Source organism: Methylobacterium sp. V23 (genome assembly GCF_002917135.1).
In the GTDB taxonomy this organism is placed as follows: Bacteria; Pseudomonadota; Alphaproteobacteria; order Rhizobiales; family Beijerinckiaceae; genus Methylobacterium.
Genome location: NZ_PDHT01000014.1, coordinates 55,640 through 110,772, shown reverse-complemented (window position 1 = coordinate 110,772; position 55,133 = coordinate 55,640). Strand labels below are relative to the sequence as shown.

Sequence of the window (55,133 nt, the reverse complement as noted above, 5' to 3'; positions counted from 1 at the left end):
GTTTGGCCACCGCCGTCAGAACGGCGACCGCATCCCGTTCGACGATGCCGAGCACGCGGTCCCCGTAGTCGTACTTGATCAGCGAATAGAGCCGCCGACCGTTCGTCACCAATGACAGCACGATGAGGATGCCCTGCTTGAAACGGTCGTCCTCGATGTGGAAAGCGGTCGCCAGCGCCTTGGACACGGCCACGAACGCGGATGGATCGGCGTCGATGGCCCGCAGTCCCGCCATGGTCGTCGAACGCTCCTCGAACGTGAAGCGATTGCCTTTCAGGGTGTCGATGACGCGCCCCACGAAGAAGGCTTCGAAATCCCCGATGGGCACCTCGTCGAAGAGGGTGGGGTCCGGTTGCCCATGGTGCACGGCATGGAAGATGAAATTCTCGACGCGCAGCGCGTCCTTCTCAGCCACCGTCAGAACCGGCATGCCCGCACCGTCCCCCAGTACCGCCCGGCAACCTTTCGGCGATCCAGGTTCGTCGTTTGTTCCACCATAGCAGGACCGGCTGGGGTTTCCACCGAAGACTTGCCTCGCGGCATCCTGCCGGCACCACGTCCGCATGCCGGTGGCATGGAGCGCGTATCGGTTCGCGACACCCGTTACGGCGGTCACGCCCGCGCATGCCTAGGAGTACCTGTCTCGCGCGCCATGCGTGGTTAACCACGTTGAAGGTTGGGCTCTGGACAAAGGCCCGTCCGGCGCCGATTTTCCCGATTCCTCAGCCGTACCGGTGTGTCATGACCGCCACTCGCAAACGCGTCGTCGCCGTCGCCCTCTTGCAGTCTTAACGGACTTCCCGGCCGGATCCCCGTGATCCCGTCGTCCGGGAGGTCGATCCCCTTGGATCCTTCCCGATGACACTTCTCCGAGCCCCCTTCCGAAAAGCGTCGGCCTGACCGGAAATCCGGTCGCAGGGCTCGTCGTGCATCGGCACGTCCGGCCTCCGTTGGCGCACGCCTCGCGCCACCACGATACCGCCAGCAGGGTCTGATCCCACGCACTCTGTGCGACGGGCCGACCCGCTTTGGGGGCCGCCATGACACATGCCACCGATGCCGACACCTTCCTCGCCTTCCCCGAGATCGATGACGCCCAGCCCGCCGATCAGGAGGACGGCGGTCACGAGGCGGTGGGCGCCCCTCCCACAAAGTCCTTGGCCGTCCTGCTGCTGCAGGAATGCATGACGTCGGCGCAGCGCCGCCGGATACGCACGGACCATTCCCTCTGCGTCGTCGTTCAGGCTCCATCCCCGGCGTGGGTCGAGCCGCTGGGCGTCGCGCTTCGGGCCCTGGGCGCATGGCAGACGGTCGACTTGAGGGACGGAACGGCACGCCACAAGCGCAAGCCCGAGGACGGCAACATCGAGATTGCCGCAGCCCTGGCCGTCGGCCGGAGGGTCGTGGGCATCTCCCATGCCCCCGATACGATGCTGCCGAGAAGCATGCTGACGGGTGCCGACTTGCGCATTGTCGTCGGGCATCCAACCGACCGCGTCGTTCGCCGCGCCATCCGGGCCGCGACCGGAACGATGCCCCGTGCGGTGCCACCCGGCTTCGCGGCGGGCCTGGATTTTTCCGAGCTCGCGGCCTGCATCCGCGTCGGGGGCACGCCCGCCGATGCGGTCGGCAGGCTGAGGCGTGCCGCCCAATCTCGCCTGGCGCTCGATCCCACGCTCCGCGACCAGCCCGACGTCCTGGAGATGCATGGCTTCGGTCGAGCCAGGGATTGGGCTGAATGCCTCCTCGCCGACCTCAAGGAGTTTCGGGCCGGGCGGCTGGGTTTCAGCGCGCTTTCAAGAACCCTGACCGTCTGCTCGGAACCCGGCCTCGGCAAGACAAGCTGGGTCAGGAGCCTGGCCGCCAGTGCCGGCACCTCCCTGATCGTCCTATCGCTCGGAACGGTTTTCGCGGGCGGCGGGGGCGGGTACCTGGGTGATATCGCGGCACGGATCTCGAAGGGCTTTGCCGATGCAAAGGCTGTCGGTGGACCGGTGATACTGTATCTCGATGAAATCGACAGTTTACCTAGTCGGGAAAATCTCGATCCTAGACATCGTGACTATTGGCTTCCATTGATTACGCTTTTCCTGATGGAGGTTGAAACCGCGGTTTGCTCTCCGGACTCCCGCGTCATCGTGATCGCCGCCACCAATTACATCCATCAGGTCGACCCCGCCCTGCTCCGGGCCGGTCGGATCCATCCCACGATCCATATCCCGCGCCCGGACACGACGGCGCTGGCCGGCATCCTCCGCCAGCATCTGGGTCCCGACTTGGATGGGCTCGACCTTGCCGGCATCGCCGCCCTGGCTTCCGGTTGCACCGGTGCCGACGTGATGGCCTGGGTCCGGGATGCCCGCCGGATCGCCCGCACCGCAGGCAGGGCGATGATCCCGGCGGACCTCGTCTCCCTGATCGCGCCTCCTGACCCCCGCCCGGACAGCGTCCTATGGCGAACGGCCGTCCACGAGGCTGGTCACGCTGTCGGGGTTTGGGCGCAGAACACCTTCGAAGTCACCTTGGTCTCGATCCTGGCCAGCGACCAGCGCGGCGGGCGCACCGAGACCAGGGCTTCGTACTCGGATGCCCGGAGCCGGGCCGAGATCGAGGCCATCGCCGTCTCAGCGCTCGCCGGGCGGGCGGCCGAGGTCACGCTTGGGCTCGAACTCAACACCGGCGCGACCGACGACCTGCGCATCGCGACGCAGGCCATTGCCAGCCTTCATGCCGCTCACGGTCTGGGCGGGAGCCTCGTGCATCGCGGGGGCATCGAGGATACCGCGCAGGTTCTGATGATGGATCCCACCCTCCGGCGCGAGGTCGGCCAGGAGCTCGACGCACTCTACGGCCGCGCGCTCAGGCTCATGGAGGAGCACTGGGACCTCGTCCATCGCGTGGCGACGGCCTTGTTGACGGCACGGCAACTCGATGCGGCGGCCTTCGAGGCCATCGTCGGGCCCAGGCCTGCCTCGGTCGCGGGGGACATCCGTCATGGATGAGGGAACGCTGGATCTCCTCGCCCGGCTGGTCACCGTGCGTCGCGAGCTGGGGGAGGTCGTCTACCAGGACGCCCTGGAGCGCGCCGTCATCGGCGTCGGCGTGGCGGCCCACATCGAGGCCGAAAGGGTGGCTTTGCGCCATGCCCGCGTCCATCCCGAGGGCAACGTCGTCCGGCTCCCGCGGCGGCACGTCAGTCTTGAAGGCGCCAGTGGCGGCGGTGACGGCCCCTGCGCATGACCGAAATCCAGGGACGCACGCCCATCTGGGGCGCCAAAAGATGAGTCGGAGCAGAATCTTACGCGAAGTCTGTGGAAAACTTGGTCGCGTGAAATTCTGAAGTCCGACCAGCTGACGCAGGCCGGCAAGCCCTTGAGATTCAGCTGCAATCCGGGCTCCAGGACAACGGGCCACATCTAGGACGATATTGATATTATAGGTAATCATGCCGGAATGGCTGGATGCAAGGATCAGCTATTCAATCCTTTCAGCCGTTGAAAACAAAAGGGTTTTCGGAATGCGTCGGTTTCATCGGCAAAAACCCTGGCCTGGACGACATTCCTGAATTCGGGGATGTTCGGGACGCCAAGGGGCCAGGGAATACCGGCCCGGTCGGCACGGATGCGCACCCACGGCGGGTCGTCGGAAAACCGGGGAATGGAATGAAGAAAACGCACTGCTGAACGAGAACGGGCGCCCTGGGGGGCAAACCCCAAAGCGCCCGAAATCCCGACGTCGTCCCGCAAGCGCCCACGAAGCCACAGCGGAGGCGACGTCACCATCGCCGACCTTCCGGTCGGCAACCGAGACCCGTGAGTGCCGGGTCACGGAGCGATCGTGCACGGCTGCATCACGAAAGCAAGCCTCCGTGCCGCGCTCCGCCTGACCTCGGCCTCACCCTGAATGGGTAAGACCGAAGATGTCCACAGCTGACTCCATGAACCAGGCCGGGGGAACCCGCCCCGACGGCGGCCGCTCCATGCCGCCGCCGTTCGTCCCGCCCCTGATCTCCGACGCGTCCCGCAGGATCATCGTGCCGCAGAAGGGATCCCTCCGCGGCGCGCTGGTGACCCGCGACGGGAAGCCCCGGATCATCAACTACGAGAGCAACGCCGAGCGCAGGGTCCTCCTCGTGCTCCTTGCCCGTCCCGACGTCGTCGACGTCCGGGAGCAGGTCGAGCCGGTGAGGTTCGTCGATGCCGACGGGAAGGCGCGCGGGCATACCTTCGACTTCAAGGTGCTCCGCCGTAACGGCCAGACCACCCTCATCGCGGTCAAGCAATCGCAGTGGGTCGAGCGGCACCCGGAGTTCCAGGAGACGCTCGCCTGCATCGCCGCGCAGGTCCCGCGCTCGATTGCCGACCGCGTCGTCCTGATGACCGAGCTCGATGCCTCCAGGGACGCCGTCCACAACGCCAAGCTGATCCACAGCGTGCGGGCCGACGGGACCGAGTCGCACGTCGACGCTCTCAGGAAGATCACCGCCTCGCTCATCGGCACCACGACGGTGGGCAGCCTCGTCGCCGCCAGCGGTCTCTTCGGGCTCGGCTTCCGCGCCGTCGTGCGCCTCATCGACGACGGCACCCTGCGCGTCGTCGGCACCACCCGCATCGATTACGGGACCAAGGTCACCCTGGTCTCTCGCTCGGAGGACCGGCCGTGAACGACCTTTTCAACATGCCCCATCCGCGGGTCCCGATGCTGCGGTTCGGCCGCTACGACCGCATCCGCATCGGCTCCGTCGAGTACGGAAATCCCCAGGCGGTCGAGGGCGGATACGTCCTTCACCGCGTCGACGCGCCCGATTTGGCGCAGGAGTTCTCCCACGAGGAGATCTGGCTGCTGAGCAAGCGCCGGGACTGGACGCTGGATCCGGACTGGTACGCCCCCAAGAGCGCCCGGTCGCGGCTGGCGACGGGAGTCGCTTCCCTCGACGATCTCGCCGCGAAGGAACTGCCGGACGTCGTCTGGAAGTGGCAGTTCTGCACGCGCTTCGTCCGGAAGTACGAGGCGGGCGAGTGCAACAAGACGCCGGCTTCCCTCAAGCTGGCCATCGCGGAGATCTACAAGGACCTTCGCGTCCTCGAAATTGCGGCCATGCCGCCTGGCCGGAAGCCAGGGAAGAAGCCGGCCCGCGGTGCGCGGACGTCGCGCCACGGCACCGCCCGCAAGCCCAAGGCGTACGCCGGGAACAAGACGCTGATCGAGGTGCGGGAGCCGCCCAGCGCCACCACGCTCCTGCGCTGGCTCGACCTTCTGGAGAAGCGCGGCTTCAGGCCGGCAAGCCTCCGGGACGGCCGCTACCGCAGCGGATGCCGGACCCCGCGCATCCAGGGCGAGGCGCTCAAGCTCATGGTCAAGCATGGCAACTGGTACGCGACGCTGGAGCGTCCGACCATTGCCAACCTGCATCGCGACCTCGCGGCCGACATCGATGGGTTGAACCTCAGCCTTCCGGAGGCCGAGCGGATCCCGTGCCCGTCCCGCAAGGCTCTCAGCCTGTACGTCGCCGGCTTGGGACGCTTCCATGTCCATGCCGGCCGCTACGGCATTGATCAGGCGAAGCGGCGGTTTGCCGTCATCACCTCCGGCAATGTCGTCGTGCGTCCCTTCGAGCGCATCGAGATCGATACCTGGACGGTCGACCTCAAGACGTTCCTCACCAACCGGGGCCTGTGGGACCGCCTCAGCCACAAGGTCCGTAGTGAGGTCGGGCGGATGTTCCTCTGCACGGCCATCGACGTGGCCAGCAAGGTCATCACGGGCGCGTGCCTCAGCGATACGCCGAGCGTGGCCGCCGCGCTCACGGTGCTGCGGATGACGCTCACGGACAAGCGAGCCTTCGGCCAGGCCGCCGGCGCCGCCTTGCCGTGGGATCAGCACGCCACCTTCGAGGCGATCAGCGCCGACGGCGGTCCGCAGTTCAACAATTTCGAGTTCATCAACACGGTGGCGCTGCTGGGGCAATCGCCGGAATTCCCCTCCGGCGGCGTGCCCGCCCTCAGGGGTACGAAGGAAAGCTTCTTCCGGACCATCGGCACGCAGGCGGTCGGCCGCCTGCCGGGAAAGACCTTCAACAACGTCGTCGCCCTGGCGGGTTACCAATCTGACGATCACCTGTGCATCGAGACGCCGGACCTAGTCGCTCTGCTGACCCGGTGGATCGTGGATGCCTACCACGGCAGCCCCCATGACGGCCTCGGCGGCGAGACTCCTCACGATGCCTGGAACCGGCTCACGCGGTTGTACGGGCTCCAGCCGGCACCCGACCGCAACAAGGTCCGGGCCATCTTCGGGATCCCGCTGACGCGCCGGCTGGGCAACGGAGGCATCAGGGTCCTGGGCCTTCGGTACTGGTGCGAGCCGCTCCAGGCGCACTTCCTCGCCCACGGCTTCGTGGACATGGACGTCAGGCTAGATGCCGGCGACGTCTCCGAGATCTCGGTCCGGATCGGCGAAGCCTGGCATGTGGCCTCCTGCACCCGCGAGGGGTTCGAGGACGTGACCATGGAAGCCTGGATCCGGACCTGCCGGGACCTCGCGTCCATCCATGCCGCCGGGGCCGCCATCACCGAAGGCGCAGTGCATGCCGCCATCCGCGCCGCCAACGCTCTGACCCAGGAGGCCATGGCCCGGGCCGGCATCTCCTCCATCCCGCCGACCGAGGCCGACGTCACGCGCGCTGAGAATGAGCTCATGCAGGGCTGGACCATGCCAGAAATCGCACCGTCGGAAGACGTGCGGACCGTCACCGACCCCCTCGACGGCGGCATTCCCGTCACCGGTGTCGACCGCCGGGGCACGCCCCCGGTCGGACCGAGCGACTTCACCTTCGAGAGGTAGGCGGCAATGTCCGATCCCAACGTCAGCGATGATCCCGCGGGCCGCATCCGGGCCGCCATGACCGAGGAGGCGCGGTTGCGGTCGCGCCTCATGGAGGACGTCAGGCATGCCTATGTCCGCACGGCGCGCGACACCTTGCTCAGGGAGCACTTCGAGTGCCTCGTCGAGGACCTGGTCGAGCGCAGGGAACGCGACCACCCCGAGACCTCCGAGCAGCGTGCGGCGCGCCTCGAAGGGAATATCATGGTGGTCACCGGCGACAGCGGCGCGGGGAAGAGCACCGCGATGCGCAAGCTGTTTTCGGACAGCCCCTACGCACCCGGCTACGGCATCGTCGGCGCGCGCTGCCCGGTCCTCACGGTCCGGGTGCCGTCCCCGTGCAGCGTCGGAGAGCTCGGCCGGTCCGTCCTTCGCGCGACCGGCTACGAAATCAAGCGGGCCAGGCTGTCGGGGCCCGAGATCTGGGGCATCGTCCGGGGTCGTCTCCAGGCGCTCGGCATCCTCGTATTGCATCTGGACGAAGGTCAGGACGCCCCGCTGACCATCGACATCGTCGAGAGGGTCAAGCTGCGCAACCTGTGGAAGTCCCTGCTCGTCGACGAGATCCATCCCATCGGCCTGATCATCTCCGGCTTGCCCGGGATCGAGGATTTCCTCCATCCCGACCGCCAGCTCGTCCGTCGCGGCGCATGGCAAAGCTTCGCGCGGCTCGACCCGGCCGTCGACAGCCATCTCGTCTCCGCATCCGTGAAGGAGCTCGCCGACATCGCGGGCCTGAAGACCGACGAGGAAACGGTCGTGGCCATCGTGCCGCGGCTGCTCCACGCGGGCTCGTACATGCTCGGTATCACCATCGAGGAGGTCCACGATGCGATCCGCATGGCCCTCAGGAAGAAGCACTCCACGCTCACCCTGGACCACTTCGCCGACGCGTACGCGTTCAGGACGGGGTCCTTCGCACCCTGGAACCCGTACCTGGCGCACGAATTCACCGCCATCGACGTGACGCGGATCCTGGCGACGTCGGAGCCGCTGCCTCCTGAGCCGACGCCCAAGAAGGGCAAGGGTAAGGGAAAGGCCGGCGGCGCATGACCGGTTTCCCGCTCCAACTCACCATTCCCCTGATGACCGGGGAGAGTGCCTGCGCCTATCTCTCCAGGCTCGCCGCCCGGAACTGCGTCCCGTGCGTGAAGCATTTCTGCGCCGACATGAACCTGGATTTGCGGGCGATCCTTGATGGCCGCCCGCCCGAACTGGAGCGGCTCGCCGCGCTGGCCGGCACTCCTCTGGCGGCCTTGGAAGCCGCCAGCGTCAGGAAGGATCCGGGAGGGTTCTCCATCCGAGGCCACCGCATGGTGGCCTCGGCGCTCAGAAGGAATGCCTTCCACGTCTGTCCAGCCTGCATCCAGGCCGACGTCGAGGCATCCGACCTGCCTCCGGCGGTCGCGGCCTACGGCAGGCTGGACTGGATGGTGGCCGCGATCAGGACCTGTCCGATCCACGATTGCGGCCTCGTCTGCCTCGGCACCAGCCTCGCTCAATGGGATTTCACCGCCGTGTTGCGCCCCCATCTGGGACGCCTCCACGAACTCGACGGGGAAGCCGCGAGGCGGCCGGCGTCGGAATTGGAGCGATACGTGCTGGCCCGGCTGGACGGATTTTCCGGCGATGCGCCGTTCCTCGACAGGCTTGAGGTGCACGTCGCGGCGCGCTTCTGCGAGGTGCTCGGGGTACTCGCCCTCCATGGACGAGGGGCAGCCTTCGAGCGCCTTGATGAGAATGACTGGCATCTCGCGGGTGCGGCCGGTCTCGCCATCGCCGGCTCGGGCGAGGACGGCATCCGCGCGTTCCTGGTCGACCTTCAGCGTGCCTACCCTCATGGTCGTTCGGTGAGTGCCGGACCGCGTTCGCCGGCCAGCGACCTCCGCGTCTGGCTTGGCGGCAACGCCCATGAGGCTGCGTACCGGCCGCTTCGGGAGAGCGTCAGGCGCCTCCTCGAAGAGGGCCCCCCAGCCGACGTCGCCGACAAATCGGGGCCGCTTCATCGATTGCGCTGGATAGTCCCGTCGGCCGAAGCCGTGACGAAGGGCTCGAAGTCCACTCGAAAACGCCTCCGCAGGATCCACGCCGACCTGCCATTCCTCCACCCGGATACTTTCGTTATGGACGACCATCAGACCCGGACCGCCGGAGCCCCTGGACAGGGTCTCACCCTCCGGGGCGCCCTCGACGTCCTGGGCTGCGGCATGCCGCTGTTCCAATCCCTTCTTGCCCACGACCTCATACGACCTAATCCGGCTTCCGACCCCGGGATCTGGAAGCATGACTACGCACCCGTTCCCCTTAAGGCCTTGCTCTCGCGCCTTCTCGCTGGCGCCCTACCTGTCCAGGAGGTCGGCAGGGACATGCTCCCTATCGACGAGGCGGCAGCGGAAGCCGGGTGCACTCAAATCGAAATCATCAAGCTGTTGCTCCACCGGCGGCTGAACGCGGTCGGATTTGAGAGGGAGGTCGGTGGGATCGGTGGATTGCTCGTCCGCCCCATCGAGGTTGCCGTTTGGACCGGGCCGCAGACGGTCGAAGGGCCGACGCTGCCTGAGGCTCAGGCGGAACTAGCCTTGAAACCGGGGGTAATCGCGGCCCTGGTCGACATGGAGCTGCTCAAAACCGCGGATGTCGTTGAACCCTTGGGCCGCACATCGGTGCGGATCATCCCGCAATCCTCATTTGCGGCTTTCACGGAGGGGCACATCGACTCCGAAGAAATCTCCAGGACGATGAACCGGGGTGTCTTCAACACGGAGGAATGCCTCAAGCGGGCCGGGGTCCAGCCACTTTGCGAGGTAAAACAGCTTGGCACGAAGTTTTATCCGAGGTCGGTAATCAACGGATACAAACATCGGTTGGACACTAAAAGTTACACGTCGTGGCCGAAAGAGTTCACAGTTCATTGGATAATGGGAGTAGCGTACCCTACCAGCATGGATGTCCCATGAAATAACCGCTTATGAAAAAAGGCCTCGGTGCTCAACCGGGGCCTTTTTCATGACTAAGACGCAGCACGTCTCTCGTGTGTTTTCGCCATATAATTATTCTCAAAAGTACCACCTATCTGTGTCGACCATACAAGTTAGTCAATCTTATCAAAGTCTTAGCGTTTCGAAAATTGTCAAATATTGGGGTGCGTAGCATCCGCGGGTGCCGGAGGATCGAGGATCGGAGCCTGAGAACACCGTGGCCGCGGGCGCCTTGGGCAGCACCGCCGCGTATTTCGGCCGGACGCGCTTTGGCCTATCAGGCCCTCATGTCCACCATGCCCGTCGCGCCCGACGACATCGCCCACGTCATCCAGGTCGCCCTCGCGCCCGCGTTCCTGCTGACGGCGCTCGCGACACTCCTCAACGTGTTCTCGACGCGCCTCGGCCGCGTCGCCGACAAGGTCGATGCCGCGGCAGCCGGCCTGCGGACCGCGGACGCCCACGAAGCCGTGCGCCTCTCCCGGCAATTGTCGTACCTGCGGCGGCGCTCCTTCGTGCTGGACGCGGCCGTGGTCCTGGCCTCCGCCGGCGCGGTGATGACCGGGATCGCGGTGCTGACCCTGTTCGTCGGGGCCTTGCGCGATGCCGCGACCGCCTGGATCCTGTTCGTCTGCTTCGGCGTGGCGCTGGTCTGCACGGTGGTCGCGGTCTGTGCCTTCCTCGTCGAGATCCTGATGGCCGGGCGCGGCATCCGGGACGAGGTCGACCGCCAGCAGGAGCATGCGGAGGAGCGCGGTGCCTCCTGAGCCGCGCGCGGACCGGCCTCGCTGCGGACGAGGGGCAGGCGTGCGCGCCAGCGGTCTCGATCATTGGGCCGCACCCTGATACGCGCCAGTCCGCCGGCAGGGATGGGACGAGGTCCGATGAGCGTCGAGACAGTGAAGGCGGAGGTCGTCGTCGTCGGGGGCGGCATGGTCGGGCTCGCCTCCGCGATCGCCCTGCGGGACCGGGGCCTCGACGTCCTGCTCTGCGACCCCGGGGAGGCGCGGGCCCGGACCTCCTACGGCAATGCCGGCGTGATCAGCCGGGGCTCGATCTTCCCGATGTCGAGCCCGGCCCTCTGGGCCAAGCTGCCGACCTACCTGCGCAACGCTGACCGGGGCCTGCGCCTGCGCCACACCCACGTCGCCCGTGTGTTGCCCTGGACGGCGCATTTCCTGGCCTCCGCCCGGACCTCCGCCTGGGAGCGCGCCGCCGGTTCCCTGCTGCCGCTGACCAGCGCGGCGCTGCCCGCGCATCTCGCCCTGGCCGAGCGGGCGGGCGCCGGCCACCTGCTGCGCCGCTGCGGCTGGATCAAGCTCTACCGCACCCACGCCGCCTTCGCCGGCGCGGCCCTGGAGCGCGCGATCCTGGGCCGGCACGGCGTGTCCTTCGAAATCCTCGACCCGGACGACATCCGCGCCGCAGAGCCGGCGCTGATCCGGTCCTACGCCCAGGGCATGCTCCTGCCGGAAACCGGCGCGGTGAGCGATCCGGGCGGGCTGCTGGAGGCCTATCAACAGCTCTATCTCGGGCTCGGCGGGCGAACGCTCCGGATGGTTACGACGCGCCTCGAGCCCGAAGCGGAGGGCTGGAGCGTCCGCCACGACGGCGGCACGGTGCGGGCGCGCCAGGTCGTCCTGGCGGCCGGCGCCGCCTCCGGCGAGATCGCCCGCGGCCTCGGCTACCGCTTCGCCTTCGCGGCGGAGCGCGGCTATCACGCCCACTACGCCCTGCACCCCGACAGCCCGCCCCTGACCCGCCCGGTCCTGGACACCGGCGCCGGCTCGATCATCGCGCCGATGGGCGAGGGGCGCGTGCGCGTGCTCTCCGGGGTCGAGCTCAATGCCCGCGAGGCGCCCCCCGACTACGTTCAGATCGAGGCCGCCGCGCAGGAGGCGGGCGGAACGCTGCGCCTGGGCGCGAGTCTCGACAACCGTCCCTGGATGGGGGCGCGCCCCTCGACACCGGACGGCCTGCCGGTGATCGGCCCGGCGCCCCGGCATCGCGGCCTGATCTTCGCGTTCGGCCACGGCCATATCGGCCTGTCGACGGGCCCGATCACGGGGCGCCTGGTGGCCGATCTCGCCACCGGGGCCTCGCCCGCCGTTCCGGTAGCGCCCTTCGCGCCGCAGCGTCTCCTGGGATGGCCGCGGTGGAACCCGGTGCAGGGGCGCCAGCGCGCGGATTGACGCCCTTCGCCGGAGGCGCCATGCCGGGGGGTAGCAACACTCCCTCGTCCGAGGACATCCGTCTCCATGCGCCTGAGCGTTCGCCTCGACGGGGGCCTGTGCCGCCGTTGGCACCTCCGGCTGATCGAACGCCTCCTGCACCGCCCCGGGCTGTCGGTGTCCCTCGACCTGTCGCCCGGACCCGGCGCCCTTCCGCCCAACGCCGCGCTGTTGTTCGAACTCGAGGCGATGCTGCGCCGGCTGCCGCGCACCGGGCCGGCCCTGCGGGTGGAGCGCGCGGATCTCCTGGCCCGTGCCTCAGCGGCTGTCGGGGCGCCCGACCTCATCCTCGACCTCTGCGGTGACGCGGTGGCCCCGCCCGGCGTCCCGGTCTGGCGGCTGGCCTTCGACGGGGCCAGCGGCGAGGCGGCCCTGCTCGCCTCGCTGCTGGCCGGGCGCCCGCCCGTGGTCAGCCTGACCGAGGGCGGGCGCGTCGTCGCCTCCGGGCGCGTCGGAACCGAGGCGCGGGGCATCATGCTCACCGCCTTCGAGGATGCCCTGGTTCGGACCACGAGCCTGATCCTGGCCGCCCTGGGCGGAGCGGGGCCGCGGCTCGCGTCCGACGGAACCCCCGTCCCGGGGCCGGCGCCGACGGGCTTCGCGGCGGCCGCCCTCGCGGCGCGTGCCGTCCGCACCTGCACCCGGATGACGGGCCGCCTGCTCTACGCCCTCTGCACCTGGGCGCCCCATTGGCGGGTCGGCTGGCGCCGGCTCGAGGGTCCCGACCTCATCGACCTCCAGGCCCATCCGGAGACCGGCTGGAACACCCTGCGCGATGACGGGCGCCGCTTCTACGCCGATCCGTTCCCGATCACCGATGCCGCCGGCACGGTGCTGTTCGTGGAGGATTACAGCCACGTCCTGCAGAAGGGCGTGATCTCGGCCGTGCGCTTCGGCGCCGACGGCCCTCTCGGGGCGCCGGTGCCGGTGCTGGAGGCCGCCCACCACCTCTCCTATCCCTTCGTGTTCGCGGAGGGCGGCGCCTACTGGATGGTGCCCGAGAGCGGCGCCACCGGAACCCTCGACCTCTATCGCGCCACCGCCTTTCCCGGCGGCTGGGTGAAGGAGGCGACCCTGATCTCCGGCCTGAATGCCAGCGACCCGACCCTCCTCCGGCACGACGGACGCTGGTGGCTGTTCGCGACGGTGCGGGACGACGGCGAGCAGGACGGCCCCTTCGCGGCCTGGGGGTCGTATTCCGACAGCCTGCACCTCTGGTCCGCGCCGGATTTCCGCGGGCCGTGGACCCCGCATCCCGCAAATCCGGTGCTGATCGACATCGCCGCCGCCCGGTCCGGCGGCCGCATCGTCGCCCGGGACGGCGCCCTGTTCCGTCCGGTGCAGGATTGCCGCGACGGCTATGGCGGGGCGCTGGGCCTTGCCCGGATCCGACGCCTCGACGAGGCGGGCTATGCGCAGAGCGTGGAGATGATCCTGCGCTCGGGCCCGCGCTTCCCGGGCACCGGCCTGCACACCCTCAACCGGACGACGCATTTTGAATTCATCGACGGGGCCGGACGCGTTCGCCGACGCTTCCGCAGCGGGACGGCCGTCGCTTCCGAAACCTGACGTTTCGCAGTCACTTACGTCATCACGGACATTTTAATCCCCGCCCAGGAACATTCACGGTCGCCCACGCTTGTGCCACCGCTGGTGGGGCGGGGTGTCCGGTCCCCCGCGCGCCCGATCTCACATCGTCCTGCTTCGAACGTCCGGAAGGGCCCCCTCATGGCCGAGCCGCTCTCCCCTCACACGGCTGCGATGCGAAATCCCTCGGACCGCGCCCTGCGCGGCCTCGATGCCCTCAATTTCTTCCTCGCCGACGTCCGCGACGGGCTCGGTCCCTACCTGGCGATCTACCTGATCGCCGTGCGCGGCCCGGACCAGGGCTGGAACGAAGCGACCACCGGTCTGATCATGACCATCGCGGGCATCGCCGGCCTGGTCGCCCAGACGCCGGCCGGGGCGCTGATCGACCGGACCAACCACAAGCGCGCCATCGTCATCGCCGCAGCCGTGGCGGTGACCGTGAGCTGCCTCGTCCTGCCCTTCATCGCGAACTTCTACGTCGTGGCTGCGACCCAGTCGGTGGCCGGTATCGCCGGGGCGATCTTCCCGCCGGCCCTCGCCGCTATCACCCTCGGCGTCGTTGGCCCGAAGATGTTCGCCAAGCGCATTGGCCGCAACGAGGGCTACAACCATGCCGGCAACGCCGTCTCGGCGGCCATCGCGGGCGGCACGGCCTACTTCTTCGGACCGATCGTGGTGTTCTGGCTGATGGCCCTGCTGGCGGTGTGCAGCATCGGCGCCATGCTGATGGTGCCGGCCGATTCCATCGACGACGACCTGGCCCGCGGCCTCGACCAGACCGAGACGCAGGCCCGCACCGAGGGGCAGGAGGAGCCCTCTGGCCTCACCGCGCTCCTGAAGAACAAGTACCTGCTGGTGTTCGCGGTGCTGGCCGCGCTGTTCCATCTCTCGAACGCCGCGATGCTGACCTCGGTGGGCCAGCTGCTGACGAAGCTGTCCGGCAAGGACAACGCCACCTCGCTGATCGCGATCTGCATCGTGGCGGCACAGCTGGTGATGGTGCCGGTGGCGGTGTTCGTCGGCGCCAAGGCCGATGCGATCGGGCGCAAGCCGATCTTCCTCGCCGCCTTCGGCGTCCTGGCGATCCGCGGCGTGCTCTACGCCCTGTCCGACAACCCGTTCTACCTCGTGGGCGTCCAGCTCCTCGACGGCGTCGGTGCGGGAATCTACGGCGCCCTCTTCCCGGTGATCGTGGCCGACCTGACCCGGGGTACCGGTCGCTTCAACGTCTCGCAGGGGGCGGTCGCCACGGCGCAGAGCCTGGGCGCGGCGCTCAGTGCGACACTCGCCGGCGTCATCATCGTCTCGGCGGGCTACTCCACCGCCTTCCTGTCCCTGGCAGCCATCGCGGGTCTGGGCTTCGCCCTCTACCTCTTCGCGATGCCGGAGACGCGGGGCTACGAGCCCGGCCAGTCCGGCGCCGATGGCGGCGGCCTGACGCCTGTCCCCGCGACGGCGGCCTGACCCGTATGAGCGCCACCGACGACATCCTCGCCTTCGCGCATATCGGCGACCTGCACCTGACCGACGCCGACGCCGACAACGCCCGCGACGTCCATGCGATCGTGGACCAGATCAACGCCGTGGACGGGCTCGATTTCGTCTACGTGCCCGGCGACAACGCCGATGACGGAACGCCCGAGCAGTACGCCCTGGTGCGGGCCGAACTCGACCGCCTGCGCCGGCCGGTCCACGTCATCACCGGCGACCACGATATGGAGGGCGGGAGCCTCGACGCGTTCTATCAGGGGCTCGGCGCGCCGCGCCTGCCCTATGCGGTGACGGTGTCGGGCAGCCGCTGCCTGTTCCTCGACATGTGCGGGCCGGGCTCCGGCGGGCCGGATTTCCGCCTCGGCGCCGAGCAGGTCGCCTGGCTCCGCCAGGAGGTCGATGCGGCCGAGGCGGCGGGACAGGACTGCGCCCTGTTCATGCACAGCTACCCCGCCGACCTGACGGGGGAGGGCGAGGCCGCAACGGTCGCCGCGCTCGTGCACGGCTCGCGCATCCGCCTCGTCGAGATGGGGCACACCCATTACAACGAGCTCGCCAATGACGGCCGCACCATCTACGCGGCGACTCGCTCGACGGGGCAGATCGAGGAGGGGCCGGTCGGCTACGCCATCGCGGCGATCGACCGGGGCGTGGTGAGCTGGCGCTTCAAGGAGCTGGCGCAGCGCTGGCCCTTCGTGGTGATCACCGCGCCGGCCGACCGCCGCCTCGCCCATGCCGAGGATCACATCGTCTCGGGCACCACCGAGATCCGTGCCCTGGTGCTCGGCGCCGGGCGGACCGCGGTCTGCGAGTTCAGCATCGATGGAGGTCCCTGGCGCCCGATGCGGCGCGCCGAGGGCGACCGCCGCTTCCGGGCCACCGTCGATTGGCCCGCGGGCGCCGGGCGCCTCACGGTCCGGGCTCAGGATGCCGAGGGCGGCGTCGGCGAGGACCGGATCGAGCCGGCCGGCGATGCGAGCGCCCTGGTCACCTCCAAGGGCCTCGGCAGCGACGCCGATGCCGTCGGCGCCTGGCCGGACCGGGGCATCCTCGGCACCCAGCTCGGCCCGAACCGCAACGGGCGCCACTGGTGAGGCGCAACCGCCCCGCCTGACCCTACTCTCTTTCAAGGACGCCGAGCCCGATGGGTGCGCTGACGCTGACCCCGAACCTTGTCACATGGGCGATCGCCGCCGTGGCCACCCTGGGGGTGATCACCCGTCCGTTCTCATGGCCGGAGGCGATCTGGGCCGTGCTGGGCGCCGCGGCCCTCGTGGTGTTCGGCCTGATGCCGGCCGGGACCGCCTGGGAGGGCGTCCTGAAGGGCACGGACGTCTATCTCTTCCTCATCGGCATGATGCTGATGTCCGAGGTGGCGCGGAAGGAAGGGTTGTTCGACTGGCTCGCCAGCATCGCCGTGCGGGCGGCGAAGGGCTCGGCCACCCGCCTGTTCACCCTGATCTACGGGGTAGGCACGGTGGTGACGGTCTTCCTCTCCAACGATGCCTGCGCGGTGGTGTTGACCCCGGCCGTCTACGCCGCAACCAAGGCCGCCAAGGTCGAGAACCCGCTGCCCTACCTCCTGATCTGCGCCTTCATCGCCAATGCGGCGAGCTTCGTGCTGCCGATCTCGAACCCGGCCAATCTCGTGGTCTTCGCCGAGCACATGCCGCCGCTGACCCAGTGGCTGGCGATGTTCGCGCTGCCCTCGGTGCTCGCCATCGTCGCCACCTACGCGACCCTGCGCCTGACGCAGAATTCCGTCCTGCGCGATCAGCAGGTCGCCACCGACGTCCCGGCATCACGCCTGTCGCGGACCGGTCTCGTCGCCGGCCTCGGCATCGTCGCCACCGGCGGCGTGCTCATCGGTGCCTCGGCCCTGGGGCTCGACCTCGGCCTGCCCACCTTCGTGGCCGGCGGCCTGACCACGGCGGCCGTCCTACTGATGAAGCGCGGCGGCCTCGTCGAGGTCGCCAAGGACGTCTCCTGGAGCGTGCTGCCCCTCGTGGCCGGCCTGTTCGTGCTGGTCGAGGCCCTGGAGAAGACCGGTGTTCTGCGGATGATCGCCGATGCGCTGAAGCAGTCGGCCGCCGCGTCGCCCGTCGAGACCGCCTGGGGCGCCGGCACCCTGATCGCGGTGCTCTGCAACCTCGTCAACAACCTGCCGGCCGGTCTCATCGCGGGCGCCGCGGTGCAGACCGCTCACGTGCCCGACAAGGTCGCGGGCGCCGTCCTGATCGGCGTCGATATCGGCCCGAACCTGTCGGTGACGGGGTCGCTCGCCACCATCCTCTGGCTGACCGCGATCCGCCGCGAGGGCCAGGACGTCGGCTTCTGGCGCTTCCTCAAGCTCGGGCTGCTCGTCATGCCGCCCGCGCTGCTGCTGGCGCTGGCCGGCCTCCTCCTCCTCTGATCCGTCGCGTCTTCAGCCCGAAGTCCTTGGCCCGAAGTCCCTAGTCCAAACTCCCTCGCCCGAAGTTTCCAGCCCCAGGTCCCCCGTGAACGCCGCACTGCTCTATCCCTTCATCCTCGTCGCGGGCGTCCTGCAGGCGCTGGGCAATTCGATGAACGCGCAGCTGCGCGGCCGGCTCGTGAACCCCTGGCTGGCCGCCTCGGTCTCGTTCCTGCCCATCGTGTTCGTGTTCGCGACCCTGTTCCTCGTCATGCCGACGCCGCTCCCGACCCTCGAGACGCTCGGCAAGATGCCCTGGTATGCACCGCTCGGCGGGGTGGCGGGTGCGGTGGCGGTGTTCGGCGGGCTCGCCTTCATCGACAAGGTCGGGGCGGGGCCCTTCAACGGACTGACGCTGACCGCCAACATCCTGGCCTCGCTGGCGATGGATTCCTTCGGCCTGTTCGGGCTCCAGGGCGGCGGCTTCAAGCTGATGCCCTGGCTCGGGGGTCTGCTGATGGCCGTCGGCGTGTTCTTCATCGCCCGGACCACCGCCGACACGGGCGGGGACAAGGATGGCGGGCACGGCCTCAACCCGAAGCTGCTCTATCCCTTCATCGTGGTGGCGGGCATCCTGCAGGCCGTCGGCGTCGTCTGGAATTCCCAGCTGCGCGGCGCCCTGGTGAACCCCTGGCTCGCCGCCACCGTCTCCTTCCTGCCCGTGGTGTTCGTGTTCGTGCTGGTCTTCCTCGTGCGCCCGACGCCCCTGCCGACGCGCCAGGACGTGTCCGGGGTACGCTGGTGGATGCCGCTCGCCGGCATCACCGGGGCGGTGGCGGTGTTCGGCGGCCTGCTTTTCGTCGACAAGGTGGGGGCGGGCGCCTTCAACGGGCTTCTCATCACCGCCAACCTTCTGACCTCGGTGGCCCTCGACCATTTCGGCTGGGTCGGCATGAAGCAGGTCAAGGCCGGGCCCGCCCGGCTCGGCGGCGCCGCCCTGATGGTCGCCGGCATCGTGCTGATCTCGGTGTTTTGAGCCGCACCTACGTATTCGAAAACGCGAAGCTTGAGGACAAGCGGTTGCAGCCGCCGGGAAACGTTGGCCTTTTCGGCGCCCGGCGTGCTAAACCTCGGACGATCCCGCCCGGAGCCGATCCGCGTCAAGGGTGTGTGGACAGCCTCTCGTGCCGCCCGATTGCCGTCTCCCGGCCTAGTCCGGCGCGCGTCACGACCTGATCGGTCACCGAACTCCGGCGCCCGGACCGCCCACGCGGCCGCGCCGACGGGCATCTGCGACGCCGCGCCGAGCGCGTGCGGGAGGGTTCAAGGACAGGAATGCAATGAGCGACGAGACCGACGCCCGGACCCGATCCGAAGAGCGCGCCGAGCGGGCCGAGCGGATGGCCAAGGAAGGCGCCCAGGCCATGGCCGAGCATCTCGCCTCGGTGAAGGCCGTGGACGAGCGGACGGTGAAGCTGCGGGCCCTGCGCCTCGCCAAGGAGGCTGCCGACGCCGAGGCGAAGGCCGCTGCCCCGCCGCCCGCGCCCAAGCGCAAGCGGTCCTGAGTCGGTCCGGCGGAGGAGAAGCCATGGCATTCGATCGCTCCCGTCGACCAAGCGACCCGCGACAGGCCGCCGAGGCGGCCTTCAAGGCCGCCACCACCAAGCCCGTCGAGACCGCCAAGCCCGTCGGAACGGCCAAGCCGGTCTCCGCCACGTCGGCCGCCCCGGCCTCGGCCGTGCCCGGTGCCCGCGAGATGGTCAGCCTGCGCCTCGACCGCGCCGTGCTCGAGCATTTCCAGAAGGACGGTCCCGGCTGGCAGGACCGGATCAACGCGGCGCTCAAGGCTGCCGCCGGGCTCTAGAGTTTGCCGGGGATCAGGGGGAGCCGGTTACCCCAAAAAGCCAAACGTCCAGACAGGAATCAAGGGTCTGCCTGGCTCGAGACGAGCCCGACAGACCCTCGGCCGAGCCGCTTCGCGCAGCGCGGCTGCGTGTCCCGGTCGCCGGGCATCGTCTCTGCCGCACCGGTCGCCGGTTCGGCCCATGAGCCCTAGCCGAATCCGCCCCGCTTCAGCCGCATCACGGTTCGGTCGAGATCGCCGAGGAACGCGGAGCGGTCCCGGGCCGAGAACGGCTTCGGCCCGCCGGTGACCGCTCCGGCCTCGCGCAGGTCCTGCATCAAGTTGCGCGTGGCCAGCGCCAGGCCGATGCCGCTCTCGCTGAACGGCTTGCCGGTGGGCGCGAGCACCTCGGCGCCCGCCTTCACGCAGCGGCTGGCCAGGGGCACGTCGGCCGTGACCACGACGGCGCCGGGCCGGGCCCGCTCGGCGATCCAGTCGTCGGCGGCGTCGAACCCGTCGCTCACCACCACCCGCTCGATCCACGTCTCCCGGGGCAGCGCCAGGAAGCTGTTGGCCACCACGTAGACGTGCAGGCCATAGCGGCCGGCGACCCGGTAGGTCTCGTCCTTCACCGGGCAGGCGTCCGCGTCGATGTAGACGACGATGGACCGGGGCGGTGCTATCTCGGTCATTGCGCGGCGACCGCATGCGGCGGCACGCCCGTTTCCACCGTCTCCGCCCCGACCCGCTCCAGGGTCGAGACGCTCAAGGGCTGGCCGCGCCCGCGGAGGGCGTGCGCGCCGAGGGCCCGGGCGCGAATGCCCGCGGGCAGGCGCGCGATCCGGGCGAGCAGGTCGTCGGAGACGAGGATCTCGGTGCCGAGGGGCCGGCACAGGGATTCGATGCGCGCGGTGACGTTCACCGCATCGCCGAAATACGCGATCTTGTGCCGGTCGACGCCGACTTCCGCCGTGACGATCGAGCCGCCGTGCAGGGCGGCGCGCAGACGCGGCACGGTGCCGAACCGTGCCATCCAGGCCTCGGATTCCGCATCCAGTCGATCCATCACGTCGAACACGCAGGCGACGCAGCGCGCATCCTTGAGGCCGCGGGCCATCGGCCACGTGATCATCGCCATGTCGCCGATGTAATCGTCGATGGATCCGGCGTTGCGCCGGACCGGTTCGGCGAGCGCCGCGAAGACCGCGCCGAGATAGGCCTGGGCCTTCAGGTCGCCGTGGGTCTCGGCGAAGGTGGTGGAGCCGACGACGTCGAGGAACAGGAAGATCCGCTCCTCGCGCACCGGCTGGTGGTAGCGCCCGACCAGGAAGTTCACGAAGACCTCGCCGCCGATGAGATCGCGCATGCGGATGACGAAGACGAGCATCGCCGAGACCGCGAGGCAGTACGCCAGCACCCGCGGGGTGATCCGCACGGCGTGGCTGAGGTCGTCGTCGGTAAGACCGAGGGCCCAGACCAGCAATCCGCCTAGCGCGATGCCGGCCGCGATCATCAGCACGTAGGCGAGCTCGGCCGCGGGCACGTAGAACTTCGCCGGCATCCGGCGCATCCGCGCCTGCAGGCCCCCCAGGATCATGCCCCGGTCGAAGGCGAGCGTCGTGCCGCCCACGGCCAGGCCGTAGGTCAGGCCGGCGAGGGGCGTCGCGCCCCCGGCGAACAGCACGTTGTAGAGGAGGCCCGCGCCGCCGCAGGCGATGAGGATGAGGAGCCAGAACCAGCGGTGCTGCGGCAGCATCAGCGGCGTCCCCCGTGCGGTGTCCCGGCGGGGGCCGGCGGCGGCGATCCGGCAGGGGTGGGGGAGGATGCAGCGCTGCGCAACGGATTGGCCCCTTCGGGGATGGGTCCGCAGGCGGCGCAGCCCCTTGGCGCGCCGAGCTTCGAACCCCGTCCTGATCACCGTCCCATGATGGCGCGAGTAAGGCCAAGGTGACGCAGGCCGGCGGATCGGGGACCGGTGTGGCCGCCATGCGTTGGCAGGGACGGTCATCATCATGGGAGTACGCGGTAGATGCGGAGCAGAACTTTCGGTGCGGCGGGGCCGGCGGTGCCCGTCATCGGACAGGGCACCTGGCACCTCGACCAAGCGGATCACGCCACCGCCGTCGCCACATTGCGGGCGGGCCTCGACGCCGGCCTGACGCATATCGACACCGCTGAGATGTACGGCGAGGCCGAGCCCCTCGTGGGCGAGGCCATCGCGGGCCGGCGCGCGGAGGTGTTCCTGGTCTCGAAGGTCGTGCCGGGCAATGCCAGCCGGGCGGGGGTGGTCGCCGCCTGCGAGCGCTCGCTGAAGCGCCTCGGCACCGACCACCTCGACACCTACCTGCTGCACTGGCCGGGCCGCATCCCGCTGGAGGACACCATCGCGGGCTTCTCCGCCCTCAAGCAGGCGGGCAAGATCCTGTCCTGGGGCGTGAGCAACTTCGACGTCGCCGATCTCGACGCGGCCTCGGCCATCGCGGGACCGGGCCAGATCGCCTGCAACCAGGTGCTCTACCACCTGCAGGAGCGCGCCATCGAGCACGCGGTGCTGCCCTGGTGCCGTCGCAACGGGGTCGCCCTGGTCGGCTACTCGCCCTTCGGCAGCGGCGACTTTCCCGAGTCCGGAAGCAGCGGAGGCCGGGTGCTCGCCCGTCTGGCGGAGGCGCACGGCACCACGGCGCGGGCCATCGCCGTCGCGTTCCTGACACGGGAGGAGGGCACTTTCACGATCCCGAAGACGGCGCGGCCCGAGCGGGCGCGGGAGAATGCGGCGGCGGGCGCGATCACCCTGACGCCGGAGGATTGCGCCGCCCTCGACGCGGCCTTCCCGCGTGGTCCGCGCCCGCGCAGCCTGCCGATGCTGTAGCGGCCCGGGCGAAGTTGTGGCCAATGGCCGGGGATGATCCGGCGCCGACGGTCGGCGCCGGGTACAGGTGAGGAGTGCGAGCGATGGCGCGATGGCTGGGTCCGGCATTCCTCGGGCTGTTCTGCCTCGCCGGGACCCATGCGCTGTCCGAGGACGCCGAGCGCGACACGCGCAATCCCGACCAGCCCAGCGGCGAGACCCTGACGATCGACGAGAAGGGCATCACCCTGCGCTTCCCCGATGTCGCCAAGCTGCGCATCGGCGGCAAGCTGCAGCTCGATTACGGGGCCGCGGCCATCCGGCAGGCGGGTTTTCCCGAGCCCTTCCCGGAGAATTTCGCGGTGCGCCGGGCCTGGATCGAGAGCTATCTCACCCTCGGCAAGAGCCTGGAACTCGCCTTCCAGTATGATTTCGCCGACCCGATGCGGCCGATCAACGATGCCGCCGCGGCCTATACGGGCCTGGAGAACACCCTCCTGACGGTGGGCAACATGAAGGAGCCCTTCAGCCTCGACCAGCTGACCAGCGACAACAACACCCTGTTCACCGAGCGCTCGCTCGCCGACGCCTTCGCGCCCGCCCGCAATTTCGGCTTCGCGCTCGGCCGGCACGGGGAGGACTGGACGGTGGTCGCCAGCGTCTTCGGCGGCAACGCCAACACGGGGATCGGCAGCGAGGGCGTCGCCGCCACGGGGCGCGCCACCTACGCGCCGATCCACGGGGACGATCGGGTGCTGCATCTCGGCCTCGCCGGGAGCTTTCGCGATCTGCCCCGCGACGGGCAGGGGCTGTCGCTGTCGAGCCGGTCCGAGGCGTTCCTGTACCAGCGCGACTTCGTCGACACCGGCGACATCCGCGACGCCTCGGGCGTCCGCCGCATCGGCCTCGAGGCGGCCTATCGGGACGGACCCTTCCTGGTCCAGGCCGAGTACATCCGCACGGAGGTGGAGCGCTACGGGGGCGCCCGCACGGTCGGCTTCCAGGGCGGCTACATCCAGGCCAGCGTCGTCCTCAACGGTAAGGGCCGCGCCTACAAGCTCGCCCCCGATTACGGCGCCACCTACGCGGTCTTCTCCGGCGTGCAGGTGGCGGAGGCCGACCGAGTCTCGCGGGGCGGGATCGGCGTGTTCGAACTCGGCACCCGCTTCAGCGCCATCGACCTCGACGATGCCGGTATCCGCGGCGGCATCGAGCGCGACGTCACGGTCGGGCTGAACTGGTACCCAGACCGCAACATCCGCGTGGTCGCGGACTATGTCCGCTCGCACACCAGCCCCTCGGCGGTGCAGGGCGGCCGCACCATCGACGCGGACAGCTTCATCGGGCGGTTTCAGCTCTACTGGTAGGCGGCCCGGGGCGGCCTAAGCCCGTTGGGCAGGCTTGCGGCCGGCCCCCGGGGCGGTGCTACGATGGGGTCGCAGGCCGGGCCGCGCCCGGCGGTCCGGGTCGGCGCGACGATCGATGGAACGCACGGAAGTCCTGATCGTCGGCGCCGGGCCCACGGGCCTGGTCCTCGCCCTCTGGCTGACACGGCTCGGCATCCGCGTCCGGATCGTCGACCGGGCGGAGGCGCCCGGCACCACCTCCCGGGCGCTCGGAATTCAGGCGCGCACCCTCGAACTCTACCGTCTTCTCGACCTCGCCGATGCGGTGGTCGGCGCCGGGCACCGGGTGCCCGCCGTCAATCTCTGGACCGCCGGCACCCGGCGCGCCCGCCTGGCCTTCTCCGCCGACCCACGGGACCCGACGCCCTATCCCTTCCTGCTGATCTACCCGCAGGACGCGCACGAGCGTCTCCTGATCGAGCGCCTCGCCGCGGCCGGGATCCGGGTCGAGCGAGGCACCGAACTCGTCGGGTTCACGCAGGACAGGACGCGCGTCGTTGCCACCCTGCGCACGACCGAGGGGGCGCAGGTGCAGGTGGCGGCCGCCTACCTGGCCGGGTGCGACGGCGCCCGCTCGACGGTGCGCGAGACAATCGGCATCGAGTTTCCGGGCGGCACCTACGAGCGCTTCTTCTACGTCGCCGACATCGCGGCGGACGGCCCGGCCGTCGACGGCGAGATCCATCTCAACCTCGACAGGGCCGCCGACGTCCTGGCCGTGTTCCCCCTCGCGGAGCGCGGGCGGGTGCGCCTCGTCGGGACGGTGCTCGATGATCATGCCGGCCGCCGCGAGAGCCTGAGCTTCGACGATATCGCTGCCACGGCGCTGGAGCGGCTGCGGATCGCGCCGCGGACCGTGAACTGGTTCTCGACCTACCGGGTGCATCACCGGGTCGCCGCCCGCTTCCGGGACGGGCGCGCCTTCCTGCTCGGCGACGCCGGGCATATCCACAGCCCGGCCGGCGGGCAGGGCATGAACACCGGCATCGGCGACGCGATGAACCTCGGGTGGAAACTCGCCGCCTGCCTGCGAGGGCGGGCGGACGATGCCCTGCTCGACACCTACGAGACCGAGCGGATCGGCTTCGCCCGCCGCCTCGTCGCGACGACGGACCGGGTGTTCACCCTGGCGACGTCGGAGAACCCCCTGGCGCAGCTCTGGCGGACCAGGCTCGCGCCCCTGTTGGCGCCGCTCGTCGCCGGATCCCCGGCCCTCCGGCGCTCCCTGTTCCGAACGCTCTCGCAGATCGCCCTGGCCTATCGGCACAGCGCGCTCAGCGCGGGCCGGGCGGGCCGGATCCATGGCGGGGATCGGCTGCCCTGGGTGGCGGGCGCGGACGTGGTGGGGTCGGAATGGCGGGTGCACGTCCATGGTGCGGCGGCACCGGACCTGGCGCGCTGGTGCGCGCAGCAGGATCTGGGCCTGCACGTCGTCGCCTGGAGCCCCGAAGCCGAGCACGTGGGCCTCGCCCGGGACGCCCTCTACCTCGTGAGGCCCGACGGCTACGTGGCCCTCGCCGATGCGGAAGCCTCCGTCCCGACGCTGGCCGCCTTCCAGGCGCAGCACGGGCTGAACTGGGGAGCGGACGGCTGATGCGGGTCCGGCTGGACGGCAGCCGGACCCGCATCAGCAGGTCCGCGCTCAGCCTGTACGAAGCCCGGACCCGTCACCCCGCGAGGATCGTCCGGACCCGACCCAGGGGCTGGCGCTACTCGCCGACCCCGAACAGCTTCTCGAGGAAGTTGCGGTCGTCCTGGCTCGGGCCGCGGCTCGCATCCGCGTGGCGGGCGGCCGGGCGGGGCGGGGCGGCCGCCTGCGGCTCGCCCAGGAGGGCGCCGATCAGGCCACCCGGGGTGCTGTTGGTCACCGCGGGTTCGGAGGGACCACGGTTGCGCCAGCGGTTGGCGCCGGGGAGCATCACCGGGCTCTGGCCCTTCAGCGCCACGGTCATGTAGGCCTTCCAGATCTCGCCCGGCAGGTTGCCGCCCGAAACCTTCTTCGTCGGCTCGCCGTCGTCGTTGCCGAGCCAGACGCCGGTCACCAGGGTGGCCGAGTAGCCGATGAACCAGGCATCGCGGAACTCCTGGCTGGTGCCGGTCTTGCCGGCGAGGTCCCAGCCCGGAACCTCCGCCTTCTTGGCGGTTCCGGTGACGAAGGTCTCGTGCATCATCGCGTTCATCATCGAGACCGCGTTGGCGTCGATGACGCGGCCGAGCCCGCCGTCCTTGCGCTTGTAGAGCACCTTGCCGTCCGCGCTCTTCACGCTGGCGATGATGTAGGGGATCACCCCCGTGCCGCCGTTGGCGAAGGCGGCGTAGGCGCCCACCATCTCCAGGGGGGTCACCTCGGAGGTGCCCAGCGCGATCGAGCCGTTGGCCTGCAGCGGGGAGGAGATGCCGAGGCGCTGGGCCGTCTGCACCACGGTCTTGGGCCCGACTTCCTGGCCGAGGCGGACCGCCACGGTGTTGAGGGAGAGCGCGAGGGCGTCCCGCAGGGTTACCGGTCCCCGGTAATCGCGGGAATAGTTCTCCGGGCTCCAGCCCTTGATGCTGATCGGTGCGTCGTCCCGCACCGTGTCGGGGGTCAGGCCGTGCTCGACCGCCGCGAGGTAGACGAAGGGCTTGAACGACGAACCGGGCTGGCGCTTGGCCGTGGTGGCTCGGTTGAACTGGCTCTGCGCATAGTCGCGCCCGCCCACCAGGGCGCGGATCGCTCCGTCCGGCTTCATCGAGACGAGGGCGCCCTGGGCGACGTTGTAGCGGCCGCCCTTCTGGTTCAGCTCGTCCACCAGCGCCTTCTCGCCGGCGCCCTGGAGGCCGGTATCGACGGTGGTGGCGATGACGATGTCGCTCTCGAACTTCGGCACGAAGTCGTCGAGGACGTCCATCACGAGGTCGGCGACGTAGTTGGCCGAGCCGCCGCCGCGCACGCCGGCGGGCCGGGCCGGGCTCGCCAGGGCCAGCTTGGCCTCGGCGGGCTTGGCGAAGCCCAGCTCCTCCATGGCGGCGACGACCTGGGCGGCGCGGGCCTGGGCCGCGGGCAGGTTGCGGTTCGGCGCCAGGCGCGAGGGCGCCTGGACGAGGCCGCCGAGCATCGCGGCCTCCGCCAGGGTCACGGATTTCGCCGGCTTGCCGAAGTAGCGCTGGGCTGCGGCCTCCACCCCGTAGGCGCCGGCGCCGAAATAGACGCGGTTCAGGTAGAGCTCGAGGATCTCGTCCTTGCTGTACTTGTGCTCCAGCCAGAGGGCGAGGATCGCCTCCTGGATCTTGCGCGAGGCCGAGCGCTCCGGCGTCAGGAACAGGTTCTTGGCGAGCTGCTGCGTCAGGGTCGATCCACCCTGGGAGACGCCGCGGCGGGTGACGTTCTGGGCGACCGCGCGGGCGATGCCGACGGGATCGACGCCGAAATGGCTGTAGAAGCGCCGGTCCTCGATCGCCACGAAGGCGCGCGGCAGGTAGGGCGGCAATTCCTTGATGCTGACGACCCGGCCGCCGGTCTCGCCGCGATTGGCCAGGAGCGAGCCGTCGCTCGCCAGGATCGCGATGTTGGGCGGACGCTTGGGCACCGCCAGCTGGTCGATCGGCGGCAGCTGCGAGGCGTGGTAGGCCACGAGCCCCGCGATGCCGATCACGCCCCAGAGGCCGAGGACGAGGACGCCGTAGACGAGCCGGCCGAGGATCGAGCGACGGGCCCGGCGCGGCGCCTTGCGCAGCGCCCGCGATGGGGCGGGGGCACGGCTCTTTGCGCCGCGGCCGCCCTGTGAACCTGACCCGCCTCGTGCCACGCCGCCTCCCGCGCGATCGGCGCGCGAGAGCCGCAGGTCGAGATCGGCCGGGTCTCCGACGCGGCCCTCGGGCACGTCGAAGTTCGGCTCCCCTCGGCCTGTGCCGCCACGTCCCTTCGCCATGCGTCCCGTCTGCCCCAAGGTTCGTTCGCGATTCGAGCGACCCTGCTTGCGCACGGTAATTGCGGCGGGTTTAAGGGGTGTTAACCGGCTCGTTTTTCAAAGCTTTGAAAAATCAGGGGAAATTCGACGAGCCTCGCGGTTCGTGCACCGGATGTTCAGGGGGTGGCCGCGGTGGCGAGACCCGTGGAGGCAACCCCGCCGGCCGCCGCCTGGTCCCGCGATCCGGCGGCACCGCCCGGCTCCGCTCACGCCTTCTTGCGGAGGGGCCGGACCGACACGGCGCCTTGATCGCTGAATCCGGTGGCGGCGCCGAAGGCCTGCAGGTCCGTCCGATGGAGTCCGGTCAGCAGCTCGATCTCGCCGCACCCGGCCGAGCGCGCCGCCTGCGAGGCCGCCTTCAGGAGGAGTCGACCGAGGCCGCGCCGTCGCGCGTCGGGGTCGACCAGCAGCGTGGTGATCTGCGCCGTCGGCAGATTGGCTGCGAGGGACGCATACCAGTGCAGGACGACGAGGCCGCTCGGCGGCCCCCACTCGACCGCGACGAGGGCCGCGCTCGCGCCGTGCCGCACGGCCTCGATCCGTTCGGCCAGGGTCTCGGCGGCGACGGGGTGGCCGGAGCCCCGCAGGAGTTCGGCGAGGCCCGCCGCGTCGCCGACATGCGCCGCCCGGATCTCCAGCCCGTAACGGCTTGCCACGCCTCACTCCGGTCGGCTCCCCCGGCCGGAGCCGGTGGAGCGAGGATCCTGCGGGTCCTCTTAGTCCCGGCGCATCAGGCCGAACAGGGCGAAGCCTGCCAGGGCGGCGAGACCAAGGGCGAGACCACGATTGTCCTGGAAGCGGCTCGCCGCCGCCTGTCCGGCGGCCCGCAGGTCGTTGCCCAGGGGCGAACCGCTGAGGATGCGCTCGGCCCGGGCATGGTTCTCCGGCCGGGTCGCGATCGACACCGCGAAGGCGTCATCGTCCAGGCGGTCGATCTCGATGCTGTTCCGGGCGAAGCCGGCGCGCGACAGGCGATCCCGCGCCACGCGGGCGGCTCTGAGAGACGGAACGGTCACGGTCGCCAACACGCTGTCAGACATCAAGTATTCTCCCTGTTCGGCAGACCAAACCCCGCCCGCGGGAATACGGTTCCGTGATCGTGGGTTCCGGGCGTGACGGCAGCCCGGCCTTAAGCTTCCGGCAACCACCGTGGACCTAAGCCCGGGCCTCGCTCGGCGGGCTCAAGCCCGCGCGAGCCGTGACGAGGAGCCTGCCGGACTTGCGCGATCCGTTCGTTCCTGCCGCCCTTGCCGATCGCCTGCGGGAGAAGCGCCGCCGGCCGCGGTCCCGGGAAGCCCTGGCCTACGAGCCGGCCAAGCCGGTCTTCGCCGAACTCCTCGACGCGCGCGGGCACGGCACCGGCCAGTTCGTGCGGCTGTCGCAGGGCATGGTGGAGGCGATCACGCGGGGCGCGCGCGCGGAATCCTGAGCGAAAGCCCGATCGGCCTGGGGTCAGCGGTCGCAGCCGATGCAGATGTCGCGCACCACGCGCTCGCGTCCATGCCCCGTGCGCTGGTTCGGCAATGATCCGTTGAAGGCGTGCTCCGCCGCGCGGGTCGGCGGCGGAACCGGCTTCGGCGGCTCGGGCGCGACCGATCTCGGCGCGGGGGCGGTCAGGGCCATGTACTGGGCCGCGGCGGGCGCCGAAGCGAGGCCGGGCACCAGCCCGGCGAGGGCGAGAACCAGGGACGCACAGTGCGGGCGAGCACGAACGCGCGGGGCGGTCTCGGGACGTCGCGTGGCCATCGAAGCCTCCGATCGTGAGCGCTCGGTGCGAATCGACGCGGAGCGCCATGCGGCGATCCGGCGTCCGGCCTGACGGGAACGAGGGCGGGAAGGGATCGTTCCCCGTCCCTTTGGCCGGCCCCCGGGCCGGATGGGACCGGATCCATGCTGCACCTCCTTGTGGCCGATGGGAACGACCGGTCCGGACGGGCCGATCACGTTTCGGGCACCGGCGTGACCTCGGCCGAGGCCTATGCGGAGGTCCTGCGCCAGATCTCACCGGGCGTCGGCTGCACCCTGATCAACCCGGCCGACGCCGACGCGGCCCTGTCCCCCGGGACCACGCTCGCCGGCTTCGATGCCCTCTTCCTCACCGGATCGACGCTCCACGTCTGCAACGAGTCCGAGGCCGTGCGGCGCCAGATCGCCCTCGTGCGCGACGCCCTCGCCGCCGGGCTCCCGATCTTCGGTTCGTGCTGGGGCGTCCAGGTCGCCGCGGTCGTGGCGGGCGGCCATGCGGCCCGCAATCCCAAGGGGCCGGAATACGGGTTCTCGCGCGATCTCGTACGCACCGAGGCCGGACGGGCGCACCCACTCCTGGCCGGGCGGGGCGAGCGCTTCGATGCTCCCGCCATGCATCTCGACGCCGTCATCACGCCGCCGGCCCACGCCATTGTGCTGGCGGGCAACGGGGTCCTGTCGGTCCAGGCGATCGAGATCCGGCACGGGGCCGGCGTGTTCTGGGGCACGCAGTACCACCCCGAACTCGACCTCGACGCCCTGGCCGCGATGCTGCGCCTCAGCGCGGACGCTGTGGTGGCGGCCGGCGCGCTGCCCGACCGCGCGGCGGTGGAGGCCTATGCGGCCGACCTCTGCCGCATCCATGCGAATCCCGAAGGACAACGGGACCTGATCGCCCGTCACCGGCTCGGCCCGGAGCTGCTGGAGCCGGCGCGTCGGCGGGCGGAGATCGGGAACTTCCTCGATCGCCTCGTGCGCCCGCGGGTCGAAGCCGCGGCTTGAGCGTTCAGACCGCGCGCAGGGCGGGAGCGTCCGGCCGCGGGCGGGCGCCGACGATGTGAAAGGCGCGCGGTCGCACGAACAGGAACGCCAGGCGCGTGTGACGGATCATCCGCTCGAAGGCCAGCGGAACCAGGATCGCCACCACCGTGACGACGAGGCTGGCCCAGCCGATATCGGTGATCGCCCCCGACTTCACGATCAGCGTGCGGGTGAGGGCCATCGGCAGGAAGAACGCGAGGTAGATCACGATCGAGCGCTGGCCGCAGGCCCTGAGCGCCGCCGTCACCGGCCCGCCGGCCCGGGACATCAGGGCTCCGGTGGCGACGATCGCCAGGGCGCCGGCACCGCTCAGGATGAGGGCGAGCCCCGGGAGATTCGCCAGCGCCGGCACGGCCCGGAAGCCCGTGGGCACGAAGACCAGGACGGCGTTGACCACGGCCCAGAGCGCCAGTCCGAGCATCGCGGCGCGGGCGTGGCGCTGCACGAGATCCGCGAAGGTGAAGATGCGCGCGGCGAAGAGGTAGCCCACCAGGAACCAGACGTAGCGGTCGCAGAACTCGTCGATCAGCTCGAACCCGGTGTGGAGCGGCAGGACCTGCAGCAGCGCCGCACCGCCGAGGAGCCAGGCCGCCGGCACCGACCGCAGGGCCTTGGTCAGCACCGAGAACACCGCCAGCAGGTAGATGAACCACAGGGTCGAGTAGGGTTCGACGACCGCCAGGGCGAGATGGGCGACGAACGCGCCCGGCCCGGCTCCGTCGGTGATCGCGCCGTACTTGAAGGCCGACTGGATCAGCACCCAGAGGACGTAGAAATAGACGAAGTGCACGAGGCGCCGGTCCAGGAACAGGCGCCAGTCGCGGTCGATGACCCGGCCGAGGAACAGGCCCGACAGCAGGAAGAAGTCCGGGATGCGGAACGGGCGCGCGAACGCCACGACGGTGTGGAGAAAGCCCTCGCCCTCCATCGCGATCCCGGTGCCGAGGGTCGAGTGCATCATGACCACGAGGATGATGCAGAGGCCCTTGGCGACATCCACCCAGGCGAGCCGGGCGGAATCCTCCGCGGATCCCGCCATCCGCGGCCCCGTTCCCTGCGCCGTTCCCTGCGCCGCACCTTGCCCCACCGCGACCGCCGCCATGATCCGTCCCCGCCTACAGGACCGCGATCCTTGGGCGCCAGGTCTTAAGGATGGCGATACGCTGGGAGCCACCGGCCGATCATGCCGAACGGAAGGTAAAGGCCGGGCCGCGCCTTCTCTCACTCCGGGCGGTGCCGCGTTTCCGTGCGCAGGGGCCCTGCCGCAGGGCCGGCTGCGCCCTGCAGGCCTCAGTGCGGGTCGCGCTTGGCGCCCCGGCGGTCGCGGGTCATGCGGGTCGCGGCGTGAAAATCGTCCGGCTTGGTGCGGACCCAGGCCAGGAACTCCGCCATCTCGGGCGCCGCCCGCAAGGCCTCCACGTCGGCGAGGCGGCGGGCGATCTCGGCCTCGCTGAAGCGGGCGTGGATCGCCGAGTGGCAGATCTGGTGCAGGCGCACCGTGCCCGCGCGCGCCCCGCCCTTCAGCTTCGGGGTCAGGTGGTGCAGGCTGGATTTGGCATGGGGCGGGATCGGCCGCTCGCAGAGCGGGCAGATCACCGGAGGCTTGGCCTGCGGACTATGCGTCGCCGGGTCGTCGTCGCGCCAGAGCCGGGCTCGTCGTCCCAAGGGTGTCTCCCGTCGGATGCGTGCGTCAGTGGTCTGCTGCCGGAACAAGCGTCCGGCAGGCGGGGTCGTTCGGTTGGAACAGGGCCGCGGCCTCGCGGTCCCGGGTCCCGAGAATGGAGACGTGGTCGCCGGGGATGACCATCAGGCGCGCCCGTGGACCGGCCTGCGCCGCCAGCCGCTCGGCATGGGCGAGGGGCACCACCGGGTCGTCCCGGCCGTGCACGATGACGAGGGGACCGCCCCCGGCGGCGATGCGCGCGTCGGACCGGAAGGTATCCCGAAGGAGCAGGCCGGTCGGCAGGAAGGGGAAGCGCCCGGCGACGATGGCGGAGAGGGAGTCGAAGGGCGCCTCGAGATAGAGGCCGAGATGCGGCCGGGTCTCGGCCAGGGCCACCGCCACCGCAGCCCCCAGCGAATGGCCGTGCAGCAGCACCGGAGTTCCGGGGACCCGCGCCTGGATCCACGCATAGGCCGCCTGTCCGTCGGCGATCAGCCCCGCCTCGCTCGGACTCCCGGTCGAGCCGGGATAGCCGCGATAGGCGATGGCGAGGAGGCCCCAGCCCGCCTTGCGCCAGGGCCCGCCGGCAAAGCGCGCCGCAGCGGGCTCCGGCCGCGAGCCGTTGCCGTGGAAGCTGAGCACCACGGGACAGCCCGGCTCCGGCGCCCGCCAGAACCCGAGCAGGCGCTCGCCGTCGGCCGTGGGCAGGCTGATGGCTTCCGTGCCCGTCGGCGGGGGCCGGGCGGGGGCGGGCGCCTGGCTGCGGAAGGCGCCGGGATAGATCAGGTGCCGCTGGAAGACGGTCAGCAGCGTCATGGCCAGGACGGCGAGGCCGAGGAAGGCGGTGGCCACGAGGGAAGCGAGAAGACGCATGCGCTCGATGAAGGGATGAGGCCGCGACCGAGCGACGACCCCGAACCGTCGCGGCGGGGCGCCGAACCGCGCCGGACCCTGGGGATGGAGGGGACACTGGGGCGTCCCCGAGAGGTAGGGCTGGACTTTGGCGTGTCACCAGCGATGTTGCGTCGCGTGAATGCTCCTGCGCCCGTTCTTCCCCGAAGCTTCCTCTTGCCCGTGTTCCTCCTCTTGCCCGTGTTCCTCCTCTTGCCCGTGTTCCTGCTCTTGCCCAAGAGCCTCCTCTTGCCCAAGAGCCGCTCCCTGAGGACCCGTCACCGGTCCGCCGCGCCCGCACCGGTCCGGTGCGCCGCGGCATGAGGGACGCGTCCGGTCGCGCGGAGGGCATGGGCGCTCCTCGCCTCAGCGCGAACGCGCTCCTCGTCGGGCTGATCTTCTGCGGGGTCGGCTTCGGCATCGGTGCCGGCGCGCTCGCGGGCTCGGGGGCGGCCTTCGTCTTCCTCATGTCCGGCTGGGTGCTGGGCCTCTGCCTGCACGAGTACGGGCATGCCCGGGCGGCGCTGCTCTCGGGCCTGCCCCGGACCGGCGCGCTCACCCTGGATCCCCTGCGGGCACCCAACCCCGTGGCGACCATGCTGCTGCCGGCGCTGTTCACCATCATGGGTGGCGTCGGATTTCCGGGCGGCGTGGGAATGCCAGGCAGCCTCGGTCGTCCGCCGGAATCCGGGCTGAGCCGGGGACGGCAATCGGCGGTGGCCGCCGCCGGCCCGGCGATGAGCGTCCTCTTCCTCGTCGCGCTCGCGCTGCTCTATGCGCTGGCCAGCCCGGGGGCGGAGACGCTGCGTGCGGTGCTCGCCGTGTCGGTGCTGTTCCAAGGCACCGCCCTGGTGCTCGGGCTGATGCCGATCCCGGGGCTCGACGGCTACGACATCGTCCGACCCTGGCTCTCCGGCCCGCCGGCCTCGCTGCCAACCGCGCCCTGGACCTTCGCGGACCAGATGGCCCGGCATTCGGGGCTGGTGCTGCTCGGCCTCTTCCTGATCTCGGCGGCCTTCACCCGGCCGTTGTTCCGCGCGAGCCTGCTGGTGACGACGGTGTGCGGCATCGATCTCGCAGACGTAATCGCGGGGTTTCGGTTGGTGCGCCTGTGGTGATCCCACCGGTCGGAGGGGGCACGACGCACGGGAGATTTGACGGCGTGGCGGCGGATGGGTCGCGGCGGTGTGTCCGTCAACGCGCTGAGCCGGACGGTTGCGGCGCATGCGGAGGTGCCGCGTGGTTCGTCTCGCGTGCGAGGCGGCGCCCCGGCTCGTCACCATCGTCGAGGCGGGCGCAGGTCATGCGGGACGATGCGCCGGGGCAGGGGACGCCATCGGCCTACCGCGTGCGGCTGCTGGACCATGCCGGCCGCGTTCTTCGCACCGAGTCCCCTGCGGGCTGTCGCGAGGCGGAGGTCCCGGAGCGGGCGCGGGCCTTCCTGGAGGGCCGCTCGGTCGAACTCTGGGACGGGGCGCGCCTGATCCAGCGGCGCGAGGCCCCTCGCAACCTGTCGGCCTGAGCGGGGGAGGCCGGTCCCGGCCCGACCGCGGCGTTCGCGCCGCGTAGGAACCGGGCTTTCGTGCTAGGTGCGCTCGGCCTCCGGATCCGACGCGATCCGGCGCGGCCCGGTGGAGAGACCCTGCGATGGCCCTCAAGACGACGTTCCTGGTGCAGACCTTCGTGCTCAAGCGCAAGCGGCTCTCGCCGGGCGACCGCGAGGTGGCGGTGACGGAGAGCGGGGCCTTGAAGAAGGCCGAGGCGATGGCCGCCCGTTTCCCCGGCACAGCGGCGATCAAGGTCGTAGCCGACGACGAGACGGGCGAACTGGAGAGCGCGTCCATCCTCGGCAGCTTCGGAGAGGTGCCGGACGATTTCGCCGAGAGCCTGCAGGGCTCCTGAGGCCGGATCGCCCACGGCGTCCACGAACCTGAGACCGGAAACGCGAAAGGGCCCCGCCTCGCGGCGGAGCCCTTCGATCCTGCTGCGACGCGTCTGCCGTTACGGGCAGGCGTGACGCTGACCGTCATTGCCGAGATAGGTCCCGGTGCGGCGGTCATAGGACCGGAAGCGCTGGACACAGTAGGCGACGTCCTCGCCGCTGGTCGCGACCTCCGGGCCGGCCTCGTAGCCCGTGGCGGCATAGCCGCCACCGTAGGGCGCGGAGCCGCCGTAATAGGCCGGCGCATAGCCGCCGGCATAGTAATCGTCGCCGTAGTAGCCGCCATAAGCGCTGCCGAGGCCGTAGCCGATTCCGGCGCCGGCAAGACCCAGGCCGAGCCCGAGCCCGACACCACCGTAGCCGCGGCGGTAGCCGTAGCCGCGCCCGGCATAGGCACCGCCCCGGTTGTACCCACCGCGGTTGAAGCCGCCGCGATCACCCCGGAAGCCGTTGCCGGCCGCGAGGCCCGCCCCGGCGCCGACGGCACCCGCGCCGACGCCGATGGTCCCGCCGCGGTTGAACCCGCCCCGGTTGAATCCACCCTGCGCGAGGCCGCCGCGGAACCCGCCGCCGCCGAAGTTGCCCCCGACATTGCCGCCGCGGAACCCGCCGCCCTGCGCGAGACCACCGCGGAAGCCGCCACCACCGAAGTTGCCGCCGCGGAATCCGCCGCCACCGCCAAGTCCACCGCCGTGGAATCCGCCGCCACCGCCACGGAAGCCACCGCCGCCACCGCCCGGACGTGCGTCCGCGGATGCGGGAATCATCGAGAGGGCCCCGACCAGGGCGGCCGATGCCAAGAGTATGCGCTTCATGGGAGAGCCTGTCGTTCGCATGTCGATCCCGAGGACCGAACTTCTGGTAACCGAACGCGGGGCCTGACGATAAAGTTCGGTTCGCACCCTATTCCGCCGCACTTCATCGGGCCGGCGATTGACAAAACCGCCGCAGACCTCGAATCTAGAAGCATTCCGAGGGGGGCTCCGAGTGCGGGGGCTGAGATTGGGCGCGTCGCCCTGACCCTTGAACCTGATCCGGTTCGTACCGGCGGAGGGACGGGAATTCGTAGCAGCGGCGCGCAAGATCCAGGCGTCGTCCCATCCAACACCGCTCGACGCGAGTCCGGATCGTCTCCCACGCCAGGAGCGAAACCGATGAATGCACCCGTTCTCCCGAAGGATCTTCCGCAGGGTCAGCCCCAGGCGGTGACCACCGGCCCGATCATGGGCTCGCGCAAGGTCTACGCTCCCGTGGCCGGGCACGACGACATCCGGGTGCCGTTCCGCGAGATCACGCTCAGCGATCCGAAGGAGGCCCCGGTGCGGGTCTACGATCCGTCGGGCCCCTACACCGAGACGGATGCCAAGATCGACCTGCATGCCGGCCTGCCGCTGGTGCGCGAGCCCTGGATCGCCCGGCGCGGCTACGCCACCGTGACCCCGCGCGTGGTCAAGCCCGAGGACAACGGGTTCGTGCCCGAGGACAAGCTCGTGGCCCCCTGTCCGGCCATCCGCGAGATCCGCAAGGCCGGCCCGGGCCAGATGGTGACGCAGTACGAGTTCGCCCGCGCCGGGATCATCACCGAGGAGATGATCTACGTCGCCAACCGCGAGAACCTCGCCCGCCAGACGATGCTGGAGGGCGCGCAGGCGGCGCTGGCCGACGGCAACAGCTTCGGCGCCGCCCTGCCGGCCTTCATCACGCCGGAATTCGTCCGGGACGAGGTGGCCCGCGGCCGCGCCATCATCCCGGCCAACATCAACCACCCCGAGGTGGAGCCGATGGCGATCGGCCGCAACTTCCTGGTGAAGATCAACGCCAACATCGGCAATTCCGCCGTGACGTCGTCGGCCGCCGAGGAGGTCGAGAAACTGGTCTGGGCGACCCGCTGGGGCGCCGACACGGTGATGGACCTCTCGACGGGCCGCAACATCCACAACATCCGCTCCTGGATCGTGCGCAACTCGCCCGTTCCGATCGGCACCGTGCCGATCTACCAGGCGCTGGAGAAGGTCGGCGGCGACCCGCTGAAGCTCGACTGGGAGGTCTTCAAGGACACCCTGATCGAGCAGGCGGAGCAGGGCATCGACTACTTCACCATCCATGCGGGCGTGCGCCTCGCCCACGTGCCGCTCACCGCGCGCCGGGTCACCGGCATCGTCTCCCGCGGCGGCTCGATCATGGCGCGCTGGTGCCTCGCCGGTCACCGCGAGTCGTTCCTCTACGAGCGCTTCGACGAGATCTGCGACATCATGCGGGCCTACGACGTGTCGTTCTCCCTGGGCGACGGCCTGCGCCCCGGCTCCATCGCGGATGCCAACGACGCGGCGCAGTTCGCCGAGCTGGAGACCCTGGGCGAGCTCACCAAGATCGCCTGGGACAAGGGCTGCCAGACCATGATCGAGGGCCCCGGCCACGTGCCGATGCACAAGATCAAGGTGAACATGGAAAAGCAGCTCGTGGAGTGCGGCGAGGCGCCGTTCTACACCCTCGGCCCGCTGACCACCGACATTGCCCCCGGCTACGACCACATCACCTCCGGCATCGGCGCCGCGATGATCGGCTGGTTCGGCTGCGCCATGCTCTGCTACGTCACCCCGAAGGAGCATCTCGGCCTGCCCAACCGCGACGACGTCAAGGAAGGCGTGATCACCTACAAGATCGCGGCCCATGCCGCCGATCTCGCCAAGGGCCACCCGGCGGCGCAGCTGCGTGACGATGCCCTGTCGCGGGCCCGGTTCGACTTCCGCTGGGAGGATCAGTTCAACCTCTCCCTCGACCCGGATACGGCCCGCGCCTACCACGACGAGACCCTGCCGAAGGACGCCCACAAGGTCGCGCATTTCTGCTCGATGTGCGGCCCGAAGTTCTGCTCGATGAAGATCACGCAGGACCTGCGCGCCGAGGTGCTGGCGATGGAGGCGGCCGGCCAGGTGCTGGGCGAGGCCGCGCCCCTGAGCGCGGCCGAGCGCGAGGCCGGTATGGCGGCGAAATCCGCCGAGTTCCAGGCCGAGGGTGGCAAGCTCTACGTCGACGCGGCCGAGTAGGGGACCCTGTCCCGGGCCGGTCTCAGCCGACCGGCCCGGGACAGGCGGCGCGCCGAAGAACCGCCCGCGGCGTGTCGAGGAACTGCCCGCGGCGTGTCGAGGAACTGCCCGCGGCGTGTCGAGGAACTGCCCGCGGCGTGTCGAGGAACTGCCCGCGGCGCGTCGAAGAACTGCCCGCGGCGCGTCGAAGAACTGCCCGCGGCGCGTCGAAGAACTGCCCGCGGCGCGTCGAAGAACCGCCCGCGGCGCGTCGAAGAACCGCCCGCGGCGCGCGGACTTCCAGAGCCGTGTCCGCGTGAAGTTTCCGAGGCCTCTCCCGGGCGCCTCTCCCGCTCACATCACGCGAACAGCCCGTGCACGAACCAGCGCGCGGGCGTCTCCATCGTGGGGAAGCCCTCGCGATAGACCCAGAGGCGGCGCCCGGCCTCGTCCTCGACCACGTAGTAGTCCCTGAGCGGACCCGGCGCGCGCCACCACTCGTCGGCGATGCGCTCGGGCCCGTCCGCATGGGCGACGCGGTGCAGGCGCCGGCGCCAGCGGAAGCGGTGCGGAGGCCCGTCGGGGGCGAGGGCGATGACGTCCTCGGCGGCCTCGCCCCGGCTGAGCAGCACCAGCGGCCGGGGCTGCAGGCGCGGCCGGGACGCCGGATCGGACCGGCCGGCCGGCGTGGGGCGATCCGCCCGCCAGGGCTCCACGAGGTCGGCCCGCTCGGGCAGGTGGCTTGCGCGGAAGCCGAGCCGCATCATCCGCCGGCCGAGGCGCTGACGCAGGGCATCGCCCAGATGCTCGGCGCCTCCGCCCTCGGCGGGCGTCTCCACCAGCGTGCCCTGACGTGCCGCGATCGTGCCCGTGGCGGTGACGGCGAGGCCCACGGTCTCGAAGCCGAAGCCGGCATCGAGGGCCGGGCCGAGGCGATCGAGGCGCAGGGTCAGCAGGCGTGCGAGCTGGACCGGGCAACGGCTCGGCAGGCTCATCCCGAGGTCGAGGGTGCGCACCACCCCGTCGACGCGGGTCAGGGACAGCCGCAGCGCCCGGGCGCCGAGGCCGGCCGCCTCCAGCCGCGGCGCCAGCCGCTCCATCAGGCCCGTGGCCGTGGCGACGATGGTCTCCGGCTGCCCGATCGGTTCGAGGAAGCCGCGCAGGGCCTCGAAGTCGTGCGGGTCCTCCGCCGAGACGAGGGGCTCGGGCCGGCGGCCGAGGGCCTGGTCGAGGCGCAGCAGCAGGGTCTCGCCGAAGCGCCGGGCCAGGGGCGCCCGGGGCGCGGCGGCGAGGTCGCCGATCCGGCGCAGGCCGAGGCGGGCCAGGGCCTGCGTCGTGCCCGGATCGAGGCGCAGGGCCGAGACCGGGAGGGCCTGCAGGGCCTCCCCGTTGCATCCGGGCGCCACGAGGCCACCCCCGCCGTGGCGCGCCAGGGCGAAGGCGCAGGCGGGCGTGTCCGCGAGGGCGATCCGGGCCGGAATCGCGCCCGCGCGTAGGCGTCGTGCGAGGTCCGCCAGCAACTGCGCCTCGCCTCCGAAGAGGTGGCTCGCCCCCGCGATGTCGAGGAAGAAGCCGTCGGCGCCCTCTGCCGGACCGTAGGGCGCCACGACCGGGGTGTAGCGCTTGGCCCAGAGGCAGAGCCGATGCAGGGAGGCCTCATCCGCCTCCGGGTCGGCGGGATGGACGGCCACGGGCGTGCCGATCCGGGCCCGGGCCCGGGCGAGGGTCTCGCCGGGCTCGAGGCCGAGGGCGCGGGCGGCGGCGTCCACCGCGACCAGGCGCAGGCCGTTGGCCTCCATCGCGGCCACCACCAGGGGGCCGTCCCCGTGAGCGCCGTCGTCCTGGGTGCCGTCTTGCTGGGCGAGGTCTTGCTGGGTGCCGTCTTCCCGGCCGCCGTCAGCCCGAGCGCTGGACGCGCCGGTCGGACAGGGCCGCGCCCGGGCCCGCCTCAACCGCGTGACCGGCCAATGCTCCAGCCAGACCGAAACGATGCGCGGCATGATCCCACTCCAGAAGCCAATGTCCGGTCCGCCCGTTGCGGCTTCGGTCGAGGGTCACCTGCCAGCACGGCCGCTCAATGCAGCCGAAGCGGTCGCGCAGGGCCTTGCCGGCGGCGATCCGCCAGCGGGTCGCGGCCACGTTGGGGCTCTCCGCCTCGGGAGGCCGCAGGACGAGGAGAAGCAGGTCGGTTCGCCCGGCCGCGAGGTGGAGCCGCCGGCTCTGGGCCAGGGGCAGAGCGGCGTCGACGAGGCCCGCCACCGCGGCCAGCCCCTGCGCGCGTAGGGATTCCTCCAAGGCCCGGTAGGCGTCGCCGTCGCTGGCGACCTCGAACAGCAGGAGTCGCCCCGGGTCGAGGCCGAGGCCGGCAAGCCCGTGGCCGTAGGGGAGGGGGTGGCCCCGGCCCACCACCAGCAGGGCCTCGCCCCGCACGCGGGCGAGGTGGCGCGCCACCAGCGCCAGGGCGAAGCCGAGGGCCGCCGGCTCGTCGCCCGCCTGGTCGGGGGCGATCTCGTGCAGCTGCCCGAGGGCGAGCCCACCCTGCGCGAGGCGCGAATCGACGTCGTGGATGCCGAAGGGCAGGGCACCCCGGAGGACCGAGCCCCCTCCGTGCCCGGCCACGAGGTCGCGCAAAGCGGCCAGATCCACGGGCTCGGCGTCCCGGGACGGAGATCCCACGTCCGGGTGGTCCGTCGACGCCATCGCGGTCTCCACATCGGGAAGGTCTTCAGGGCTCTGTCTCATCGGCTCCGCTCCATCCCGCTACGCTAAGAACAAAACAGGAACAGACTCAATCGGTTTCCGGGGGGATTCGGAATTTCGTCGCTGCTCAAGGGCTTGGCCTGTGGAAGGCTGTGGATGCCTGTGGACGGCGTCCCGCGGGCCGGCATTTGCGCCACGCTTGACCCTGTGGCGAGGGCAGGGCAGCACTCCTCACCTGCCGCGCACAAGACGCGGATCAGCCGGGAGAACTCCATGCGTCTCGCTCGTGCCCTCGTGGTCCTGTCGGGCCTGATCACCGTCGCGGGAGGGCTCCCCGCCGCCGCGCAGACGGCGGCCCAACCCAGGGGCGAAGACCCCCGGGCCGCGTCCAAGGCGCGCCGGCCCCAGGTCGCGTCGCAGCCGATCCAGGTCTACGATGCCCGCTTCGAGAACGGTGACCTCCGCATCTCCGGCAGCGTGCGCAAGCCCGGCACGGTGGTGGTGCTCGACGAGGACATCTCGATCATCGCCGACAGCCGGGGCCGCTTCGTCTTCCGGCTGCCCTACGTGCCCACCAACTGCATCGCCACCCTGAAGGCGGGCGAGGACGAGCGCGAGGCGGTCATCGCCAATTGCGGACCTGCCGGCCAGCCCGGCCCGAAGGGCGAGACGGGGCAGAAGGGAGACGCGGGAGACAAGGGCGAGACCGGCCCTGCCGGCCCGCAGGGCGTCGCCGGCCTGCCCGGTCCCCAGGGACCGAAGGGCGAGCCGGGTCCCCGGGGCGAGACCGGACCCAAGGGGGAAGCCGGACCCAAGGGCGAGACGGGTCTCAAGGGCGAGACGGGTCCGAAGGGAGATGCCGGACCGAAGGGGGAGACGGGCGCGAAGGGGCCGGCCGGCGAGCGCGGCCCGGCGGGTCAGAAGGGCGAGGCCGGTCAGGCCGCCCTGGCCGCCACCGCACCCGCATCGACGTTCCGGGTGGTGCGCCAGGACACCTGCCCGGCCTCCGGCTGCAGCATCACCTGCGAGAGCACCGAGATCCTGGCCTCGGCCCTCTGCCTGAAGGGGGGCAGCGCCATCGTGACGGCGGGAGCCGACGGAAGCTTGAATGCGACCTGCCCCACCGAGAGCCAGGGGCTCGTCGGCTTCTGCGCCCGGCGCTGAGGCGCCGGACAACCCGGGCGATCGCCCCTCGCCGAAACGGAGGCGTCCGGTGTAAGGACGCGCTTCGTTTCGCGCCAAAGTCGATCCCACGTGTCGCTACCGTCCATGCTTCCTGACCCTTCCAGCCCCGTTCCCTGCACCCGCGGGGTTGCCCGATGAGCGTGGGCATCTGGGGCAAGCTCGGCGGGGCCGGCCTCGGCCTCGCCATCGGCGGCCCCCTCGGCGGCCTCATCGGCGGGGTGGCGGGGCACTTCCTGGTCGACCGCGAGGGCGCCCTGTTCGGCACCACGCCGCGCGACGTGGTCTTCACCACCGGTCTCGTGGCCCTGGCCGCCAAGATGGCCAAATCCGACGGCGTGGTGACGCCGGCCGAGGTCGAGGCCTTCGCCAAGGTGGTGCAGGTGGACGAGCGCGCCCGGCCCGGCGTGCAGCGCCTGTTCGACCTTGCCAAGGGTACGGCGAACGGCTTCGAGGCCTATGCCCGGCAATTGGCCACCACCTTCCACGACGAGCCGGCCCTGCTGGAGGACGTGCTCGACGGCCTGTTCCACATCGCCAAGGCGGACGGCGCCATCCACGAGGCGGAGGAGCGCTACCTGCGCGCGGTGGCGGAGACCTTCGGCTACGACGAGGCCGCGTTCCGCCGCATCGCCGCCCGCCACGTCCGGCTCTCCGACGATCCCTATCTCGTGCTCGGCCTCGACCACGCTGTCGACGATGCCGGGCTGAAGGCGGCCCACCGCGCCCTGGTGCGGGAGAACCATCCCGACCGGGCCATTGCGCGCGGCCTACCACCGGAGGCCGTGGCCATCGCCACCCGCCGGCTCGCGGCCATCAACGCCGCCTATGACCGGATCAGCACCGAGCGGGGCCTCACGTGAAACCGACGCCCGAAAGTCCCGTTGCCACCAGCGTCCACCCGTCGCCGAACCACGGCGAGCGCCGGTCCGGCCCGGTCGACCTCCTCATCCTGCACTACACCGGGATGGAGAGCGCGGCCGCCGCCCTGCAACGCCTCGCCAACCCCGTGGCGGAGGTCTCGGCCCATTACGTGGTCCTGGAGGATGGCCGCGTGGTGCAGATGGTGCCCGAGGGGCGCCGCGCCTGGCATGCGGGCCAGGGCTCCTGGGCCGGGATCAGCGACGTGAACTCGCGCTCCCTCGGCATCGAGATCGTCAATGGCGGCCATGCCGGCGGCCTGCCGGCCTATCCCCCGGCACAGATCGAGGCCGTGATCGCCCTGTGCGGCGATCTCGCAAAGCGCTGGAGCCTCGCCCCGCACAGGATCCTCGCCCATTCGGACATCGCCCCCGAGCGCAAGGAGGATCCGGGCGAGCACTTCCCCTGGGAGACCCTCGCCCGCGCCGGCATCGGCCACTGGGTGCCGCCGGCCCCGATCCGCGACGGCCGCTTCTTCGCGCAGGGCGATGCCGGACCGCCGATCGAGGCCCTGCAGGCGATGTTCGCCCTCTACGGCTACGACCTGCCGGTGAGCGCCAGCTTCGATGCCCGCATGGGCGCGGTGGTGACGGCGTTCCAGCGCCACTTCCGCCCGGCCCGCGTCGACGGCGTCGCCGACGCCTCGACGATCACCACCCTGCGGGACCTGATCGCGGCCCTGCCGGGGCGGTAGCGCGCACTGGAGTGGCTCCCTCCCTCATAGAAGGGGAGGGAGGCGCCCGTGCACCCCTCCGAACACCGGCCGCCGGTTACACCCGGTGCTGCACCGCCTGGGCGCCATGCCCATGCGCGTCATGCCCGTGCACGTCTGCCGTGACCGTGCCGCGGGTGCGCCACAGGCTGTAGGCGATGCCCGCGACCAGGAACACGACGGTGACCGCGAGGGAGACCCACGGCGGCACGTGGACGAGGCCGAAGGTATCGGCGACCACGATCTTTCCGCCGATGAAGATCAGGATGAAGGCCAGCGCCGTCTTGAGATAGGCGAAGCGGTCCACCATCGCCGCCAGGGCGAAGTAGAGCGCCCGCAAGCCGAGGATCGCGAAGATGTTGGAGGTGTAGACCACGAAGGTATCGGTGGTGATGGCGAAGATCGCCGGCACGCTGTCGACGGCGAAGATCACGTCGGCACCGTTCACCAGGATGAGCGCCAGGGCCAGGGGCGTCAGCCAGAGGGCGGTCTTCCCGGTCTTCGGGTCGGCTTTTCGCACCATGAAGCGCTGCCCGTGCAACTCGGGCGTGATGCGCAGGATCCGCTGCAGGAACCGGACGGCCCGGTTCTCGCGGATATCGCCCGGCTCCTCCTCCTTCGAGACCAGCATCTTGAGGCCGGCGAAGATCAGGAAGGCGGCGAAGATCGACAGCACCCAGGCGGCCTGGTGCACGAGGGCCGCGCCGAGGCCGATCATCAGGCCCCGCAGCAGGACGGCCGCGAGGATGCCCCAGACCAGGACCCGGTGCTGGGCGGCGCGGGGAATGCCCAGGGCCGTGAGAATGACGGCGATCACGAAGACGTTGTCCATCGACAGCGACTTCTCGACCACGAGGCCGGCGACGTATTCCTGGCCCGCCTGGGCCCCGAGATACCACCAGACCCATCCGCCGAAGATCATGCCCAGGGTGAAGTAGAACAGCGTGAGAAGGAGGCTCTCCTTCACGCCGATCTCGTGATTCTTGTCGCGGTGCAGGAGTCCGAGATCGAAGGCCAGCAACCCGGCCACGAGGGCGTGGAACCCGAGCCACATCCACACGGGCTTGCCGAGCCACTCGTAATACAGAAAATCAACCATGACGCAGGACCGTCGATGCTTCTTGAGGAGAGAAAGCATCGGCTCCGACATCACGGAACGCATCATGCAGCATCCCGCCAGAGGGGCCCGCAGCCGATGAGGCGCAGTTGGGGCTCTGAACCGGGCGAATCAAGGGCACCGCCCTGTCACGCTTGACAGGGCCGACCCCCGCCGGTTTCCCAGGACGCATGACTGACAGTGTACGCAACGGCCCGGACATGGACGGACCCGCCGTGATCGGTGGTGGCCCGGCCGGCCTCGCGGCGGCGGAGGTGCTGGCGCAGGCCGGCCACGCCGTGACCCTCTACGACCGGATGCCGAGCGTGGGGCGAAAGCTCCTCATCGCCGGACGCGGTGGGCTCAACCTCACGCATTCCGAACCGCTGCCGGCCTTCCTGGCGCGCTACCAGCCGGAGGAAGACGCCCTCGCCGGGGCCATCGCGGCGTTCTCGCCCGGCGACCTGCGTGCCTGGTGCGACGCTCTCGGCCAGCCGACCTTCGTCGGGTCGAGCGGCCGCGTCTTCCCGGAGGCCTTCAAGGCCTCGCCGCTCCTGCGAGCCTGGCTCCAGCGCCTCGAGGGGTTGGGCGTCCGCATCCGCACCCGCCACCGCTTCACCGGCTGGTCGGACGCGGGCGGCCCGGTCTTCGAGACCCCGGAGGGGCGGGTCGAGACCGCGCACCGACCGGTGCTCCTGGCCCTGGGGGGTGCGAGCTGGCCGCGCCTCGGCTCCGACGGCGCCTGGGTGCCTGTGCTCGCGCGCGCGGGTGTCGCGGTGGCGCCGCTCAAGCCCGCCAATGTCGGGTTCACCGTCGCCTGGTCGCCGATCTTCGCCGAGCGCTTCGCCGGCACCCCGCTGAAGCGGATCGCCCTCAGCCTGGACGGCCTCCGCGTGCGCGGCGAGGCGGTGGTCAGCGCCGACGGCATCGAGGGCGGAGCGATCTACGCCCTGGCGCACCGGATCCGGGCCGCCACCGAGCGGGGTGAGGCCCGGCTGACCCTCGACCTGCGGCCCGATGTCGACGAGGCGGCCCTGGCGCGGGCGCTCAGCGATCCGAAGCCCGGCCTGTCCCTGGCCAACCGCCTGCGCAAGGCCGCGGCGCTGACGCCCGTGGGGATCGGTCTTCTGCGCGAGGCGGTGCATCCGCTGCCGGTCGCCGCCGCGGCCCTGGCGGCCCTGATCAAGGCGGTGCCGCTGCGCCTCCTCGCCCCGCGCGGCCTCGACCGGGCGATCTCGACCGCGGGCGGCGTCCGCTTCGGCGAGCTCGACGCCGGCTTCATGCTGACCCGGCGGCCCGGCACCTTCGTGGCAGGGGAGATGCTCGATTGGGAGGCCCCGACGGGGGGCTACCTGCTCCAGGGGGCCTTCGCCTCGGGCCGCGCGGCGGCGGCGGGCATGCTCGCTTGGATGGAGCGGGACCCGGTCCGGGGCGCGTGAGCCTTCGTCCCACGAAAAAGGCTCCCTCTCCGGAGAGAGGGAGCCCGATGGTCCGGCGCGGCCGTTCCGGGCCGCGCGGTGCCGGGTCTCAGCGGCAGTACACGTCGCCGTAGGCGTCGCGGTAGGTGCCGTAGGGGCAGCGCGGGGCGGTGGAGGCGCCCACGATGGCACCGCCGGCGCCGCCGATGGCCGCACCCGCGAGCGCGCCGCCGGCGCGGCCCGTGGCGGCGCCACCGATGGCGGCACCCGCGAGCGCGCCGAGGCCGGCGCCGCCGAGGGCGCGGTCCTGCGGGGTGTTGCAGGCGCCGACCGAAAGGGCGAGGACACCCGCGAAGGTGGCGGCAATGAGCTTCTTCATGGTTCCGAGACTCCCTTGTGCGTCGTGACCCGGCCTTCGGCCGTGATGTTCGTGCCGCCCGAGCTTAAGCATTCCGCGCGAGAAATGCACGCCGAACGGCTAAGGTTCCGTCCCGCCTTTCCGTTTCGCCGAAAAACCCTCTAGTGATGCGCCGATCAGGGTCCATCCGGGCGGCGCCGGCCGCCCATTCCGCCGCGAGGAATCCATGCAGCGCGCCACCGCCATCGTCCGCAAGGTCGCCGTCCGCGCCGATGCGATCGTCGACACGATCGTTCTCGACCACGCCGCCCGTCAGGCCCCGCCGGAGAGCCTGACCGGGGAGGGCGGGCTGACCCTGTCCCTCGCACTCGCCAAGGCCGCGTCCCTGGAGGACGGCGATGCCCTGCGCCTGGAGGACGGGCGCCTCGTGACGATCCGCGCCGCCGGGGAGCCGCTGCTCGAGGTCCGGGCCGAGAACCCGGCCCGGCTGCTGCGCCTGGCCTGGCAGCTCGGCGGCAGCCACGTGCCGGCCGAGATCGCCGCCGACGTGCTCTACGTGCCCCGCAGCGCCGCCGAACTCGTCCGCGGCCAGGGCTGCGCCGCCACCCCGGTGACGCGGGCCTTCAAGCCGGAGCGCGCGGCCCACGACCACAGCCAGTGCGGTCACGACCACCATGATCACGGGCATCGCGCGCACGACCACCACGATCACGGGCATCACGCGCACGACCACGCCGAACACGACCACACGGGCCACGATCACGGCCATTCCCATGCGGGGCATGACCATGGGCATTCCCACGGGCACGACCAGGCTCACGACCACGGCGCGCACGGCCACGTGCACGGGCCGGACTGCAAGCACGAGCACTGAGCGGACCGCCCCGCGTTGAAGCCGGCGGCGCGGACGGTTATGTCCGCCGGATGATCGCCCGCGACCTCCGCTTCTCCGTCGCCCCGATGATGGACTGGACCGACCGTTACTGTCGGGCCTTCCACCGGACCCTGTCGCGGCACGCCCGGCTCTACACCGAGATGGTCACCACCGGGGCCGTCATCCACGGGCCGCGCGACCGTCTGCTCGGCTTCGACGCGCTCGAGCATCCGGTGGCGGTGCAGCTCGGCGGCTCGAACCCGGCCGACCTCGCCGAGGCCGCGCGCATCGCCGAGGGATACGGCTACGACGAGGTCAACCTCAATGTCGGCTGCCCCTCCGACCGCGTGCAGGACGGACGCTTCGGCGCCTGCCTGATGCGCGAGCCCGCCGTGGTGGCCGCCTGCGTCGCCGCCATGAAGGCGGCGGTGTCGGTGCCGGTCACGGTGAAGTGCCGCATCGGCGTGGACGACCAGGACAGCGAGCAGGCCCTCGACGCCCTCGCGGACGCCGTGATCGCGGCCGGCGTCGACGGCCTCGTGGTGCATGCCCGCAAGGCCTGGCTCCAGGGGCTCTCGCCCAAGGAGAACCGCGACGTGCCCCCCCTCGACTATCCGCGGGTGGCGCGGCTGAAGCGGGCCCATCCCGACCTGCCCATCGCCATCAACGGCGGCATCGCCACCATCGCGGATGCGGCCGCCCACCTGGCGGAAGTCGACGGGGTGATGATCGGCCGGGCGGCCTACAGCGATCCGGCGATTCTGCTCGACGTCGATCCGGTCCTGTTCGGCGAGCCCGCCCCGGCCGCCGATCCGTTCGCCGCGATCACGGCCTTTGAACCCGTCCTCGCCGGATTCCTGCAGGACGGCACCCGCCTGCACGCGGTGACGCGGCACATGCTCGGCCTGTTCAACGGCCGCCCGGGTGCCCGCGCCTATCGCCGGCACCTCTCGACCTTCGGCCTCCAGCCCGAAGCCGGCCTCGCGACCCTGCGGGAGGCGGTGGAGCTGGTCGGCCGCGCCCATCAGGCCGCCGATCCGGCCATTCCGGGCAGGGACAGGGCACAGGATGCCGCCTGAGCCCCGCTCGCCGGAGCCGCGATCAAGATAGGAGCCTCCCTCAATATAAACGGCCGCCCGATCGTTCGCCGGCAGTCTATGTCTGGGGTAGATCAGAGTTTTTGCTGATCTGGCACGGAGCTGGGTACCTGATAGGGTGAGAGAGCCATGAGCACTTCGGAACTGTAGGGTTCGTTATTCAAGCCATCGATCCAACGAACGGATTCGAGGGGGCGAACGATGCGGTTCCGATACGGTGTTTCCCGTGCAGCCGTCATCCTGGCGGCGACGGGTCTGGCCGCCGCGCAGGCACAGACCGCGACGATCACGCCGCGCGATGCCAACGTGCGGACCCTGCTCGCGCCGTTCCTGTCCCTGAATGCCAGTGCGATCGGCCGGGCGACATTGCCGGACAACCTCGCGCAAGCCATCGCCGTCAACGACCGGTCGACGCCGGACCAGCGCGCCCTGGCCATCAGCGGCCAAGTCCGGCCGGGCGCCGCCCCCTATCTCGGCGCGCTCACCCTGGTCGACGGATCCGTGGTGAAGCTCGGACCGGCCGACAACCTGGCCGGCGGCCTCCCGCTCCAGGCCATCCAAAGCAATCCGGGAAGGCCGGGCACGATCAACCCGATACCGCCGGCGGGCGGGTACGGCCCGGTGCCGGGTCCGCTCCATCAGCAGGGCATCCGCGCCAGCACGGACACGACGGGACCGCTTGCCCGGACCTTTGATCTGCCGAACCGGGCCTACACGTTCACCAGCGCCGATCTGGGCGTCGCGACGAACGACTTCGCCAACGGCGCGGCCATCCACCCGAGCGTGACGCCGGCCGGCTACGTCGCGATTCCGGCGGTTGCGCCGGCCGGCTACACCTTGCCCCGCTTCGACGGGTTGCCCAACACGACCACGAGCGTCCTCGATATCGCCGCCGGCGTGACCAACCCGCAGGCCGGACAGGACGTCTTCGGACGTTCGCGCCCGGTTGCCGCCGGGCCTACAAGGACGTGGTGCCCAAGGCGCTCCCGAGCTTCGGCACGGGCCTGGGCTTCCTCGTGGCCCGCACGCCGATCAGCCGGACCTATCGGTCCTGAACCGATCCGACGTGCGAGGGATCCAGGACGCCGCCTTCCGGGCGGCGTCTCGCCTTTCAGGGCTGCCCCATCGGGGCGGCGTCGCGTGTTTCGGAGCCGGGATCTCAGCGGTCCCGCAGGATGAGACGGTCGCCGCGAACCTCGAAGGAGGCGAGGCGATCGAGGAAGCTCATGCCGAGCAGGTTTTCGCGGAGGGCTCCGGGCCGGCTCACCAGGGCCGGCACCCGCCGCTCAACGATGCCGCCGACCCGGAGGCTGTCGAGGAAGGCCGGGGCCGCCACGGTGACGCCGTTGGCAGTCGAGACCCGGACGCTGAATTCGGAGTCCGCCGGGCGGATGCCGAGGGCCGCCGCGCTCTCGGCGGTCAGCACCACGGAGCTGGCGCCCGTGTCGAACTGAAAGCCCTGGGGCTGGCCGTTCACCTCGGCCCGGACGTGAAAGTTGCCGTCGCTGCGCCGGGTGATCGTCACCGTGCCGTCCGATCCCGTGACGGCGCTGCCCGGACGCACCGCCCCGAGCATCCGGTCGCCGATGACCCGGGCGTCGTCGCGGTAGGCGTAGCCGGCGACCAGGGCGGCCCCGAGGGCGCCCCAGAGCAGCAGGGCCGTCAGGTTCGCGCGCATCCGGCTGCGGAACTGGTGCCAGAATCCCGCCGCCACCACGGTGAGCAGTCCGGCGCTCATGGCGAACTGGGCGAACTGATCCGGCTCCATCCCGGCGATGCGCTGGGTGTCGTCGGACAGGAGCAGCACCGCCAGGGCGCCGCCGAGGATGACGAGGCCGACCAGGATCATGTCGCCGCCGCGGTCGGGGCCCGCGTCGGGAAGGCGGCCCGCAGGCGTGCGTCGAGCGTTGCCATCACCGCCCGGCGCTGGGGCTCCGACATCGAGCCCCACAGGGCGATCTCGTCCCGGGTCCGGCCGCAGCCCTCGCACAGGCCGGTAGCGGCATCGAGGAGGCAGAGCTTCGTGCAGGGGCTGGAGGGTTTGGGGCGGGGCTGGGTCATCGTCCCCGTCCATGCCAGCGCCATGGCGTCGGGATCAAGTCCGGCCGCGGATCAGGTGGGGACCGCCGCCAGGAGGCCGACGAGGGCGGCGATCTCGGCCGCCTGCTGCGCGGCGCCGACCACGTCGCCGCTCTGCCCGCCGATCATCCGGCGCGCCAGGGCGGTGACCGCGAGGGATGCGCCGAGGCCGAGGCCAAGCATCAGGACGAGGCCCCGCAGCGGAAGGCCGAGGGCCAGCCCCCCCAGGGCGACGAGGAGCGTGAGGCCCCCGGCGGTGGCCAGGGTCTGCCGGCTCGGACGTCCCACGGCGGCGCCGGCCCCGTCGGGACGGGCGGGCGGCAGCAGGGCAAGGGGCGCCAGGGCGGCGCTGCGCGAGAGCGCGGCGGCGAGGAGCAGGGCCGGAGCCGCCAGGAGTTCGATCCGGTCGAGGAGCGTCGCCAGGGCGCCGATCCGCAGGGCCAGGGACAGCATCAGAGCGACGCCGCCATAGGCGCCGATGCGGCTGTCGCGCATGATCTCCAGGCGCCGGGCCGGCGTGGTTCCGCCGCCGAAGCCGTCGGCGACGTCGGCGAGGCCGTCCTCGTGCAGGGCCCCCGTCACCAGGACGCCCGCCGTCACCGCCAGGCCGGCGGCGAGGAAGGGCCCGAGACCGAGGCCCCAGGCGGCCAGCAGCACCCCGGCGCCGGGCAGGCCGAGGAGGACGCCCGCCAGGGGCAGCATCCGGGGGAGGGTGCGGAAGTCCGGGACCGCGTGCGGATCGCCCTCGCCGGGCAGCGGCGGCACGGGCAGGCGGGAATAGAAGCGCAGGCAGCCCGCGAGGTCGTAGGCCAGGCGAGCGCCCGGAAAGGCGGGTTCGGCCTCCTCGTTCATCGCGACCCTGCCTCGCCTTCACCACCCGTGCCCGGACCGTTATAGCTCCCGCGACGGGCGGCCCGCCATCCTGGCGCCGGGCCGACCACCGGAATTACTCCATGACCTCCGAGACGACTCCTCCCGAGACGACTGCCCCCGAGACGCCTTTCAGCGACATCCGCCGCCTCGTCGAGTCCCTGCCGGGGCCGGACCGGGACGCGGTCGCGATGGTGGCCGAGCGCGACGCCACCCTGACGAAGCCCGCCGGCTCCCTGGGGCGCCTGGAACATCTCGTCGCCTGGCTTGCCGCCTGGCAGGGCAAGGGCCAGCCGACCCTCGACCGCCCCCTCGTCTGCGTCTTCGCCGGCAGCCACGGCGTCACCGCCCGGGGCGTCTCGGCCTTTCCGGCGGAGGTGAACCGCCAGATGCTCGACAACTTCGCGGCCGGCGGCGGGGCGATCAACCAGATCTGCGCCGCCTACGGTCTCGGCTTCAAGGTGTTCGACCTCGCCATCGACATGCCCACGGGCGACATCACGGTCGGGCCGGCCTTCGACGAGAAGGCCTGCGTCGCCACCATGGCGTTCGGCATGGAGGCGGTGGCCGCCGGGACCGACTGCCTGGCGCTGGGCGAGATGGGCATCGGCAACACCACCGTGGCGGCGGCGATCTACGCGGCGCTCTACGGCGGAGAGGCCGCCCACTGGGTCGGACGCGGCACCGGCGTCGATGCCGCGGGGCTCGCCCGCAAGGTCGCCGCCGTGGAGGCGGCCCTCACCCATCATGCGGGCCATCTCGACGATCCCCTGGAGGTCCTGGCGCGCCTCGGCGGCCGCGAGATCGCCGCCATGGCGGGGGCGATCCTGGCGGCGCGCCTGCAGCGGGTGCCGGTGGTGCTCGACGGCTACGTGGCGACGGCGGCCGCTGCTGTCCTGCACCGCCTCGACCCGACGCTGCTCGACCATTGCCTCGCCGGTCACGTCTCGGCGGAGGGCGCCCATGCGGACGTGCTGGAGCGCCTGGGCCTCGTGCCGCTGCTGGCCCTCGGCATGCGCCTCGGCGAGGGCTCCGGCGCGGCCCTGGCCCTGGGCCTGCTCAAGGGCGCGCTCGCCTGCCACCGGGACATGGCGACCTTCGCCCAGGCCGGGGTCTCGGAGCGCAGCGCGGGCTGACCCCTCAGGCGGCGCGGGCGCGCTTCTCGGCGGGGGCGGCCTGGGATTCGCCGGGCACTTCCAGCGCCGGCAGGGTCTCCATGACGCGGCTCGCGGGGAAGATCACCACGACCTCGGTGCCCTCGCGCGGCCTCGACTTGAGCTGGAAGTTGCCGCCGTGGAGGTCGACGAGACCCTTCACGATGGGCAGGCCGAGGCCCGAGCCCTGCTCGGCGGTCTTGATCGCCAGCGAGCCGCGCCCGAAGGACGACATCACGGTGCCGATCTCGTCCTCGGGAATGCCGGGCCCGCTGTCCTTGACGCTGACGTACTGGCCGCCCGACGAGGTCCAGCCGACCTTGATGGTGATCTCGCCGCCCGGCGGCGTGAACTTCACGGCGTTCGACAGCAGGTTCAGCACGATCTGGCGCAGGGCGCGCTCGTCGGCCCAGAGCCGGGGCAGGCTGCCGTCGATGAACTCGTGGATGACCTGGTTCTTGCCGCGGGCGCGCAGGGCCATCATGTGGCGGCATTCCTCCACGGTGTGCCCGAGCTGAACCGCTTCCTCGTTGAGCTCGTAGCGCCCGGCCTCGATGCGCGAGAGGTCGAGGATCTCGTTGATCAGGTTGAGGAGGTGCATCCCGCTGTCGTGGATGTCGGAGGCGTATTCCTTGTACGAGGGGGCGACGTGGACGCCGAACACCTCGTTCTTCATCACCTCGGAAAAGCCCAGGATGGCGTTGAGCGGCGTGCGCAGCTCGTGGCTCATGGTGGCGAGGAAGCGGGACTTGGCGAGGTTGGCCTCCTCGGCGCGGCGACGGGCCTCGTCGGAATTGGCTTTGGCCTGCTCGAGTTCGCCGAAGATCGAATCCTTCTCCGCCTGGGATTGCAGCGCCTCGACCGTGGAGGCGTAGACGCGGCGTCCGAGGCCGAGGAAGAACAGCTGCGCGCCGACCACCATGGTGACCAGCATCATCGTGTTCATGTCCTGGGACACCGCCAGGAGCGACAGGGCGGCGATGCACAGGGGCACCAGGGCCGCCCCGGCGGCGGCCGGCAGGGTCGCGGCCAGCATCGTCGCCATGGCGGCCACGATGACGAGGCCGAACAGCACGAAGGTCCGCGCCCCGGAGGCGCCCACCAGCACCATCATCGCCCAGGCGGTGCTCTGGAGGAACTCCGCGGCCATGAAGGTGCGGCGCCAGCTCCGCACCGAGACCGTGTCCGGATCCTGCGCCAGGAAGCGGTGCGTCAGCAGCTTGGAGACCGCCACCGTCGCCAGGAGGCAGAGGCCCCAGCCCGCCGCGATGGCCGGCGGCGTCCAGATCGCCGCGATGCCCGCCACCGCGAGGCCGAGCAGCGCCAGGGGGATGACCGCGCCCGCCCGGTACTGCGCGTAGACCCGGATCAGCTCGTAATCGAAGGCACGTTCCAGCCCGCTCGTCGACGTGAGCTTCTCCCGCGCCGACCGCATGTCGCGCGCGACTTCGCGGCGGCGGGCCGCCTCCTGGGCGGAGGGGCCGCGGCCACGCTGAATCATCTCGGCAGTCAGGTCGGTCATCACCGTCTTGAAGCGTCGGAGGGGACATCGCGGTCGAGATCGGGACCGCCGAGAGGCCGGGATACAACCGCTCAGAACCTGCGCCGGATGTGTTAAGAACCGCCTGCCGGAACCGTGCGGATTGTCGGAATCCACATCCCAGTGCCGCCGGGCGAACACGAATCCGCGAAGGATCGCGGGGGCAGCGCGCAGGGCAGCGCGCAGGGCAGGGGGCTGGGGCCCCGGAATGGCATTCGGTCTACCAGGGTGTGCTGCCGCACATGGTTACGATCGGGCAACGATTAGCGTCGTTCCAAACTGCGATCGGGAGGCCGAGATGCTGAAACTCACCGTCAACGGGGTCTCCCACGAGGTCGATGCCGACCCGGAGATGCCGCTCCTCTGGGCGCTGCGCGATCACCTCAACCAGACCGGGACCAAGTACGGCTGCGGCATCGCCCAGTGCGGTGCCTGCACGGTCCATCTCGACGGCCAGCCCGTCCGCGCTTGCCAGACCCGCATTGGCGATGTCGGCGCGGCCAAGATCACCACCATCGAGGGTGTCTCCGGCAAGGTCGCCGAGGCGGTGCGCACCGCCTGGCGCGGCCTCGACGTGGTCCAGTGCGGCTACTGCCAGTCCGGCCAGATCATGTCGGCGATCGGCCTGCTGTCCGAGAACCCGAAGCCGACCGATGCCGACATCGACGGGGCCATGGACGGCAACGTCTGCCGCTGCGGCACCTACCAGCGCATCCGCGCGGCGATCCACGAGGCGGCGCGAACCCTCGCCTGAGCCTCGGCCCGCTACGCCAACGCAGTCCCCGATCTCCCGACCCTCGCGTCTGAACTGGAGCCCCCCATGCTGAAGGTCCGTCAGGCCGCCCCGCCCGTGCCGTCCCGCCGCGCCTTCCTGGGCGGCGCCACCGTGGCCGCCGGGGCCCTCGTCATCGGCTTCACCCTCGACCCGGCGAAATTCGCCCAGGCCGCCGCCGGCCCCGACCTCTCGGCCCTGCCGCCGATGCCGAACGCCTTCGTGCGGATCGCCGCCGACGACACCGTGACGGTGGTGATCAAGCACCTGGACATGGGCCAGGGCAACACCACCGGCCTCGCCACCATCCTGGCCGACGAGCTCGATGCGGACTGGGCCACCATCCGCACCACCTTCGCGCCGGCCGACGCCACGCTCTACAACAACTTCGCCTTCGGCCCCGTCCAGGGCACCGGCGGCTCCACCGCCATCGCCAATTCCTG

The 55,133-nt window shown here is 70.9% G+C and carries 54 protein-coding genes and 1 riboswitch (2 of these 55 running past the window's edge); of the genes, 34 read left to right on the top strand and 20 right to left on the bottom strand.

Annotated elements, in window-relative coordinates:
* Positions 1 to 430: the start of a nucleoid-associated protein gene (locus tag CRT23_RS15050; protein WP_181017359.1), read on the bottom strand. 557 nt of this gene lie to the left of the window's left edge; only the first 430 of its 987 coding nucleotides appear in the window; its start codon is at positions 428 to 430; its stop codon lies beyond the left edge, outside the window.
* A 727-nt stretch (positions 431 to 1,157) separates the two neighbouring features.
* Between CRT23_RS15050 and CRT23_RS15045 the strand changes: the two genes are divergently transcribed.
* Both CRT23_RS15045 and CRT23_RS15040 read left to right on the top strand, forming a co-directional pair.
* A complete protein-coding gene (locus CRT23_RS15045) occupies positions 1,158 to 3,002 on the top strand; it encodes an AAA family ATPase (RefSeq protein ID WP_181017358.1) in 1,845 nt (614 codons plus the stop codon).
* A complete protein-coding gene (locus CRT23_RS15040; protein ID WP_103710338.1) occupies positions 2,995 to 3,240 on the top strand; it encodes a hypothetical protein in 246 nt (81 codons plus the stop codon). The genes CRT23_RS15045 and CRT23_RS15040 overlap by 8 nt, the downstream gene beginning before the upstream one ends.
* A gap of 230 nt (positions 3,241 to 3,470) precedes the next feature.
* Here the strand turns inward: CRT23_RS15040 and CRT23_RS27830 are convergent, their stop codons facing one another.
* A complete protein-coding gene (locus CRT23_RS27830) occupies positions 3,471 to 3,782 on the bottom strand; it encodes a hypothetical protein (protein WP_146056392.1) in 312 nt (103 codons plus the stop codon).
* Positions 3,783 to 3,919: 137 nt separating this feature from the next.
* Between CRT23_RS27830 and CRT23_RS15035 the strand changes: the two genes are divergently transcribed.
* From CRT23_RS15035 to CRT23_RS14975, 13 genes are all read left to right on the top strand, one after another.
* Positions 3,920 to 4,663, top strand: coding sequence for a hypothetical protein (locus CRT23_RS15035; RefSeq protein ID WP_146056391.1), 744 nt, complete (start codon positions 3,920 to 3,922; stop codon positions 4,661 to 4,663).
* A complete protein-coding gene (locus CRT23_RS15030; protein ID WP_103710336.1) occupies positions 4,660 to 6,843 on the top strand; it encodes a Mu transposase C-terminal domain-containing protein in 2,184 nt (727 codons plus the stop codon). Before CRT23_RS15035 ends, CRT23_RS15030 begins: the two co-directional genes overlap by 4 nt.
* A 6-nt stretch (positions 6,844 to 6,849) precedes the next feature.
* Complete coding sequence (locus CRT23_RS15025; RefSeq protein WP_103710335.1) at positions 6,850 to 7,935, top strand: ATP-binding protein; 1,086 nt, start codon at positions 6,850 to 6,852, stop codon at positions 7,933 to 7,935.
* Positions 7,932 to 9,839 carry a TniQ family protein gene (locus tag CRT23_RS15020; RefSeq protein ID WP_103710334.1) on the top strand — a complete coding sequence of 636 codons (1,908 nt, stop codon included), beginning with the start codon at positions 7,932 to 7,934 and terminating at the stop codon, positions 9,837 to 9,839. Before CRT23_RS15025 ends, CRT23_RS15020 begins: the two co-directional genes overlap by 4 nt.
* 308 nt (positions 9,840 to 10,147) lie before the next feature.
* Complete coding sequence (locus CRT23_RS15015; RefSeq protein WP_103710372.1) at positions 10,148 to 10,627, top strand: DUF2721 domain-containing protein; 480 nt, start codon at positions 10,148 to 10,150, stop codon at positions 10,625 to 10,627.
* Positions 10,628 to 10,744: 117 nt separating this feature from the next.
* Entirely contained in the window at positions 10,745 to 12,052 is a 1,308-nt protein-coding gene (locus tag CRT23_RS15010; RefSeq protein ID WP_103710333.1) for an FAD-binding oxidoreductase, read from the top strand.
* 66 nt (positions 12,053 to 12,118) lie between these two features.
* On the top strand, positions 12,119 to 13,660 hold the full coding sequence (locus tag CRT23_RS15005; RefSeq protein WP_103710332.1) for a formyl transferase: 1,542 nt from the start codon (positions 12,119 to 12,121) through the stop codon (positions 13,658 to 13,660).
* Between the two features lie 159 nt (positions 13,661 to 13,819).
* Positions 13,820 to 15,145 carry an MFS transporter gene (locus CRT23_RS15000; RefSeq protein WP_103710331.1) on the top strand — a complete coding sequence of 442 codons (1,326 nt, stop codon included), beginning with the start codon at positions 13,820 to 13,822 and terminating at the stop codon, positions 15,143 to 15,145.
* A gap of 5 nt (positions 15,146 to 15,150) precedes the next feature.
* Positions 15,151 to 16,266: a metallophosphoesterase gene (locus CRT23_RS14995; RefSeq protein WP_103710330.1), complete on the top strand. Its 1,116-nt coding sequence runs from the start codon at positions 15,151 to 15,153 to the stop codon at positions 16,264 to 16,266.
* Positions 16,267 to 16,316: 50 nt separating this feature from the next.
* Positions 16,317 to 17,585, top strand: coding sequence for an arsenic transporter (locus CRT23_RS14990; RefSeq protein ID WP_103710329.1), 1,269 nt, complete (start codon positions 16,317 to 16,319; stop codon positions 17,583 to 17,585).
* 85 nt (positions 17,586 to 17,670) lie between these two features.
* Positions 17,671 to 18,600 (top strand): DMT family transporter, encoded by a 930-nt coding sequence (locus CRT23_RS14985; RefSeq protein ID WP_056278025.1) that lies wholly within the window; start codon positions 17,671 to 17,673, stop codon positions 18,598 to 18,600.
* Positions 18,601 to 18,904: 304 nt separating this feature from the next.
* Complete coding sequence (locus CRT23_RS14980) at positions 18,905 to 19,129, top strand: hypothetical protein (RefSeq protein ID WP_055956977.1); 225 nt, start codon at positions 18,905 to 18,907, stop codon at positions 19,127 to 19,129.
* A 23-nt stretch (positions 19,130 to 19,152) separates the two neighbouring features.
* On the top strand, positions 19,153 to 19,428 hold the full coding sequence (locus CRT23_RS14975; RefSeq protein ID WP_055956975.1) for a BrnA antitoxin family protein: 276 nt from the start codon (positions 19,153 to 19,155) through the stop codon (positions 19,426 to 19,428).
* Between the two features lie 188 nt (positions 19,429 to 19,616).
* Here CRT23_RS14975 and CRT23_RS14970 read toward each other — a convergent pair whose 3' ends face one another.
* Both CRT23_RS14970 and CRT23_RS14965 read right to left on the bottom strand, forming a co-directional pair.
* Entirely contained in the window at positions 19,617 to 20,099 is a 483-nt protein-coding gene (locus CRT23_RS14970; protein WP_103710328.1) for a YaiI/YqxD family protein, read from the bottom strand.
* Positions 20,096 to 21,163 carry an adenylate/guanylate cyclase domain-containing protein gene (locus tag CRT23_RS14965; protein WP_103710327.1) on the bottom strand — a complete coding sequence of 356 codons (1,068 nt, stop codon included), beginning with the start codon at positions 21,161 to 21,163 and terminating at the stop codon, positions 20,096 to 20,098. The genes CRT23_RS14970 and CRT23_RS14965 overlap by 4 nt, the downstream gene beginning before the upstream one ends.
* Before the next feature lie 273 nt (positions 21,164 to 21,436).
* On the opposite strand from CRT23_RS14965, the gene CRT23_RS14960 reads away from it, so the two are divergent.
* The 3 genes from CRT23_RS14960 to CRT23_RS14950 all read left to right on the top strand — a co-directional run bounded on the left by CRT23_RS14960 (position 21,437) and on the right by CRT23_RS14950 (position 25,255).
* A complete protein-coding gene (locus tag CRT23_RS14960) occupies positions 21,437 to 22,276 on the top strand; it encodes an aldo/keto reductase (protein WP_103710326.1) in 840 nt (279 codons plus the stop codon).
* An 83-nt stretch (positions 22,277 to 22,359) separates the two neighbouring features.
* Positions 22,360 to 23,622, top strand: coding sequence for a porin (locus CRT23_RS14955; RefSeq protein ID WP_103710325.1), 1,263 nt, complete (start codon positions 22,360 to 22,362; stop codon positions 23,620 to 23,622).
* A gap of 115 nt (positions 23,623 to 23,737) precedes the next feature.
* A complete protein-coding gene (locus CRT23_RS14950; protein ID WP_103710324.1) occupies positions 23,738 to 25,255 on the top strand; it encodes an FAD-dependent oxidoreductase in 1,518 nt (505 codons plus the stop codon).
* Positions 25,256 to 25,370: 115 nt separating this feature from the next.
* Here CRT23_RS14950 and CRT23_RS14945 read toward each other — a convergent pair whose 3' ends face one another.
* From CRT23_RS14945 to CRT23_RS14935, 3 genes are all read right to left on the bottom strand, one after another.
* Positions 25,371 to 27,569 (bottom strand): PBP1A family penicillin-binding protein, encoded by a 2,199-nt coding sequence (locus CRT23_RS14945; protein WP_103710323.1) that lies wholly within the window; start codon positions 27,567 to 27,569, stop codon positions 25,371 to 25,373.
* A gap of 245 nt (positions 27,570 to 27,814) precedes the next feature.
* Positions 27,815 to 28,264, bottom strand: coding sequence for a GNAT family N-acetyltransferase (locus tag CRT23_RS14940; RefSeq protein ID WP_103710322.1), 450 nt, complete (start codon positions 28,262 to 28,264; stop codon positions 27,815 to 27,817).
* Positions 28,265 to 28,324: 60 nt separating this feature from the next.
* Entirely contained in the window at positions 28,325 to 28,648 is a 324-nt protein-coding gene (locus CRT23_RS14935; RefSeq protein WP_055956962.1) for a hypothetical protein, read from the bottom strand.
* Positions 28,649 to 28,827: 179 nt separating this feature from the next.
* Here CRT23_RS14935 and CRT23_RS14930 point away from each other — a divergent pair, with 179 nt between their 5' ends.
* Positions 28,828 to 29,037 carry a hypothetical protein gene (locus CRT23_RS14930; protein WP_055956960.1) on the top strand — a complete coding sequence of 70 codons (210 nt, stop codon included), beginning with the start codon at positions 28,828 to 28,830 and terminating at the stop codon, positions 29,035 to 29,037.
* Between the two features lie 23 nt (positions 29,038 to 29,060).
* Here CRT23_RS14930 and CRT23_RS14925 read toward each other — a convergent pair whose 3' ends face one another.
* A complete protein-coding gene (locus tag CRT23_RS14925; RefSeq protein WP_103710321.1) occupies positions 29,061 to 29,354 on the bottom strand; it encodes a hypothetical protein in 294 nt (97 codons plus the stop codon).
* A gap of 144 nt (positions 29,355 to 29,498) precedes the next feature.
* Here CRT23_RS14925 and CRT23_RS14920 point away from each other — a divergent pair, with 144 nt between their 5' ends.
* Positions 29,499 to 30,356: a gamma-glutamyl-gamma-aminobutyrate hydrolase family protein gene (locus CRT23_RS14920; protein WP_103710320.1), complete on the top strand. Its 858-nt coding sequence runs from the start codon at positions 29,499 to 29,501 to the stop codon at positions 30,354 to 30,356.
* Between the two features lie 4 nt (positions 30,357 to 30,360).
* Here the strand turns inward: CRT23_RS14920 and CRT23_RS14915 are convergent, their stop codons facing one another.
* The 3 genes from CRT23_RS14915 to CRT23_RS14905 all read right to left on the bottom strand — a co-directional run bounded on the left by CRT23_RS14915 (position 30,361) and on the right by CRT23_RS14905 (position 32,931).
* A complete protein-coding gene (locus CRT23_RS14915) occupies positions 30,361 to 31,434 on the bottom strand; it encodes an acyltransferase family protein (protein ID WP_103710319.1) in 1,074 nt (357 codons plus the stop codon).
* Between the two features lie 251 nt (positions 31,435 to 31,685).
* Positions 31,686 to 32,060: a restriction endonuclease gene (locus tag CRT23_RS14910; RefSeq protein ID WP_103710318.1), complete on the bottom strand. Its 375-nt coding sequence runs from the start codon at positions 32,058 to 32,060 to the stop codon at positions 31,686 to 31,688.
* A gap of 25 nt (positions 32,061 to 32,085) precedes the next feature.
* On the bottom strand, positions 32,086 to 32,931 hold the full coding sequence (locus CRT23_RS14905) for an alpha/beta hydrolase (RefSeq protein WP_103710317.1): 846 nt from the start codon (positions 32,929 to 32,931) through the stop codon (positions 32,086 to 32,088).
* Between the two features lie 338 nt (positions 32,932 to 33,269).
* Between CRT23_RS14905 and CRT23_RS14900 the strand changes: the two genes are divergently transcribed.
* The 3 genes from CRT23_RS14900 (at position 33,270) to CRT23_RS14890 (ending at position 34,851) form a co-directional block, all read left to right on the top strand.
* Positions 33,270 to 34,067: a site-2 protease family protein gene (locus CRT23_RS14900; RefSeq protein WP_103710371.1), complete on the top strand. Its 798-nt coding sequence runs from the start codon at positions 33,270 to 33,272 to the stop codon at positions 34,065 to 34,067.
* Positions 34,068 to 34,252: 185 nt separating this feature from the next.
* Positions 34,253 to 34,471 (top strand): hypothetical protein, encoded by a 219-nt coding sequence (locus tag CRT23_RS14895; protein WP_103710316.1) that lies wholly within the window; start codon positions 34,253 to 34,255, stop codon positions 34,469 to 34,471.
* 125 nt (positions 34,472 to 34,596) lie between these two features.
* Entirely contained in the window at positions 34,597 to 34,851 is a 255-nt protein-coding gene (locus CRT23_RS14890) for a hypothetical protein (protein ID WP_055956943.1), read from the top strand.
* A 99-nt stretch (positions 34,852 to 34,950) separates the two neighbouring features.
* Here CRT23_RS14890 and CRT23_RS14885 read toward each other — a convergent pair whose 3' ends face one another.
* Positions 34,951 to 35,706, bottom strand: a complete 756-nt coding sequence (locus tag CRT23_RS14885; protein ID WP_103710315.1) for a BA14K family protein — start codon at positions 35,704 to 35,706, stop codon at positions 34,951 to 34,953.
* 149 nt (positions 35,707 to 35,855) lie between these two features.
* A riboswitch (TPP riboswitch) is annotated at positions 35,856 to 35,964 on the top strand.
* Positions 35,965 to 36,045: 81 nt separating this feature from the next.
* On the opposite strand from CRT23_RS14885, the gene thiC reads away from it, so the two are divergent.
* On the top strand, positions 36,046 to 37,938 hold the full coding sequence (gene thiC / locus CRT23_RS14880) for a phosphomethylpyrimidine synthase ThiC (protein ID WP_103710314.1): 1,893 nt from the start codon (positions 36,046 to 36,048) through the stop codon (positions 37,936 to 37,938).
* A gap of 338 nt (positions 37,939 to 38,276) precedes the next feature.
* Here the strand turns inward: thiC and CRT23_RS14875 are convergent, their stop codons facing one another.
* Both CRT23_RS14875 and CRT23_RS14870 read right to left on the bottom strand, forming a co-directional pair.
* The gene (locus CRT23_RS14875; protein ID WP_103710313.1) at positions 38,277 to 39,917 is read right to left on the bottom strand and encodes a DNA polymerase Y family protein; all 1,641 of its coding nucleotides are present in this window, start codon (positions 39,915 to 39,917) and stop codon (positions 38,277 to 38,279) included.
* Entirely contained in the window at positions 39,814 to 40,659 is an 846-nt protein-coding gene (locus CRT23_RS14870) for an ImuA protein (RefSeq protein ID WP_245436248.1), read from the bottom strand. The genes CRT23_RS14875 and CRT23_RS14870 overlap by 104 nt, the downstream gene beginning before the upstream one ends.
* A 231-nt stretch (positions 40,660 to 40,890) precedes the next feature.
* On the opposite strand from CRT23_RS14870, the gene CRT23_RS14865 reads away from it, so the two are divergent.
* From CRT23_RS14865 to CRT23_RS14855, 3 genes are all read left to right on the top strand, one after another.
* Entirely contained in the window at positions 40,891 to 41,781 is an 891-nt protein-coding gene (locus CRT23_RS14865; RefSeq protein WP_103710312.1) for a collagen-like protein, read from the top strand.
* A 155-nt stretch (positions 41,782 to 41,936) separates the two neighbouring features.
* Positions 41,937 to 42,662 carry a TerB family tellurite resistance protein gene (locus tag CRT23_RS14860; protein ID WP_055956932.1) on the top strand — a complete coding sequence of 242 codons (726 nt, stop codon included), beginning with the start codon at positions 41,937 to 41,939 and terminating at the stop codon, positions 42,660 to 42,662.
* Positions 42,659 to 43,414, top strand: coding sequence for an N-acetylmuramoyl-L-alanine amidase (locus tag CRT23_RS14855; protein ID WP_103710311.1), 756 nt, complete (start codon positions 42,659 to 42,661; stop codon positions 43,412 to 43,414). The genes CRT23_RS14860 and CRT23_RS14855 overlap by 4 nt, the downstream gene beginning before the upstream one ends.
* 76 nt (positions 43,415 to 43,490) lie before the next feature.
* On the opposite strand, the gene CRT23_RS14850 is transcribed toward CRT23_RS14855, so the two are convergent.
* Complete coding sequence (locus CRT23_RS14850; protein WP_103710370.1) at positions 43,491 to 44,531, bottom strand: TerC family protein; 1,041 nt, start codon at positions 44,529 to 44,531, stop codon at positions 43,491 to 43,493.
* A 188-nt stretch (positions 44,532 to 44,719) separates the two neighbouring features.
* Here CRT23_RS14850 and CRT23_RS14845 point away from each other — a divergent pair, with 188 nt between their 5' ends.
* Entirely contained in the window at positions 44,720 to 45,967 is a 1,248-nt protein-coding gene (locus tag CRT23_RS14845; RefSeq protein WP_245436246.1) for a TIGR03862 family flavoprotein, read from the top strand.
* Between the two features lie 88 nt (positions 45,968 to 46,055).
* Here CRT23_RS14845 and CRT23_RS14840 read toward each other — a convergent pair whose 3' ends face one another.
* Positions 46,056 to 46,325 (bottom strand): hypothetical protein, encoded by a 270-nt coding sequence (locus CRT23_RS14840; RefSeq protein ID WP_055956926.1) that lies wholly within the window; start codon positions 46,323 to 46,325, stop codon positions 46,056 to 46,058.
* Positions 46,326 to 46,530: 205 nt separating this feature from the next.
* Here CRT23_RS14840 and CRT23_RS14835 point away from each other — a divergent pair, with 205 nt between their 5' ends.
* The 3 genes from CRT23_RS14835 to CRT23_RS14825 all read left to right on the top strand — a co-directional run bounded on the left by CRT23_RS14835 (position 46,531) and on the right by CRT23_RS14825 (position 49,454).
* Positions 46,531 to 47,178 carry an urease accessory protein UreE gene (locus CRT23_RS14835; protein ID WP_103710309.1) on the top strand — a complete coding sequence of 216 codons (648 nt, stop codon included), beginning with the start codon at positions 46,531 to 46,533 and terminating at the stop codon, positions 47,176 to 47,178.
* 50 nt (positions 47,179 to 47,228) lie between these two features.
* Entirely contained in the window at positions 47,229 to 48,257 is a 1,029-nt protein-coding gene (dusA, locus tag CRT23_RS14830; protein ID WP_103710308.1) for a tRNA dihydrouridine(20/20a) synthase DusA, read from the top strand.
* A gap of 219 nt (positions 48,258 to 48,476) precedes the next feature.
* Positions 48,477 to 49,454, top strand: a complete 978-nt coding sequence (locus CRT23_RS14825; protein ID WP_103710307.1) for a hypothetical protein — start codon at positions 48,477 to 48,479, stop codon at positions 49,452 to 49,454.
* Here CRT23_RS14825 and CRT23_RS14820 read toward each other — a convergent pair.
* The 3 genes from CRT23_RS14820 to cobS are packed head-to-tail and all read right to left on the bottom strand — an operon-like array spanning position 49,435 to position 51,206.
* The gene (locus CRT23_RS14820; protein WP_103710306.1) at positions 49,435 to 50,124 is read right to left on the bottom strand and encodes a TIGR02281 family clan AA aspartic protease; all 690 of its coding nucleotides are present in this window, start codon (positions 50,122 to 50,124) and stop codon (positions 49,435 to 49,437) included. The two genes, CRT23_RS14825 and CRT23_RS14820, sit on opposite strands and share 20 nt — an antisense overlap.
* Positions 50,121 to 50,336, bottom strand: coding sequence for a DUF1289 domain-containing protein (locus CRT23_RS14815; protein ID WP_103710369.1), 216 nt, complete (start codon positions 50,334 to 50,336; stop codon positions 50,121 to 50,123). Before CRT23_RS14815 ends, CRT23_RS14820 begins: the two co-directional genes overlap by 4 nt.
* Before the next feature lie 51 nt (positions 50,337 to 50,387).
* Positions 50,388 to 51,206 carry an adenosylcobinamide-GDP ribazoletransferase gene (gene cobS / locus CRT23_RS14810; RefSeq protein WP_103710305.1) on the bottom strand — a complete coding sequence of 273 codons (819 nt, stop codon included), beginning with the start codon at positions 51,204 to 51,206 and terminating at the stop codon, positions 50,388 to 50,390.
* A 101-nt stretch (positions 51,207 to 51,307) separates the two neighbouring features.
* On the opposite strand from cobS, the gene cobT reads away from it, so the two are divergent.
* A complete protein-coding gene (gene cobT / locus CRT23_RS14805) occupies positions 51,308 to 52,360 on the top strand; it encodes a nicotinate-nucleotide--dimethylbenzimidazole phosphoribosyltransferase (RefSeq protein WP_103710304.1) in 1,053 nt (350 codons plus the stop codon).
* Positions 52,361 to 52,364: 4 nt separating this feature from the next.
* Here cobT and CRT23_RS14800 read toward each other — a convergent pair whose 3' ends face one another.
* The gene (locus tag CRT23_RS14800) at positions 52,365 to 53,900 is read right to left on the bottom strand and encodes a HAMP domain-containing sensor histidine kinase (RefSeq protein ID WP_055956913.1); all 1,536 of its coding nucleotides are present in this window, start codon (positions 53,898 to 53,900) and stop codon (positions 52,365 to 52,367) included.
* 316 nt (positions 53,901 to 54,216) lie between these two features.
* Between CRT23_RS14800 and CRT23_RS14795 the strand changes: the two genes are divergently transcribed.
* The gene (locus CRT23_RS14795) at positions 54,217 to 54,672 is read left to right on the top strand and encodes a (2Fe-2S)-binding protein (protein ID WP_055956910.1); all 456 of its coding nucleotides are present in this window, start codon (positions 54,217 to 54,219) and stop codon (positions 54,670 to 54,672) included.
* Between the two features lie 66 nt (positions 54,673 to 54,738).
* Positions 54,739 to 55,133 carry the start of a xanthine dehydrogenase family protein molybdopterin-binding subunit gene (locus tag CRT23_RS14790; RefSeq protein ID WP_103710303.1) on the top strand. It continues 1,813 nt past the right edge of the window, so the window shows 395 of its 2,208 coding nt (coding positions 1-395); its start codon is at positions 54,739 to 54,741; its stop codon lies beyond the right edge, outside the window.

Coding starts and splice junctions, on each gene's coding strand:
- CRT23_RS14850 (WP_103710370.1), bottom strand. CDS start 44,531: ATGGTTGATTTTCTGTATTACGAGTGGCTCGGCAAGCCCGTGTGGATG.
- CRT23_RS14915 (WP_103710319.1), bottom strand. CDS start 31,434: ATGGCGGGATCCGCGGAGGATTCCGCCCGGCTCGCCTGGGTGGATGTC.
- dusA (WP_103710308.1), top strand. CDS start 47,229: ATGATCGCCCGCGACCTCCGCTTCTCCGTCGCCCCGATGATGGACTGG.
- CRT23_RS14815 (WP_103710369.1), bottom strand. CDS start 50,336: ATGACCCAGCCCCGCCCCAAACCCTCCAGCCCCTGCACGAAGCTCTGC.
- CRT23_RS15040 (WP_103710338.1), top strand. CDS start 2,995: ATGGATGAGGGAACGCTGGATCTCCTCGCCCGGCTGGTCACCGTGCGT.
- CRT23_RS14820 (WP_103710306.1), bottom strand. CDS start 50,124: ATGATCCTGGTCGGCCTCGTCATCCTCGGCGGCGCCCTGGCGGTGCTG.
- CRT23_RS15015 (WP_103710372.1), top strand. CDS start 10,148: ATGTCCACCATGCCCGTCGCGCCCGACGACATCGCCCACGTCATCCAG.
- cobS (WP_103710305.1), bottom strand. CDS start 51,206: ATGAACGAGGAGGCCGAACCCGCCTTTCCGGGCGCTCGCCTGGCCTAC.
- CRT23_RS15020 (WP_103710334.1), top strand. CDS start 7,932: ATGACCGGTTTCCCGCTCCAACTCACCATTCCCCTGATGACCGGGGAG.
- CRT23_RS14885 (WP_103710315.1), bottom strand. CDS start 35,706: ATGAAGCGCATACTCTTGGCATCGGCCGCCCTGGTCGGGGCCCTCTCG.
- CRT23_RS14875 (WP_103710313.1), bottom strand. CDS start 39,917: ATGCCGCGCATCGTTTCGGTCTGGCTGGAGCATTGGCCGGTCACGCGG.
- CRT23_RS14920 (WP_103710320.1), top strand. CDS start 29,499: ATGCTGCACCTCCTTGTGGCCGATGGGAACGACCGGTCCGGACGGGCC.
- CRT23_RS14935 (WP_055956962.1), bottom strand. CDS start 28,648: ATGTCTGACAGCGTGTTGGCGACCGTGACCGTTCCGTCTCTCAGAGCC.
- CRT23_RS27830 (WP_146056392.1), bottom strand. CDS start 3,782: ATGGTGACGTCGCCTCCGCTGTGGCTTCGTGGGCGCTTGCGGGACGAC.
- cobT (WP_103710304.1), top strand. CDS start 51,308: ATGACCTCCGAGACGACTCCTCCCGAGACGACTGCCCCCGAGACGCCT.
- CRT23_RS14890 (WP_055956943.1), top strand. CDS start 34,597: ATGGCCCTCAAGACGACGTTCCTGGTGCAGACCTTCGTGCTCAAGCGC.
- CRT23_RS14845 (WP_245436246.1), top strand. CDS start 44,720: ATGACTGACAGTGTACGCAACGGCCCGGACATGGACGGACCCGCCGTG.
- CRT23_RS14895 (WP_103710316.1), top strand. CDS start 34,253: ATGCGGGACGATGCGCCGGGGCAGGGGACGCCATCGGCCTACCGCGTG.
- CRT23_RS15035 (WP_146056391.1), top strand. CDS start 3,920: ATGTCCACAGCTGACTCCATGAACCAGGCCGGGGGAACCCGCCCCGAC.
- CRT23_RS14990 (WP_103710329.1), top strand. CDS start 16,317: ATGGGTGCGCTGACGCTGACCCCGAACCTTGTCACATGGGCGATCGCC.
- CRT23_RS14925 (WP_103710321.1), bottom strand. CDS start 29,354: ATGGCCACGCGACGTCCCGAGACCGCCCCGCGCGTTCGTGCTCGCCCG.
- CRT23_RS14970 (WP_103710328.1), bottom strand. CDS start 20,099: ATGACCGAGATAGCACCGCCCCGGTCCATCGTCGTCTACATCGACGCG.
- CRT23_RS14865 (WP_103710312.1), top strand. CDS start 40,891: ATGCGTCTCGCTCGTGCCCTCGTGGTCCTGTCGGGCCTGATCACCGTC.
- CRT23_RS14965 (WP_103710327.1), bottom strand. CDS start 21,163: ATGCTGCCGCAGCACCGCTGGTTCTGGCTCCTCATCCTCATCGCCTGC.
- CRT23_RS14860 (WP_055956932.1), top strand. CDS start 41,937: ATGAGCGTGGGCATCTGGGGCAAGCTCGGCGGGGCCGGCCTCGGCCTC.
- CRT23_RS15025 (WP_103710335.1), top strand. CDS start 6,850: ATGTCCGATCCCAACGTCAGCGATGATCCCGCGGGCCGCATCCGGGCC.
- CRT23_RS14960 (WP_103710326.1), top strand. CDS start 21,437: ATGCGGAGCAGAACTTTCGGTGCGGCGGGGCCGGCGGTGCCCGTCATC.
- CRT23_RS14950 (WP_103710324.1), top strand. CDS start 23,738: ATGGAACGCACGGAAGTCCTGATCGTCGGCGCCGGGCCCACGGGCCTG.
- CRT23_RS15000 (WP_103710331.1), top strand. CDS start 13,820: ATGGCCGAGCCGCTCTCCCCTCACACGGCTGCGATGCGAAATCCCTCG.
- CRT23_RS14995 (WP_103710330.1), top strand. CDS start 15,151: ATGAGCGCCACCGACGACATCCTCGCCTTCGCGCATATCGGCGACCTG.
- CRT23_RS14795 (WP_055956910.1), top strand. CDS start 54,217: ATGCTGAAACTCACCGTCAACGGGGTCTCCCACGAGGTCGATGCCGAC.
- CRT23_RS14840 (WP_055956926.1), bottom strand. CDS start 46,325: ATGAAGAAGCTCATTGCCGCCACCTTCGCGGGTGTCCTCGCCCTTTCG.
- CRT23_RS14900 (WP_103710371.1), top strand. CDS start 33,270: ATGAGGGACGCGTCCGGTCGCGCGGAGGGCATGGGCGCTCCTCGCCTC.
- CRT23_RS15005 (WP_103710332.1), top strand. CDS start 12,119: ATGCGCCTGAGCGTTCGCCTCGACGGGGGCCTGTGCCGCCGTTGGCAC.
- CRT23_RS14800 (WP_055956913.1), bottom strand. CDS start 53,900: ATGACCGACCTGACTGCCGAGATGATTCAGCGTGGCCGCGGCCCCTCC.
- CRT23_RS14835 (WP_103710309.1), top strand. CDS start 46,531: ATGCAGCGCGCCACCGCCATCGTCCGCAAGGTCGCCGTCCGCGCCGAT.
- CRT23_RS14945 (WP_103710323.1), bottom strand. CDS start 27,569: ATGGCGAAGGGACGTGGCGGCACAGGCCGAGGGGAGCCGAACTTCGAC.
- thiC (WP_103710314.1), top strand. CDS start 36,046: ATGAATGCACCCGTTCTCCCGAAGGATCTTCCGCAGGGTCAGCCCCAG.
- CRT23_RS14905 (WP_103710317.1), bottom strand. CDS start 32,931: ATGCGTCTTCTCGCTTCCCTCGTGGCCACCGCCTTCCTCGGCCTCGCC.
- CRT23_RS14955 (WP_103710325.1), top strand. CDS start 22,360: ATGGCGCGATGGCTGGGTCCGGCATTCCTCGGGCTGTTCTGCCTCGCC.
- CRT23_RS14870 (WP_245436248.1), bottom strand. CDS start 40,659: ATGAGACAGAGCCCTGAAGACCTTCCCGATGTGGAGACCGCGATGGCG.
- CRT23_RS14825 (WP_103710307.1), top strand. CDS start 48,477: ATGCGGTTCCGATACGGTGTTTCCCGTGCAGCCGTCATCCTGGCGGCG.
- CRT23_RS14980 (WP_055956977.1), top strand. CDS start 18,905: ATGAGCGACGAGACCGACGCCCGGACCCGATCCGAAGAGCGCGCCGAG.
- CRT23_RS14975 (WP_055956975.1), top strand. CDS start 19,153: ATGGCATTCGATCGCTCCCGTCGACCAAGCGACCCGCGACAGGCCGCC.
- CRT23_RS15010 (WP_103710333.1), top strand. CDS start 10,745: ATGAGCGTCGAGACAGTGAAGGCGGAGGTCGTCGTCGTCGGGGGCGGC.